This is a genomic window from Candidatus Tectomicrobia bacterium (assembly GCA_016192135.1).
Lineage (GTDB): Bacteria > UBA8248 > UBA8248 > UBA8248 > UBA8248 > 2-12-FULL-69-37.
The window spans coordinates 223989-281659 of record JACPUR010000017.1; the positions used below are offsets into that span (position 1 = coordinate 223989).

Here is a 57671-nt window from a genome sequence, read left to right on the forward strand (position 1 = left end):
GTTGGAGTGATTCTCCCTCTCCCTTTGGGAGAGGGCAGGGTGAGGGCCGAGCCGCCGGTGGATTCCCCCTCATCCCAACCCTCTCCCAAAGGGAGAGGGGGGATTCGGCGCCTGCGTCCGTAGGGGCGGCCGGCCGGCCGCCCCTACAGATCTGCCCAGCCGGTGGCGTTTCCGTAGGGGCGGCCCCCCGTGGCCGCCCTTGCCGGGGCAGGCACAGGGGCCTGCCCCTACGGATTCGACCTCGTTCGCCTCAACGGTCCATCCTCGGCGCCAGCACCACCTTGATGGCGCCGCCGATGCGCTCGCGCATCATCTTGAGCCCGCGCTCCACCTCCCGGAGCGGGAGGACGTGGGTGATCATGGGCCGCACGTCGAGGCGGCCCGCCGCCGCGTGCGCGATGCAGGCGCGGAAGGTGTTGGGGTGGCCCCGGCTCCCGAGGACGTCCTTCTCCTGGTCCTGGAGCTCGACCACGGGGAGCGGCACCTCCTCCGCCCCGGCGAAGTGGCCCACCACCACCGCCCGGCCCCCCCGGCGCGCCATCTTGACCGCCTGGCGCACCGTCTCCTTCTGGCTCCCCCCCACGGCCTCGATCACCGCGTCCGCCCCCAGCCCGCCCGTGAAGCGCGCGGCCGCCTCCAAAGGGTCCTCCTCCCGGACGTTCACGGCCTCGTCCGCCCCCATCGCCCGCGCCGCGGCGAGGCGCTCGGGCAGGGCGTCCAGGGCGAGGACGCGCGCTCCCGCCAGCTTGGCCGAGGCCAGGGCGCAGAGCCCGACGGGCCCCATCCCCAGGATGACGCAGGTCTCCCCGGGCTCCAGGCGCGCGCGGGCCACCGCCGCGTGGTAGCCCGTCCCCAGGGTCTGCATGACCGAGCCCGCGGCGTCCTCCACCGCGTCCGGGAGCGGGATGACGCACCGGGCCGGCGCGATCATGTGCCGGGCGTAGGCGCCGTCCGCGTTGAAGCCGATGGAGCGCGCCTGCCGGCAGAGGTTCTCCCGCCCCCCCCGGCAGAAATCGCACTCGCCGCAGGCCACGTGGTTCTCGATGCAGGCGCGGAGGCCGATCTCGATGCCCTCCACGCCCGGGCCGAGCGCGATCACCCGGCCCATGATCTCGTGGCCCGGCACGACGGGGAACCTCGCGCGGGGGAAGTGGCCGTCCAGCAGGTGCAGGTCGCTCCCGCAGATGGCGCAGGCCCCCACCTCGACCAGCACCTCGCCGGGGCCGGGCTCGGGGACCGGGCGCTCCTCGAGCCTCAGGTCGCCCGGCCCGTGCAGCACGGCGGCGAGGGAATAGGAGGGCATGGGGGCGTTCTCCGCGGATGATGTCTTTTGTAGGGGCGTTCCATTGAACGCCCCTACAGACCCGCCGTGCCGGTGACGTTTCCGCAGGGGCGGTTCGCGAACCGCCCCCGCACAGGCGTTCGCAATCATAGGCATCGTCGATCAGGCCACTATACGGGCGAACCCCGCGCGCGCGCCAGCGGAGAGGCCCTCGTCTCCTTGCCCCCGCCGGATGCCGCTGTTAGGATCGCGCGTCCCGTCCACCGGAGGATCGCGTGGCCCTCGGCAAGGAGCGCATCGGCATAGGCGTCATCGGCTCGGGCCGCATCGGCTCCCTGCGCGCGCACCTGGCGGGGGGCTCGCCCCGGGTGGGCTTCCTCGCCGTCTCGGACATCGATCCCGCCCGGGCCCGGGCCGTGGCCCAGCAGGCCGAGGCGGCCTTCCACACCGCCGACAACCGCGCCGTCATCGAGCACCCCGAGGTGGACGCCGTCATCGTCTCCACCCCCGAGGGGGACCACGCCGAGGCCGTCTGCCTGGCGCTGGAACTTGGCAAGGCGGTGCTGGTGGAGAAGCCCATCGCCCTCACCCTGGCGGAGGCCGACCGCATCCTCGCCGCCCAGGCGAAAGGCGGGGCCGACCTCTTCGTCGGCTACACCCAGCGGCTCAGGCGGCGCTTCCTCTCGGTCAAGGAGCACATCGCGGCGGGGCGCCTGGGCGAGGTGTTGGCGGGCCGGCTCACCATCCACACCCCGCGCTCCGTCGCCCGGCAGGTCTACGCCCGGGCCCCGCGCGCCAACCCCTTCACCGACGAGATCACCTACATGGCCGACATGGCGCTCTGGTTCTTCGAGCCGCGCCGGCCGGTGCGCGCCTGCGCGGTGGCGGGGAGCGAGGTCTTCCCGGACCACCCGGACAAGATGGGGGACTACGGCTGGGGCATCGTCACCTTCGAGGGGGGCGCCGCGGCCAGCATCGGGGGCACCTGGATCCTCCCCGAGAAGTGGCCCGCCGCCGTCGCCTCGATCAGCCTCGACCTCTTCGGGAGCGAGGGGGCCATTCGCATCGACGACTCCCACAAGGACGTGATGATGGTGGGGAACGAGCGCTTCCCCTCGCCCTACGCGCCGGACGCCTCGGCCGAGGTGGCCTTCCTGGGCTCGGCCATGCCGGGGGACTGGGCGCTCGGGGACTTCGTGGGCCCGATGCGGGAGGAGACCCGGCTCTTCCTGGAGCGCGTGGCGACGGGGCGGGAGGTGCCCCTCTGCGGCGCCCGGATGGCGCGCGACGTGCTGGAGGTCACCCTCGCCATGGAGAAGAGCGCCCGGGAGGGAGGGTCGGTGGTGGAGTTGCCGTTGGAGGAGGGGGATTAGCGTGGAGCCCAGGCAGCGCGGCCGTCTGGCCGGGGCGGGCGTTCCGGCTCTTCCCTCACCCCGGCCCTCTCCCATAGGGAGAGGGAGAAGGAGGGTTCTTCACCGGCAGCGAGATTCCCGCGTCCCTGGCGCCCCTCTCCCCTTGGGAGAGGGGATGGGGGTGAGGGATGGCTCGGTGGTCGATCTGCCCTTGAAGGAGGGGGCGTGAAGCGCATCGGGGTGGGCATCGTGGGCGCGGGGCGCATCGGCCGCCTGAGGGCCTACCTCGCGGCGAATTCCCCCGAGGTGCGCTTCCTCGCCCTGGCGGACCAGGACCCGGCCCGGGCGGCGCTCATCGCGAAGGAGACCGGCGCGCAGTTCCACTCGGGGGACAGCGAGGCCGTTCTCAGCCACCCCGAGGTGGACGCCGTCATCGTCTCGACCCCCGAGTTCGCCCACGCCGATCCCGTCTGCCGGGCGCTGGAGCTGGGCAAGCCCGTCCTGTGCGAGAAGCCCATCGCGCTCTCGCTGGCGGACGCGGACCGCATCCTCGAGGCCAGGCGCCGCCGCCGGGGCACCCTCTTCATCGGCTACACCCAGCGGCTCCGGCGGCGCTTCCTGAACGCCAAGGAGCAGATCCGCCAGGGGCGCCTCGGCCGCCTCCAGACGGCGCGCGCCACCCTCTACAACATCCGCTCGAACGGGGCGGAGATCTACAAGCGCGCCCCCCACGCCGGGCCCGTGACCGACACCCTGACCTACATGGTGGACATCGCGCTCTGGTACTTCGAGGGGCGCACCCCGGCCCGCGTCTACGCCCAGGGCGGGAGCCAGATTTTTCCGCATCACCCGATGGGCTGCGGGGACTGGGCCTGGGCGCTCCTCTCCTTCAAGGAGGGGGGTACGGTGAGCCTCGGCTGCTCCTGGATCCTCCCCGACAACTGGCCCGCCCACATCACCTCCATCGATCTCGAGGTGCTCGGGTCGGAGGGGGCCATCGCCATCGACGACTCCCACCGCTCGGGCATCCTCGCCACCTCGAAGGGGGTGCCCTCGCCCTACGTGCCGGGGGGCAGCTCTAACGTGGTGTTTCTCGAATCCATGATGGCCGGGGACTGGCTCGTGGGGGACTTCTGGGGGCCCATGCGGGACGAGACAAGGCTCTTCCTGGAGCACGTGACGCGGGGGCGCGCGGTGCCCCTCACCACCCCCGAGGAGGCGCGGGCCACCCTCGAAGTCACCCTGGCCATCGAGCGGAGCGCCAAGGAGAACCGGCCCATAGAGCTGCCGCTCGGGTGAGGGCGCCCGAGGTCCTGGCCGGGGGAGAGGCCTTCCGCCTCGCGCGGGAGGAGATATCCACAGGCGCGCGCTTCACCCTCTCGGGCGACGTGGACGCCGCCTCGGCCGAGATGATTCTTCGCGCCCTGGAGGAGAAAGCCGGGGAGGGGGAGGCGGCGGAGTTCCTCCTGGAGGAGGCCGAGATCACGGACGGCCCGGCCGCGGCGCGGATGGTGGACGCGGCGCGGCTCCTGCTCGCGCGCTTCCGGCGGGTGCGCCTCGTCCGCGCCCCCCAGGCCCTCGCCCATTCGCTCTACCGGGTGGGGATGCTCCGGCCCGGGAGCCGCATCGAGATGGTGGAGCCCCGGGAGGAGGAGGGACGGGCGAACTGAGGCGCGCCCCCCCGTTTCATCGGCCCGTTTTCATCAGGAGGTGCATAGGATGAGTGGAATTTCCGCGGCCGACCCCTATCCCCGCAAGCGCGTGAAGGTGGGCGGGGCCGAGATGGCTTACGTCGAGACGGGCAGGGGCGATCCCATCGTCCTCCTCCACGGCAACCCCACCAACTCCTACCTGTGGCGGAACGTCATCCCCCACCTGGAGGGCCTGGGCCGCTGCCTGGCGCCCGACCTCATGAACAGCGGCGGCTCGGGCAACATCCCCGGCGGCGGGCTCCGCTACCAGGACCACATCCCCTACCTGGACGCGTGGTTCGAGGGGGTGGGGGCGGCGAAGGACGCCGTCTTCGTGCTCCACGACTGGGGCGGGGCGCTGGGCTTCAACCGCCTCTGCCGTTTCCCGGAGCAGGTGCGAGGCGTCGCCTACATCGAGGCCATGGTGCGGCCGCGCTTTTGGTCCGACATGCCGGAGGACCGGGTGGCGCAGTTCAAGAAGCTGCGCGGCCCCGAGGGCAGGAAGATGGTGATGGAAACCAACTTCTTCATCGAAACCATGCTCTTCGACCGGGGGATTATCCGCGAGCTCTCGGAGGAGGAGAAGGCCGCCTACCGCAAGCCGGCCGAGGACCCCCAGAAGCGCCAGCAGACCCACCAGTGGGCCTGCGAGATCCCCTTCGAGGGGGAGCCCGCGGACAACTTCGCGCTCGTGAAGCGCTACAGCGACTTCCTCTGCGCGAGCGCGGACCTGCCCAAGCTCTTCGTCAACTGCGAGGAGGGCCACGCCCTGGCCGGGGCGGCGCGCGAGTTCTGCCGCAAGTGGCCGAACCAGACCGAGGTCTCGCTGCCCGCGCGCCACTACGTGCAGGAGGACTACCCCCACGAGCTCGGGGAGGCGGTGGCCGCCTTCATCCGGCGCGTCCGGGGCTAGGCGGAGAGCCCACCGGCGGGCATGGAATCCGCAGGGGCGGCCGGCCGCCCCCACGGACGGGCGCCCTGATTTCCTCCTTCTCCCTTGGGTAGAGGGGGGAGAAGGTTCGGTTTTCGATTGGAGGAAAGGCCATGCCCACGCTGCGCGCGCCGGACGCCGACATCTACTACGAGGAGGAAGGCTCGGGCGTCCCCCTGGTGATGGTGGGAGGGTTCACCGCCACGGTCGAGGTCTGGGGCAGGCTGCGGGGGCTCCTGGCCGCGCGCCACCGCGTCGTCATGTTCGACAACCGGGGGAGCGGCCGCACGAAGGTGGAGAACGACGACGGCGACCGCCGCCCCGCCCGCCTCGCGGGGGACGTGTTCGCCCTGGCGGAGGGCCTGGGCCTCGGGCGCTTCCACCTCATGGGGGGCTCTTTCGGGGGGATGATCGCCCAGGAGGCGGCCCTCGCCCGGCCGGAGCGGGTGCGGAGCCTCATTGTCGCCTGCTCCCACTTCGGCGGGAAGGAGAGGGCCGAGCCCGCCCCCGGGGTGCGCGAGACCCGGGTGCGGGGCGGGGTCAAGGAGGCGACGGAGGCGGAGCGCCGGGCGGCCCTCGAGACCATCTTCCACCCCGACACGGTGCGCAGCCGCCCCGAGGTGGTGCGCCACTACGACGAGAACAAGCGCCTCTTCCCCCACGGCAAGGAGGAGCTCGCCCGCCGGACCGAGGGCATGGCGCGCTTCGACGCCTCGGGGAGGCTCCCGGGCCTCAAGGTGCCCGCCCTCGTCATCCACGGCTCTCACGACCGGCTCGTGCCCACGGCGAACGCGCGCCTCATCGCCGGGCGCATCCCCGGCGCCGAGCTCGTCATCGTCGAGGGCGCGGGCCACCACTTCTACTCCGAGCGGCCCGAGGCCTCGGCCGAGGCGGTATTGGGGTTTTTGGAGAGGCACTAACGCCGGTTTCTCGCGGCGCGGTTTGCCCTGCGCAGGGGGCGTTCAATCGAATGCCCCTACGGATGGCGCGGGGGGATTCCCGTAGGGGCGGTTCGCGAACCGCCCCTACGCCGGGCATCTAATCAATGGGTCGGAATTCGTAGGGGCGACCGGCCGGTCGCCCCTACAGGTTGTCACCCGCTAACGAGTCGCCTCCCGCCCCTTCGGCTCCGTTTCCCTCCCCTCACCCGTACACCGCCAGGAAATACAGGATCAGGACGAAGAGGCCGAACATCGCGGCCGCGTCGAAGTTCGAGAGGGTGTGGCCGTCCTGCATGAGCTCGAAGAGGACGAAGAAGACCGGGAAGAGCATCATCATGATGAGGGTGACGGTGTTGTCGATGGGGATGCCGACGAAGCCCTGGGGGACGTCCCCGAGCCACTGCATCAGCCCGATGATGAGGAGGGTGAAGGGGAAGACCAGGAACTTCACCTGGGTGATGCCGCCGAAGGCGTTCGAGAGGGCGATCTCGTAGTCCCCCTTCCGGTGGCTGTCCACCAGGATGAATATCTCGGCGATGCCGGCGAAGAAGGCGAGGACCAGGGCGGCGCGCACGGGGGAGAGGTGGATCTGGTGGAGCATCTTCTCGGCGAAGGTCGAGACCATGTGCCCGCCGAAGAAGGCGGCCCCCGTCCCGAGGGCGAAGAGGAGGAGCATCCGGGAGGGCGGCTCATGGCCCCGCTCCTCCGGGCGCAGGGCCTCGTGGACCTCGTTCACGCTGTAGTGGGCGATGAGCGAGTGGAGGTAGAGGGCGAAGATGAAGAGCATCGTCACGCCGATGACGATGATCTCGTAGCCGGCGAGGCTCTGCTTCGGCGGCACGTTCAGCCGGCTCGCGACCAGGAAGAAGCCGAAGATGAGCGCCACGGCGCTCCCCACGATCAGGATCTCCCGTCCGATCTTGAAGATGGGCGAGGGCAGGGCGTAGAGGCCGTCGCCGGCGGTCTTGGGCAGGAAGAAGGAGTAGATCGAGAAGATCACGGCGTTGTTGTAGATCGTGATGACGGCGATGAGGAACGCGGCCACGGGGTCGATCGGCACCACGAAGATGATGACGACGATCTCGGGCAGGGTGGAGATGATCTCCCCCACCGTCCCCCCGACGAAATGGTTCCAGTTCCGCCGCGAGGAGAGGATCTCCGAGGCGTGGACGAGCGATTCGCTGGCGGCGTTGATGAGCGCCACCCCGCCGAGCAGATAGAGGAGGCCGAAGGTCCAGGGCGAGGCCATGACCGTGTGGCCGGGGAGGAGGGCGAGGACCGCCGCCAGGAGGATGCCCAGGAACAGGGACCAGACCCACAAGGGAGCCTTTTTCATGCGCGCGCTCCCGGGCGGAGGAAGGGGGCATTATAGCACCGGAGCGGGCCTCATTTCCTCAGATTCTCCCGCTCCCACGCCTCGATGTCGTAGGTGGCCTCGGGGTTGCCGAAGAGGCCGCCGCGCTTTCGGACCTCCTCCTTGGCGCGCTCCCAGGTGCCGGCGTCCATCCCGATCTCGAAGAGGTAGCCGGCCGGGTCGTGGAAGTAGAGGGAGAGGGAGCTGGTGCCCCCGTGGCCGTAGGGGCCGGAGTGGGGCACTCCCTCGCGCTTGAACGCCTCGGCCCAGGCGTCCAGGTCCTCGATGCGGCCCTTGAGCGCGTAGTGGACGAAGTGGCCCCGGGGCGGCTCAGGCGGCGCGCCGTTCAGGGCGAAGGTGACGCCCCCCAGCCGCACCCACACCTGGGGGGTGCGGGCGAGGGTTTGGTCGCCCGTCTCCGCCCCGATGCGGCGCACCACCTCGCCCCCCAGCACGCGGGTGTAGAAGTCCTCGGCCCGCCGGATGTCGCCCTGGGCCAGGGCCAGGTGGTGGATGCCGTCGAGCCGCATGGGGAGCTCCTTCGGAAGAGCGCAAAAGGGCGAGGCCTGGCGCCGCTGTCATTCCGAGAGCCGAAGGCGCGAGGAATCTGCTTTTGCTTGAGAAGCAGATTCCTCGGTCGCCCCTTTTCATGGGCTCCCTCGGAATGACAGCCGGGCGTATTGCGATACGCCCCTGTTTTTTCGCCGCCGGGTTTTCCGTCCGTAGGGGCGGTTCGCGAACCGCCCCTACACCGTGACGTGCGCTGGATGGGAACCCCGGGGGCGCATGCCCTGCGCCCCTGCCCCTCGATCGGGTTTGGTGTATCATAGCCGAACTTGTCTCCGCGGAAGCCCCGGGCCATCCCCCGGGGCGCGCCTTTGTCTTTTTTCCGAACGGGAGGATTCGCACGTGGCCGACATCCATCCGGTCCTGAAGAACCGCCAGAGCCGGCGCAGCTTCAGCAGCCAGCCGGTCGAGCCCGGCAAGCTCGAGACCCTGCTCGAGGCCTTCCGCTGGGCGCCCTCCTCGAACAACCGCCAGCCCTGGCGCATCGTCGTGGTGCGCTCGCCCGATGCCCACAAGCGCTTCGACGAGTGCCTGAGCGAGTCCAACCGCCAGTGGGCCACGGCCGCCCCGGTCAAGATGATCATCCTGGGCCACCCCGAGGAGCAGCCCGAGCGCAACGGCCAGCAGCGCTACCTCCTGGACGTGGGGCTCGCCATCGAGAACCTCCTCATCCAGGGCTGCGCCCTGGGGCTCACCTCCCACGCCATGGCCGGCTGGGAGGAGGAGAAGGTGATCGAGCTCTTCCACGTCCCCAAGCCCTTCCGGGTGGCGGCCCTCTTCGCCGTGGGCTACCCGGGCACGCTCGAGGAGCTGCACCCCGAGGTCCAGAAGAAGGAGCAGGCGCCCCCCAGCCGGAAAAGCCCTGACGAAATCTTCTTCTTCGACGACTTCGGGAAGAAGGGGAAGGCGTAGCCGTTCCCTCGCCATGAAAGAAGCCCCCGGGTTTCCCCGGGGGCTTCTTTTCTCTCCGCTTTTTTCTTCTTCTTTGCCCTTCCCCCCTACACCTTCTTGTTCTGGGCGCCGACGGCCTCCATCATCCCCCAGCGGACGACGGTGCGGCTCTCGAGGGGCATGAAGATGGCCCGCTCGAGGGAGTAGCCGATGAGGCCCAGGGTGGCGATCGAGACCATCATGAAGGCGATGTCGAGGGACTCCTGGGAGTCGAAGATGCCGGCCGAGAGCCCCCAGCGGATGCCGGCCAGGGCCTCGGCGCCGACCATGGCGATCCAGGCGCGGGCCAGCCCGATGCGCAGGCCGCCCAGGACGAGGGGGAGCGAGCCGGGGAGGACGACGGTGACGAAGATTTTCAGCCTGCTCGCGTTCATGGACTGCGCCGCCCGGAGCCAGACCGGGTTGACGGTCTTCACCCCCATCCAGACGGCTTGCGAGATGGGGAGGAAGGCGGCGAAGGAGGAGACGACGATGACGGTGTGGTCGCCCAGGCCGAACCAGATGACGGCGATGGGGGTCCAGGCCAGGGCGGGGATGGGGGTCAGCGTGGCGAGCAGGGGGACGAAGAACGACTCCCAGAAGGAGAAGCGCCCCATCATGATGCCGATGATTATGCCAACGGTGGCGGCGATGGTGTAGGAGAAGGGGAGCCTCCAGGCCGTGGCCATGGTGTGCAGCCAGAGCGGGCCCAGGGCGACCGCGTGCAGGAAATCCCACAGCCCCGCGATCTTGCCCGCCATCCAGCCGTCGACCGCGCGCGCGAAGGTGAGCTCCCAGGCCCGGACCAGGACTTCGAGGGGGGTCGGGAAGAGCTGCTTCAGGTTGCCCGTGATCTGCATGGCGGCGAACTGCCAGAGCGCGATGATGGCCGCGAAGGGATAGAGGGGCCGCAGCTTGACCAGGAGCGGGGTCTTCTGGGGCTCCCGGGGGTGCAGGGCCGCCGGGATGGTCTGCGCCTGTTCCTGGGTCATCGAACTCCCTCGCATGGGCGACTGTCAGGCGCCGCGCGCGCCCGCGCGGGAATGCGGCGGTGGCCCTCGGCTGCGCGGGGCAGGCGGCGTCAAGTGCGCGGTGGCTGGGAGCCCGAGGGCTCCCAGAAGCCCAAGGCCGCGATATTAGCAGAAAAGGCGCGGAAGGAGAAAATCCTCATTTGCGGCTCCCGGGGGGCGTCCCCGGCGGGGGCCGGGCCGGAAAAGGCGCCCCTTCCGGCCCGCTTGCCCCCCACCCCCCGGGCCAGTAAGCTAGCGGGGTTTTCGGGGGGAGGGAGGCTCGTCCTCCCTTTTTCCGTCCTCCGCCTCGCGAAAGGAAACGGTGTTCGATCCCGGCTACCTCCAGCAGCTCGTCATCGCGCTTCCGGCGATCCTCCTGGCGCTGACCCTCCACGAGGTCGCCCACGGCTGGACGGCCGACAAGCTGGGGGACCCGACGGCGCGCTACATGGGGCGGCTGACGCTGAACCCCCTCGTGCACTTGGACCCATTGGGCACCCTCGCCTTCGCCGTCTCGCTGGCGGCGGGGGTGGGCTTCGGGTGGGCCAAGCCCGTGCCGGTGGACCCCCGGCACTTCCGGCACCCGCGGCGCGGCATGATGTGGGTGGCGCTGGCGGGGCCGGCGACGAACTTCGCGCTGGCCATCGCGAGCGTCATCCTCTTCTTCCAGATGCGGCGCCTGGGGCTGGGGGCCGGGTTCGTCGGGGAGCCCGTGGCGCTCATGCTCCAGGCCAGTTTCGGCATCAACACCGCGCTGGCGGCCTTCAACCTGATCCCCATCCTCCCCTTCGACGGGGGGCGGATCGTGGCGGGCCTGCTGCCCGCGCGGCTGGCGTACACCTACTCCCGGAGCGAGCCCTACGGTTTCTTCATCGTCCTGGGGCTCATCCTCCTGGGCTGGTTGCACGTCGTCTTCTGGCCGATCTACACCACCCTGCGGGCCGCCGAGCTGGCGCTCGTGCGGAACCTGCTTGGGATCCTGGGCCTCGACTGAGCCCGGGGAGAGCGAGGAAGGCGCGATGGCGGACCAGGCGAAGCGGGCGCGGTTCCTCTCCGGGGTGCAGCCCTCGGGGAGGCTCCACCTGGGCAACTACTTCGGCGCGCTGAGGCAGCACATCGCCCTCCAGGACGAGGGCGAGGCCTTCTACTTCATCGCCAACTACCACGCCATGACCACGGTTCAAGACCCCGGGGCGCTCTCCCGGGCCACCCTGGACGTGGCGCTGGACTACCTGGCCCTGGGCCTCGACCCCCGGAAGGCCGTCTTCTTCCGCCAGTCCGACGTGCCCGAGGTGGCGGAGCTGGCCTGGGTGCTCTCCTGCGTGACGGGGAAGGGCCTCCTCGACCGGGCCACCTCCTACAAGGACAAGGTCGCGCGCGGCATCACTCCCTCCATGGGCCTCTACGCCTACCCGGTGCTCATGGCGGCGGACATCCTCATCTACCGCTCGAACGTCGTCCCGGTGGGGGAAGATCAGGTGCAGCACATCGAGATGACGCGCGACATGGCCACCGCCTTCAACACCGCCTACGGGGAGGTGTTCCCCCTGCCCGCCCACCGGCTGGACGCGGGGGCCAGGGTGCCGGGGCTGGACGGCCAGAAGATGAGCAAGAGCTACGGCAACACCATCGAGATCTTCGAGGAAGGGGGCGCCCTCAAGAAGAAGGTCATGTCCATCGTCACCGACTCGACCCCCCTCGAGGCCCCCAAGAATCCCGAGACGTGCAACGTCTTCGCCCTCTACCGCCTCGTCGCCCCGCCGGCCGGGGCCGAGGAGATGGCCCGGCGCTACCGCGCCGGGGGCTTCGGCTACGGGGACGCCAAGAAGGCCCTCCTCGCCGCCATCAACGACTGCTTCGGCCCTTTCCGCGAGGAGCGAAAGCGCCTGGCCAGGGAGCCGGCCTACGCCGAGGGCGTCCTGGCCGAGGGCGGCGCCCGGGCCCGGGCCGAGGCCCAGGCCACCATGCGGCGGGTGCGCGAGGCGGTGGGCCTTCCCCCCATGCCGGTCGAGGCGGCCGAGGCCTCCTCGCCGCGAAAGGGCTGATCCGGAACCCATGGCCACCGACTACAAGAAGCTCCTGAACCTCCCGAAGACCGCCTTCCCGATGAAGGCCGACCTCCCCCAGCGTGAACCCCGGATGCTCGCCGAGTGGGAGGGCGAGGGCCTCTACGCCCGGCTGCGCGCCGCCTCGAAGGGGAGGAAGAAGTACATCCTCCACGACGGCCCCCCCTACGCGAACGGCCACATCCACATGGGGACGGCGCTGAACAAGGTCCTGAAGGACATCGTGGTGAAGTCGAAGCAGATGGCCGGCTTCGACGCTGCCTACGTCCCCGGCTGGGACTGCCACGGCCTGCCCATCGAGCACCAGGTGGACCGCGAGCTGGGCGCGCGCCGGTTCGAGGTGGGCCCGGTCGAGAAGCGCCGCCTCTGCCGCGCCTACGCCGACAAGTTCATCGGGGTCCAGCGCGGGGAGTTCAAGCGCCTGGGCGTCCTGGGGGACTGGGAGCGGCCCTACCTCACCATGAGCTACGAGTACGAGGCGGCCACCGTGCGCGAGCTGGCCCGCTTCATGGAGAAGGGGGGCGTCTACCGGGGACTCAAGCCCGTCCACTGGGCGCCCGGCCTGCGCACCGCCCTGGCCGAGGCCGAGGTGGAGTACCAGGAGGTCACGACGCCCACCGTCTACGTGCGCTTCCCGCTGACGGAGGCCCAGGCCGCCGAGTGGGAGGCGCACGTGCCCTCCCTCCGGGGCGTCCTCAAGGGGAAGCGGGCGAGCGTCCTTATCTGGACGACCACCCCCTGGACGCTGCCCGCCAATCTCGCCCTCGCCTTCCACGGGGAGCTCGGCTACGCCGCCTTCCGGCACGGGGAGGAGGTCCTCATCTTCCACGAGCACTTCATGCCCCGCATGGCCGAGCTGGCCCGGAAGGAGGGAGACGCCGCCCCCTTCGAGAAGGTCGCCTCCTTCCCGGGCGGCGCCGTCGAGAAGCTCGCGGCGCGGCATCCCTGGATCGAGCGGGACTCCCTGGTGGTGCTGGCCGGCTACGTCACCCTGGAGCAAGGGACGGGCGTGGTGCACACCGCCCCCGGCCACGGGCGGGAGGACTACGAGACCGGCATCCAGTACGGCCTCGAGGTCTACAGCCCGGTGGACGACGACGGGAAGTTCACCCCCGAGGTCGAGCACTTCGCCGGCCAGTTCGTCTTCGACGCCGACCCCAAGATCATCCAGTTGCTGCGGGAGCGGGGGAGGCTCCTCGCCGTCGAGGACTACACCCACCCCTACCCCCACGACTGGCGGAGCCACCGGCCCACCATCTTCCGGGCCACGCCCCAGTGGTTCATCTCGATGGAGCACAACGATCTCCGCCGCCGCGCCCTGGCCGAGATCCGCAAGGTGAAGTGGGTGCCCCCCTGGGGCGAGGAGCGCATCTACGGGATGATCGAGAACCGCCCCGACTGGTGCATCTCGCGCCAGCGCGCCTGGGGGGTGCCCATCGTGGCCTTCCACTGCGAGGGCTGCGGCCGGGTCGCCGCGGACCCCCAGGTGGCGCACCGCGTCGCCGACCGCATGGAGACCGAGAGCGGGGCCGACCTCTGGTTCGAGAAAGAGGCGGCCGATCTCCTCCCGCCGGGCTACAAGTGCCCCGGTTGCGGCGGCTCCTCCTTCCGGAAGGAGGGGGACATCCTCGACGTGTGGTTCGACTCGGGGGTGAGCCAGGCGGCCGTCCTGGAGAAGAACCCGGCGCTCGAATGGCCCTGCGACATGTACCTCGAGGGGAGCGACCAGCACCGCGGCTGGTTCCACAGCTCCCTCCTCGCCGCCGTCGGGGTGAAGGGCGCCGCCCCCTACCGCGAGGTGCTGACCCACGGCTACGTCGTGGACGGCCAGGGCCGCAAGATGAGCAAGAGCCTGGGCAACGCGATGGAGCCGGAGGAGGTCATCAAGAAGTACGGCGCCGAGGTGCTGCGCCTGTGGGTGGCGGGGGAGAACTACCGCGAGGACATCCGCATCTCCCCGCAGATCCTGGAGCGCCTGGCCGAGGCCTACCGGCGCATCCGCAACACCTGCCGCTTCCTCCTGGGGAACCTCCAGGACTACGAGGCCTTCGACCCGAGGACGGATACGGTGCCCCTGGCCGGGCGCCCCGAGATCGACCGCTTCATCCTGAGCCGGCTGGACCGCCTCGTCGAGCGGGTGAGGCGCGCCTACGACGAGTACGAGTTCCACATGGTCTTCCACGCTCTCAACAACTTCTGCTCGGTGGACCTCTCGGCCTTCTACCTGGACGTAGTGAAGGACCGCGTCTACATCTCCCTCCCCCGTGACAAGGGCCGCCTCGCCGGCCTCAGCACCATGCACGAGATCCTGGACGCCCTCCTGCGCCTCATGGCCCCCGTCCTCTCCTTCACGGCGGAGGAGGCCTACCGCCTCACGCCTCGGATGTACGGCAGCAGCATACATTTAGCACCATTTCCTGAGCATTCTGGCGCCGGCACTGGGATGACCTTTGAGGAATTGGAACTATATGCGCATTGGAACCCTCTCATGCGTGTGCGTGGGGAAGTGCTGAAGGCTATCGAGCAGGTTCGCCAAAGCCAGCAAGGTAAGGGGAAAGGCAGTTCTCTGAATTATCAGGTGGAGCTTTTTGTCCCGAAGTTATTGCGAGAAGACATAGAGCCGGTCGCGGATCAAATGGCGGACGTATTCATTGTTTCCAAGGCATTCCTTGCACCCGCAGGAAAAGAAGCCCCTGCTGACGCTTTCGGGAGCGAAGAGATCGAGGGCCTGGCCGTCCTCGTCTCCGAGGCCCGGGGCAGGAAGTGCGCCATGTCCTGGAAGGTCACCGAGGACGTGGGCTCGGACCCGCGCTTCCCGGACCTCTCGGCCCGCTGCGCCCGCATCGCGGCGGCCGCCTCGTGAGCCCTGAGCTTGTGGAGCGGCCGCGCCTGGGGCCCCTCTTCCTCTTCGCCGCGTGCTTCGCCCTGGCGGATCAGCTCCTGAAGTGGGCGGTCGCCGCCACCTTCCGGCTGGGGGAGAGCGTCGCCGTCGTCCCGGGCCTCCTCAACCTCACCTACCTGCGGAACCGGGGCGGGGCCTTCAGCCTCCTCGCGAGCCTGCCGGGGGCGTGGGGGAGGGTGTTCTTCCTCGTTGCCACGCTGATCGCCCTGGGCTTTGTCCTCTACCTCCACCGCTGCTCGCCCCCCGCCACCCGATGGGGGCGCTTCGGCCTGTGGACCATCTTCGGCGGCGGGATCGGGAACCTGATCGACCGCCTCCTCCACGGCGAGGTCATCGACTTCATCGACTTCCACTTCCGGGGCTGGCACTGGCCCGCCTTCAACCTCGCGGACTCGGGCATCACGGTGGGGGTGATCCTCCTCGCCGCCGACCTCTTCTTCAGCCGCGCCCCCGCGCCCCGCGACGGCGCGGAGGCCTGAGCGGCCGGACGCCGTGGCGGGAGAGCTTCTTCACCTCATCTGCGCCGAGGGCGCCGCGCGCCTCGACGTCTTCCTGGCCTCCCGGCTCCCCGACCTCTCGCGCTCGCGCCTCCAGGCCCTCATCAAGGAGGGCCGGGTGCGGGTGAACGGCAGGCCCCCCGCCAAGGCGGGCCAGCCCGTGCCCGCCGGGGCGAGCATAGAGGTGGAGGTGCCGCCCCCCGAGCCCTCCTATCTCCTCCCCGAGGCCATCGCCCTCGACGTGCGCTACGAGGACGCCCACCTCCTCGTCGTGAACAAGCCGCCCGGCCTCGTCGTCCACCCCGGCGCGGGGCAGAAGACGGGCACCCTCGCGGCGGCGCTGCTGCACCACTGCCGGGGCCAGCTATCGGGCATCGGAGGAGTCGAGCGGCCCGGCATCGTCCACCGCCTGGACAAGGACACCTCGGGCCTCCTCCTCGCCGCCAAGACCGACCGCGCCCACCGAAGGCTCTCCGCGGACATGAAGGCCCGGCGCGTCCGCCGCGAGTATCTGGCGATCGTGCGCGGCGTCCCCGCCCGGGCGCAGGACGCGGTGGACGCCCCCATCGGCCGCCACTCCACCCGCCGCACCGAGATGGCGGTCATCGAGCGGGGGAGACCCGCCGTCACGAGGTTCAAGGTGCGGGAGCGCTTCAAGGGGGCCGCCCTGCTGGAGGTCACCCTGGAGACGGGGCGCACCCACCAGGTGCGGGTGCACCTGGCCCACATCGGCCACCCGGTGCTCGGGGACCCGGTCTATGGCCGGAGCCGGGTCGCCAAGAAGGGAGAGGAACTCCCGCCCGATCTCATCGCGCGCCAGGCGCTGCACGCCTTCAGGCTCCGCTTCACCCACCCCGAGACGGGGGAGGAGAAGGTGATAGAGGCCGCGCCCCCGGAGGATTTCATGCGGGCGGTGGAGCGGTTGCGGGGGCAGGGCTTTGACCCTGACGATTTCAAGATATAAACTCGTCTTATCCTAATTGCCTTCCTTCGGGCTGGATTGTACCGGGGGGGGCGGGGGCATGCGGTGTCCCCGGTGCCAAGCGGAGAACCGTGAAGGGCGGCGCTTCTGCGCCGAGTGCGGGGTTCCGCTCGCCCTCCCGTGCCCCTCTTGCGGCTTCTCGAACGAGCCCGGCGAGAAATTCTGCGGGGGGTGCGGCCAGCCCCTGGGTGCGGTCCCCCCAACCGCCGAGTCGAAGTTCGCCTCCCCCCGCTCCTACACCCCCAAGCATCTGGCCGAGAAGATCCTGACTTCCCGGAGCGCCCTCGAGGGGGAGCGCAAGCAGGTGACGGTCTTTTTCTGCGACATCGCGAACTCCACACCATTGGCCGAGCGCCTGGGTCCCGAGGCGATGCACGCCCTGTTGAGCCGCTTCTTCGAAATGGCGCTGGATGAGGTCCACCGCTACGAGGGCACGCTCAACCAGTTCCTGGGGGATGGGTTCATGGCGCTCTTCGGCGCCCCCCTCGCTCACGAGGATCACGCCCGCGAGGCAATCCTCGCCGCTTTGGGAATTCAACGCGCCCTGCGCGAGGGCGGAGGCGACCTCGGGCTCCCATCCGGCGAGGGGTTGGCCCTGCGCATGGGGCTGAACACGGGATTCGTCGTGGTGGGGAAGATCGGCGACGACCTGCGCATGGACTACACGGCGGTCGGCGACACGACGAACGTGGCGGCCCGCCTCATGCAAGGGGCTGAGCCAGGGGGGATCGTGATCTCCGAGACGACCCACCGCCCGGTCGCGGGCTACTTCCACACCCGGCCCCTCGGAGCCCTCTCCCTCAAGGGGAAGGGCGGGGCGGTTCGCGCCTGGGAGGTGATTTCCGATCGGTCGGCCCGGACCCGCCTGGAGGTGGGGGCCGAGGAGGGGCTCACCCCCTTCGTGGGCCGGGAACGGGAGCTTCGGCTCCTCGCGGAGTGCTTCGAGAAGGCCAGGGCGGGGCACGGGCAGGTCGTCTTCATCGTGGGCGAGCCGGGCATCGGCAAGTCACGCCTGCTCCTGGAGTTCCGCCGACGGCTCGGAGAGGAAGCGACCTGGCTGGAGGGGCACGCCATCTCCTTCGGGCGCTCCATCGCCTTTCACCCCCTGACAGACCTCCTCAAGCGCACCTTCCGGATCGAGGAAGGGGACACCGAGGGCACGGTCGTGAAGAAGATCGAGGGGGGCGTCCTGCGCCTGGGTGACGACCTCCGGCCGGCTCTGCCCTACTTGCGCTATCTCCTCTCGGTGGACCCGGGCGACCGCGCCGTCCTGGCCATGGACCCGCAGCAGCGCCGGGGGGAGGTCTTCGGCGCCCTGCGGCACCTGATGCTGCGGGCCTCCGAGGTGCGCCCCCAGGTGGTCGTGTACGAGGATCTCCACTGGATGGACAAGGCGACGGAGGAGTACCTCCTCTTTATGGACGACAGCATCCCGGCCAGCCGGGTCCTGCGAATTCTCTCCTACCGCCCGGGCTACGCCCATCCCTTCGGGGACCGGACCTACCACACGCGGACCACCCTGGACGCCCTCCCGACCGGGGAGAGCGTGCAGATGGCCCAGGGGCTGCTGGCGGCGGAGAGCCTCCCGGAGGACCTCAAGGCCCTCATCGTCCGGAAGGCCGAGGGGAACCCCTTCTTCGTCGAGGAGGTGGTCAAGGCCCTCAGGGAGGTCGGGGCCATCCAGCGGGATGGAGGAGGCTACGTCCTGGCGAAGCGGCTGGACGAGGTCGTCATCCCCGACACCATCCAGGACGTGATCATGGCCCGGATCGACCGGCTGGATGAGGCTCCCAAGAAGACCCTCCAGGTCGCCTCCGTGATCGGCCGGGAGTTCACCCGCCGCCTCCTGGACCGGCTCGCCGAGGTCCAGGAGCGGACCGAAGAGCTCCTGCGGGAGCTCAAGGCGATCGAGCTGATCTACGAGAAGAGCCTCTTCCCCGAGCGGGCGTACATGTTCAAGCACGCCCTCACCCAGGATGTGGCGTACAACTCGCTGCTCCTCCAACGGCGGAAGGAACTTCATCGCCTGATCGGCCTGGCCATCGAGGAGCTCTACGCGGAGCGGCTGGCCGAGCAGTATGAGGTCCTCGCCCATCACTTCTCAAAGGCGGAAGAGCCGGCCAAGGCGGTCGAGTATCTGACGCGCTCCGCCGAGAAGGCCGCCGGAAGCTATGCCCATAGCGAGGCGGCCACAGCGCTGGAGGAGGCCCTCACTCACGCGGAGCGGCTCCCGGTTGAGGGACGAGATCGCCGCTTCCTGGAGTTGATCGTTCGCCGGGCGGAGTCCCTCCATTTCCTGGGCCGCCGCCAGCAGATTGTGGAACTCCTTCTCCAGCACCGCGACCGGCTGGAGCGGCTCCAGGATCCCGCGCTCGCCGGCCGGTACTATTTCTGGCTTGGCTGGGCCCATGCCTGGCTCGGACACCGGGCGGAGGCAGCCGAGAATTTGAGCAGAAGCCTCCAAGAGGCAACGCGGTCGGGCGACGAAGCCCTCATGGGGAGAGTCCATCGCGCCCTTTGCCTGGAGTGCACCTATTCGGGGCGGCCGATGGATGAAGCGGTCGCCCATGGCCGGAAAGCGGTGTCGTTCCTGGAGCGGACCGACGACCGCCTCTGGCTCAGCCAGGCTCTGTTCGCCCTGAGTTACTCCTACTACTACACCGGGGATTTTGACTCGGCCGTGGAGGTAGCGGCCCGTCTCGATGCCCTCGGAGAGGCCACGGGCGACCGCCGCGCCCGGGCCGAAGCGGCGATGGGCGGTCTCAGCTACGCCACCCGGGGAGACTGTGAGGCGGGGATTGAGGTGTGCCAGCGGGCCCTTGAGTTCGCGCCGGACCCTTTTGAGACCGCTTTCGCCCTCGCGTGCCTTGGCAAGGCGTATTCGGAAGCGGGGGACGCGGGCCGCGCGGTCCCCACGCTGGAGCAGGCCGTCGAGTTGGCAGACCGGGTGCGCTCCCTGCAGTGGCGCCAGTGGTTCCGGACGTGGCTGGGAGAAGCCTATCGCCTGGGAGGCCAGCTCGACAGGGCCCGGGAGGTGGCGCGCCAGACGTTGGAGGTCTGCACGGATGTCAAGTATTTGGTGGGGGTCGGTTTCTCGCATCAGGTCCTGGGACGGATCGCCCTGGCCGAGGGGGACCTGACGGAAACGTGGGGTCATCTCCAAGAGGCCCTCCGGACCTTCGCCGCAATCTGCTCGCGCTTCGAGCAGGGGCGCACCCACCTGGACCTCGCCGCGCTCGCCCACGCCCAGGGGAAGCGTGAAACCGTGGCGGTTCACCTTAAAGAGGCCCGTTCCCTTTTCATGGCGCTGCGCATTCCGAAGTATGTGGAGCGGACCGAGGTGCTCGCCAGGGAGCTTGGGCTGCCCATTTCAGGGTAACCGGCCCGCCGACTCCCGGATCGAGTGGCGAAATAACCTTTCCCATCCTTGCCCCGCCCCCGGCCGCTGTGCCATAAGCAAAAGAGCCCTCCTCGCCGCATCCATGAGAGGTGACCGCCCATGCGAGATGTCGTCATCCTGAGCAGCGTCCGCACGGCCGCCGGCGCCTTCGGCGGGGCGCTGAAGGACCTCTCCGCGCCCCAGCTGGGCGCCGTGGCGGCGCGCGAGGCCATCCGCCGCTCGGGCGTCGCGCCCGAGCACTTCGACGAGACCGTCTTCGGGAACGGCTGGCAGGCCGGGGTGGGTCCCAACGCGGCGCGGCTCGTCTCGGTCCAGGCGGGGCTCCCCAAGGAGGTGCCCGCCTTCACGGTGAACAAGCGCTGCGGGTCGAGCTTGAAGGCCGCCGCGCTGGCGGCCCAGGCCATCCGCGCCGGGGACGCCGAGGTGGTGCTCGCCGGGGGCACCGAGAGCACGAGCGGCGTGCCCTACATCCTGCCGGGGGCCCGGTGGGGGGTGCGCTTCGGCCACGCCGAGTTCCTGGACCTCATCTACAAGGACGGCTACATGGACCCGCTCTCGGGCCAGCTCATGGGCGCGACGGCGGAGAACCTGGCCGAGCGCTACAACCTCACGCGCGAGGAGCAGGACGCCTTCGCCCTCGAGAGCCAGGAGAAGGCCCTGGCCGCGCTCAAGGGCGGCCGCTTCGCCTCTGAGACCGTGGCGGTCGAGCTGCCGGGCAAGAAGGGGGAGCCCGCGGCCTTCGGGGCGGACGAGACCCCGCGCGAGGGGCTCTCGATGGAGAAGCTCGGCAGGCTCAAGCCCGTCTTCAACAAGGAGGGATCGGTCACGGCCGGGAACTCCTGCTGCCAGGCGGACGCGGCGGCGGCCCTCGTGGTGGCCTCGCGCGAGCAGGCCGAGGCGCTGGGCGCCCGGCCCATCGCCATTTTGCGCGGCTACGCCTCGACCGGGGTCGAGCCCAAGCACATGGGGCTGGGCCCGGTGACGGCCATTCCTAAGGCGCTGGAGCGCGCGGGCCTCGCGCTCGCCGACATGGACCTCGTCGAGGTGAACGAGGCCTTCGCCGCCCAGGTCATCGCCTGCGAGCGCGAGCTCAAGTGGGACCGCAAGAAGCTCAACGTGCACGGCGGGGCCATCGCCCTGGGCCATCCGGTGGGGGCGACCGGGGCCAAGCTCATCGCCACGGCGCTGAGCGCCCTGGAGCGGCGCGGCGGGGAGCTCGCCGTGGTGAGCGCCTGCATCGGGGGCGGCCAGGGGGTCGCGGTGGTGCTCCAGCGCGTGGCGTAGGGGGAGAATTTCCTCCAGGTTGCCTCGCCCGATAACCTGGAGGCGAATCCTGCCCTTCGTGCGGCGCGGCCCCCTCCCTCCCCGGGCGAGGGGGCGATTTGTAGGGGCGGTTCGCGAACCGCCCCTACGGCACGGCAGCGTGCCTCCCTCACCCCGGCCCTCTCCCAAAAGGAGAGGGAGAAGGGCGTACAGAGCCAGCGGCATGATGCAAGGGGTTCACCATGGACGTCCGCAAGGCGATGGTGGTCGGGGCGGGGACGATGGGGGCGGGCATCGCCCAGCTCTTCGCCCAGAGCGGCATCCCGGTCCTGCTGACCGACTGGAGCGAGGACCTGGTGGCGAAGGCCGTGGCGGGGCTGGAGTCGCGCCTCGCCAAGCGGGTGGAGCAGGGGAAGCTCCAGGCCTCGGAGAAGGACGCCATCCTGGGGCGCATCGCGCGCGGGTCGGGCTGCGCCGGGGCCAAGGACGCGGACGTGGTCGTCGAGGCCGTGTTCGAGGACATGGGGATCAAGCGGAAGATCCTCGGCGAGCTGGACGGGCTGGCCCCGCCCCACGCCATCTTCGCCTCGAACACCACGTCGCTCTCCATCACCGAGATGGCCGCCGCCACGGCGCGCCCCGGGAAGGTGGTGGGGGTGCACTTCTTCAACCCGCCCCTCGTGATGAAGCTGGTCGAGATCATGCCGGGCCTGGCCACCGCCCCCGAGACGGTGGAGGCGGTGAAGGCCCTCGCCAGGCGGCTGGGGAAGGAGCCCGTCCTGGCGCGCTTCGACAGCCCGGCGGGCATCGGGAGCCGCATCCTGGCGGGGCTCTTGAACGAGGCGGTCGAGGTGTACGCCCAGGGCCTGGCCTCGGCCGAGGACATCGACAAGGCGATGAAGCTCGGCGCCGGGCTCCCGATGGGGCCGCTCGAGCTCATCGACCTGATCGGGGTGGACATCCACCTCGCCAAGACCGAGACCCTCTTCCGGGAGCTGGGCGACCCGCGCTACCGGCCCAACTTCCTCCTGCGCAAGATGGTGCGGGCCGGGCATCTCGGGCGGAAGACGGGCCGGGGGTTCTTCACGTACGAGGGGAAGGGGTAACGTCGCGGGAATGCGGGATTGTGCAGGGGCGTTCCATGGAACGCCTTGCAAGTTTTTACCCTCTCCCTCCGGGAGAGGGTAGGGTGAGGGCGGGTTTGAACGGCGGATGGCTTTTCCCTCGCCCCATCCCTCTCACAGGGGGAGAGGGGGCCGGGCGCGTCCTGATTCTTGCCGGTTCCATGGCAGCGTGAATGACTGCGTGATTTTTGGCCGCCGGAGGCCCGCTTGGACTTCGAGCTGAACGAAACCCAGCGCCTCATCCGCCAGCAGGCGGCGGACTTCGCCGCCCAAAAGATCGCCCCCTTCGCCCGTCAGAACGACATCGAGGGCCGCGTCCCGGTTGAGATCATCCAGGAGATGGGCGCGCTGGGGATGTTCGGGGGGGTGGTGCCGGAGGAATACGGCGGGGCGGGGCTCGACTACATCGCCTTCGCTCTCCTGTGCGAGGAGATCGGCAAGGCCGACAGCTCGGTGCGCACGGTGCTCTCGGTGCAGATCTCGCTCGTCGCGGCACCCATCCTCAAGTTCGGGACCGAGGCGCAGAAGAAGAAGTACCTGCCGAGGCTCTGCAAGGCGGAGTGGATCGGCTGCTTCGCCTTGACCGAGCCGGACGCGGGCTCGGACGTGCAGCAGATCAAGACCTTCGCCCGGAAGACCTCCGCCGGCTGGAAGCTCGACGGCCGCAAGCTCTGGATCAGCAACGGGGGCATCGCCCAGCTCGCGATCATCATCGCCCAGACCGAGCGCGGCAACCCGCGCGGGATGGCGGCCTTCCTGGTCGAGACCTCGACGCCCGGCTTCTCCTCCCGGGACATCCACGGCAAGCTGGGCCTGCGCGCCTCGAACACGGCCGAGCTCGTCCTGGATGGCGTCGAGGTGCCGGACGAGGCCCTGCTGGGGGAGGTGGGGCAGGGCTTCCCGGTGGCGATGGCGGCCCTCGACAACGGGCGCTACTCCGTCGCGGCGGGCTGCCTGGGGATCGCCCGGGGCTCGCTCGAGGCCTCAGTGGCCTACGCCAAGGAGCGCCACAGCTTCGGCAAGCCCATCGCGGCCCACCAGATGGTGCAGGACATGATCGCCCGCATGGTGGTGGACGTGGACGCCTCCCGGCTCCTCCTCTACCGGGCCGGGGAGCTCAAGAACCAGGGCAGGCCCAACACCCTGGAGACCTGCATCGCCAAGTATTACTGCACCGAGGCGGCCTTCCGCTGCGCCAACGACGCCATCCAGATCCACGGGGGGATGGGCTACAGCAACGAGTACCCCGTGGAGCGCTACCTCCGCGACGCCCGGGTGGCCACCATCTACGAGGGCACCAGCCAGATCCAAAAGCTCATCATCGGGGGCTTCGCCACCGGCATACGCGCCTTCGGCTAGGGGTGCGGACCCCTTGAATTTCGCGGCGGGAGGGAGTAAGCCAGCCGGGGACTCCGGTTCTTCCACCCGCGAGAGGCTTCCATGACCGAGCCCTCGGGCGCCCTCCGGCGCACGACCCTATATGAGACCCACGTGGCGGCGGGGGCGAAGATGGTGCCCTTCGCCGGGTACGAGATGCCGGTCCAGTACACCGGCGTCATCGAGGAGCACCACGCCGTGCGCCGCGCGGCGGGCCTCTTCGACGTGAGCCACATGGGGGAGTTCGAGGCCGAGGGGCCGGGCGCCGCCGCCTTCCTCCAGCGGCTCGTGACGAACGACGTCTCCCGCCTGGAGGCGGGGCGGGTGATGTACTGCGCCATGTGCAAGGAAGACGGCGGGATCGTGGACGATCTCACCGTCTACCGGCTGGCGGAGGCGCGCTACATGGCGGTGGTGAACGCCGCCAACATCGAGAAGGACTGGGCCTGGATGTCCGCCCGGAGGGTTCCGGGCGTTGAGTTCCGCAACCTCAGCGAGGAGACCGGCCTCCTCGCCCTCCAGGGGCCACGGGCCGAGGCTATCCTGGCCCGGCTCATTCCCGGCGGCGGGGACCTGGGCGCCATCCCCTACTACGGCGCCGGGGGGCGGGATGTCGCGGGGCGCCGGGCGCTGGTTTCCCGCACGGGCTACACCGGGGAGGACGGCTTCGAGCTCTACTGCGCCGCCGCGGACGCCCCCGCCCTGTGGGGGGCCCTGATGGCCGAGGGCGCGGGGGAGGGCCTCAAGCCCTGCGGGCTGGGGGCCCGGGACACGCTGCGGACCGAGATGAAATTCGCCCTCTACGGGAACGACATCGATGAGACCACGAATCCCCTCGAGGCCGGGCTGGGCTGGGTGGTGAAGTTCAAGTCGGGCGATTTCATCGGCCGGGAGGCCCTGCTGCGGATCAAGGAGGCCGGGCTCTCGCGCAAGCTGGTGGGATTTGAGATGGTGGACCGGGGGATTCCCCGCCACGGCGCGGAGATCCTGGCGGGAGGGAGGAAGGCCGGGGCGGTCACCAGCGGGACGATGAGCCCTTCCCTTGGCAAAGCCATCGGCATCGGCTACGTTCCCTTGACGCATGCGGCCGAGGGGTGCGAGATCGCCGTGGACATTCGCGAGAAGGCCCGGGCCGCCCGCGTGGTGAAGACTCCGTTTTACCGCCGGGGGTGAAACCCCAGCCGCCTGGGCGGCGGGGAAGGGCAGCGCAGGTTTTTTTTCCCTATTCTCGGGGAGGCGCCGGATTAATGGAGAAGTTTCCAAAGAACCTCAAGTACTCCAGGGAGCACGAGTGGGTGAAAGTGGACGGCAACATCGCCCAGGTCGGGATCACCGACTACGCCCAGTCCGAGCTCGGCGACGTGGTCTACGTCGAGCTGCCCGAGGTGGGGGCCGACGTGGAGGCCAACAACACCTTCGGCGTGGTCGAGTCGGTGAAGGCGGTTTCGGACCTCTTCGCGCCGGTCACAGGGTCCATCACCGAGATCAACCCGCAGCTCGAGGAGGAGCCCGAGCTGGTCAACAGCGATCCCTACGAGGACGGCTGGATGATCAAGATCGAGATGAGCGACACCTCCGAGCTGAACGACCTTCTCGACGCCGACGAGTACAAGACCTTCGTCGAGGAAGAAAGCAAGTAGGGAGCCGGGTCCGGGGCGGGCCGAATGGGCGGCCCGGCGCCCGGGTGCGCGTCCGCGGGCTCCCTCCGCCCGCCTTGAGGATTTCTGGATATGCCGGGTTCGCCGGAAACGCTGCTCGACCTGGAGCACAGGGGGGAGTTCATCCGCAGGCACATCGGCCCGGCGGAGGAGGACGCGCGGGAGATGCTCCGCCTCCTCGGCCTCGGCTCGCTCGATGAGCTGACGCGGAAGGCCATCCCCGCCTCCATCCTCTCCAAGGCGCCCCTCCGGCTCCCCGAGCCCCGCACCGAGCAGGCCGCCCTCGCCGAGCTGCGCGCCATGGCGGGCAGCAACCGCGTGCTGCGCTCCATGATCGGCATGGGCTATTCGGACTGCCACACCCCGGCCGTCATCCTCCGCAACGTCCTGGAGAACCCCGGCTGGTACACGGCCTACACCCCCTACCAGCCCGAGATCTCCCAGGGGCGCCTCGAGGCCCTACTCAACTTCCAGACCATGGTGATTGACCTGACCGGCATGGAGATCGCCAACGCTTCTCTCCTGGACGAGGGGACGGCGGCGGCCGAGGCGATGACCATGTCGCGCGCCCTGAGCAAGGCGAAGGGCGGGGTCTTCTTCGTCTCGAACCTTTGCCACCCCCAGGTCATCGAGGTGGTGGGCACCCGGGCCGAGCCGCTCGGCATCGAGGTTGCCGTGGGGGATCACCGGGACGCCCTGGTGCGGAATCCCTTCGGCGTCCTCCTGGCCTACCCCGGCACGACCGGGGAAATCCCCGACTACCGCGCGCTCGTCCAGGAGGCCCACGCCCAGGGGGCGCTCGTGACCTTCGCGGCGGACCTCCTGGCCCTGGCTCTCCTGACCCCCCCCGGGGAGCTGGGCGCCGACATCGTGGTGGGGAACTCCCAGCGCTTCGGGGTTCCACTCGGCTTCGGCGGCCCCCACGCCGCCTACTTCGCCACGAGGGACGCCCACAAGCGCTCCATGCCGGGGCGCATCGTGGGGGTCTCCATCGACGCGAAGGGCCGTCCCGCTCTCCGGCTCTCCCTCCAGACGCGGGAGCAGCACATCCGCCGCGAGAAGGCCACGAGTAACATCTGCACCGCCCAGGTGCTCCTCGCGGTGATGGCCTCCATGTACGCCGTCTACCACGGCCCCGAGGGCATCCGCCGCATCGCCCGGCGCGCCCACCGGATGGCTTGCGTCCTGGCCGAGGGCCTCAGGCGCCTGGGCCACACCCTCAGGAGCGAGAGCTTCTTCGACACCCTGACCGTCAACATGGGGAAGGGGGGCACGGCCCGCGCCTTGGAGCGCGCCCGGGAGCGCGGGATGAACCTCCGCCCCGTGGACGCGGACACTGTGGGCGTCTCGCTCGACGAGACCACCCGCCGGGAGGACCTCGCCGCCCTCTTCGAGGCTTTCTCGAAGGACGGGAAGCCGGGTTTCACCGTGGAGGAGCTCGACGCGGCGGCCAAGGATCGCATCCCGGAGGCGCTCCGCCGCACCTCGGCCTTCCTCACCCATCCCGTCTTCAACCGCTACCACTCCGAGACCGAGATGATGCGTTACCTCGCGCGCCTGGAGGAGAAGGACGTCTCCCTCACCCGATCCATGATCCCGCTGGGCTCCTGCACCATGAAGCTCAACGCCGCGGCCGAGATGATCCCGGTCACCTGGCGCGAGATCGCGAACCTCCACCCCTTCGCCCCGGCCGATCAGGTGGAGGGCTACCGCGCGCTCACCAATGACCTCGAGGCCAGGCTCGCCGAGATCACCGGCTTCGACGCCGTCTCCCTCCAGCCCAACTCCGGGGCGCAGGGGGAGTACACGGGCCTCCTCGTCATCCGCGCCTACCACCGGAGCCGGGGGGAGGGGAACCGCCACCTCTGCCTCATTCCCAGCTCCGCCCACGGGACGAACCCCGCGAGCGCCGTGATGGCGGGGATGGAGGTCGCGGTCGTCGCCTGCGACAAGCACGGGAACGTGGACGTGGCCGATCTCAGGGCCAAGGCCGAGGCGAACCGGGACCGCCTGGCCGCCCTCATGATCACCTATCCCTCGACCCACGGCGTCTTCGAGGAGGCGGTGATCGAGATCTGCGATATCGTCCACCGCTGCGGGGGCCAGGTCTACATGGACGGGGCGAACCTGAACGCCCTCGTGGGCCTCTGCCGGCCGGGGGAGTTCGGGCCGGACGTCTCCCACCTCAACCTGCACAAGACCTTCTGCATCCCGCACGGCGGCGGAGGCCCGGGCATGGGCCCCATCGGGGTGCGCAAGCACCTCGCGCCCTTCCTCCCCCGGCACTCGGTGCGGCCCGAGGCGGGGCCCGGGACCGGCATCACCGCCGTCTCGGCCGCCCCCTGGGGGAGCGCGGCCATCCTGCCCATCTCCTGGACCTACATCGCCATGATGGGCGGCAGGGGGCTCAAGAAGGCCACCCAGGCGGCCATCCTGAACGCCAACTACATCGCCAAGCGCCTCGAGGGAAGCTACGAGGTGCTCTACCGCGGGCCGAACGGGATGGTGGCCCACGAGTGCATCGTCGACTTCCGCAAGCTCGAGGAGGCCTCCGGCGTCACCGTGGAGGACGTGGCCAAGCGCCTCATGGACTTCGGCTTCCACGCCCCCACGATGTCCTTCCCGGTGGCGGGCACCCTGATGATCGAACCCACCGAGAGCGAGTCCAAGGAGGAGCTCGACCGCTTCTGTGAGGCCATGCTCGTCATCCGCGAGGAGATCCGCGAGGTGGAGGAGGGCTTCCTCGACCGCAAGGACAACCCGCTCACGAACGCGCCCCACACCGCCTCCGACATCGCCGCGGAGGCCTGGCCCCACCCCTATCCGCGCGAGCGCGCCGTCTTCCCGCTCCCCTGGGTGCGGCGGAACAAGTACTGGCCTCCGGTCAACCGGGTAAACAACCCCCACGGCGACCGCCACCTCATCTGCGCCTGCCCGCCCATCGAGGAATACGAGGCGGCCGCCGAGGGCGCCCGCACTGCCTGAGGCTCCGCTCCCGGGCCGCTTCCTCGACACCGGCGCCGCCTCCGCCGCCTGGAACATGGCGGTGGACGAGGCGCTGCTCGAGGCCTGCCGGGCCGGGCTCGCCTCGGGCCGCCCCGCCGGGGAGATCGGCGCCGTCTTCCGCGTCTACGCCTGGACCCCGCCCGCCCTCTCCCTGGGGAGGAGCCAGTCCGCGGGGCGCGACGTGGACCTGGAGGCCCTGAAGCGCGAGGGAATCGACCTCTGCCGCCGGCTCACGGGCGGGCGCGCCGTCCTGCACGATCGGGAGCTGACTTACTCCCTCATCGGCCCCGAGGCCCTGCTCGGGCGCACCATCGGGGAGACCTACCGCCGGGTGAGCGAGGGCCTGGCCGGGGGGCTCAGGCGGCTGGGCGTGCCGGTCGAGATGGCGCCCCCCGCCGCCGCGCCCCACGCCTCCCACGGCTCCTGCTTCGCCACCACCTCGGTATGGGAGCTGGCAGTGGGCGGCCGGAAGGTGGTGGGGAGCGCCCAGTGCCGGATGGGGGGCGCCGTCCTCCAGCACGGCAGCGTCCTCCTCCGGAACCCCGAGGCGCGCCTGGCGGGGCTGCTCCGCCCCCGGGGGCGGCAGGGGCCTCCCGCCCCGGCCTACGCCGTGGGGATCGAGGAGGTGCTGGGACGCGAGGTGCCTTTCCGGGAACTGGCCCGCCTCCTGAAAGAAGGCCTGGAGGCGGCGCTCGGCATGGAGTTCCGGGAGTCCGCCCTCGATCCAGCCGAGCGGGCGCGGGCCGAGGCCATCGCCCGCGATCGCTACGGGAATCCCGCCTGGACGCTGGCCCGGTAGCGGCGCGCTTTGTTGACACCCGCCGGGCGGGGCCGTATTTTTTCCTGGGCAGCCGAGCGGGCGTAATTCAGCGGTAGAATGCCAGCTTCCCAAGCTGGACGTCGTGGGTTCGAGTCCCATCGCCCGCTCCAATTCGATCATCCGCCCGTCCTCGGATGGCGCTGGACGGCCTCCCCGGCGGGAGGCTTTCCGCCAGAGGGCTGGATGTCTCTTGTGGTTTCCTCCTCGATCTCCGCCGCCACGCGCGTGATGGACCTTCATCTCCATTCCAGCGCATCCGACGGCTGCGATTCCCCGCGCCGGGTCATGCAGCGCGCCCGCGCGGCCGGCCTCCAGGCGGTGGCCCTGACGGACCACGACACGGTGGCGGGGCTCGCCCCGGCCCGGGAGGAGGCCGCCCGCCTGGGACTCCAGTTCGTCGAGGGGGTGGAGCTCTCCTCGGCCCACGAGGGGAAGCTCGTCCACATCCTGGGGCACTTCATCCGGCTGGACGCCCCGGCCCTGACCGGGCAGATCGATTTCTACTGCGTGAACCGCCGCGGCCGGATGGGGCGCATCCTGGAACGCCTGCGGGAGATCGGCGTGCCCATCGACGCGGGGGACTTCCTCCGGGCCTACGGGACCGCGTCGAGCATCGGCCGGGGCCAGCTCGGCGCCTACCTGGTCGAGAAGGGGCTGGTGGGGAGCCGCGAGGAGGCCTTCCGCGACCTCATCGGGGAAGGCTGCCCCGCCTACGTCTCGCTGGACTTCATCACCCCCTTCGAGGCCATCCGCATCATCCGCGAGGCGGGGGGCGTGGCCACCCTGGCGCATCCCATCCTGAGCGCGGCGGACGAGATCATCCCCGCGCTGGCGGGGGCGGGGCTCGCGGGCATCGAGGTGGAGCATCCGGCTCAGGACGATCTGGCCCGGACGCACTACCGGGAGATGGCGGCCCGGCTCGGGCTCCTGTGCATGGGGGGCTCGGACTGCCACGGCGGTCGCCCGGGGCCCGAGCGGATGGGGCGCCACAACCAGCCCCTCCGCCTCCTGGAGGAGCTGAAGGCGCGGCGGGGGCGGCAGGCGGAGCCCTGAGAGGGGGGGCGATGGCCCTTCGGGATCAATTTGTCCGGCGGTGGCGGCTCCTCCGGGCATTCGAGGAGGGAGGGGGATTCGAGGCGGCGGAATTGCTGAAAATCCTGGCACGGGACGAAAAACCGGGGGAGGGCCGGCCCTGGAGCCTCCGGACCCTCCAGCGCGACCTTTTCCACCTCATCCGGTCGGGCTTTCCGCTGGAGGGGGTGCGGAAGGGGCGGAAAATGGAGTATCGTTTGTCTGCTGCCTTCGTCGCCTCCGTCCCGGAACCCCTCCGGCCCTCGGAATGGGCGGCTCTTTATTACGCCCTCTCCGCTCTCAAGAAGGCGCCGGGGAGCCCTTTCCGGGAGGAGCCGCTGGGGCCCAGCCTGGGCGGGGTGCTGGCGCGGGTGCAGGCCTATGTCCCGGCCGGGCTCAGGGCCTACGCCGAGGGGATCGAGCCCCGCTACGTGGGGGTGATCGGGTCCCTGCGGGAGCAGGCCCGGCTCCGGCGGGTGGGCGAGTCGCTGGCCCGGGCCATCGAGGAGCGCCGCCCCGTCCAGCTCCTGGCCGTCCGGCCGGGGGAGGCGAGGCGGCGCTGGTGGCGGGTGGATCCCTACCTGCTGGGCTTCGAGGGCGGGGCGTGCCACCTCCTGGGCCGCGACGCCGAGCGGGACGCCATCGAGACGTGGCCGCTCGACGGGATCGAGACGGTGAGGGCCGGGCGGGGCGGATTTCAGCTCCCTCTCGGCCTGGACCTGAAGGAGGCCTTGGCCGAGCGCCTGCGCCGGGCCGGCGGGCCGGGTTGGAGCGTCCGGCTGAGGTTCAAGAAAGGGGCGTCGCTGGGGGGCGTCGCCGCGTTCCTGGCGGAAGCCTTCGGCCCCGCCCAGAGAACCGGGGGCCGTGGGGACGGCGAAGTGACCGTCCGTACCCCGGACCTCCTGGGCCTGCGGCGGTGGCTGGTGGGCTTCGGGCCGGAGGCGGAAGTTCTCGCCCCCCGCGAGCTGCGAATGGCGGTGGCTCAGGACCTGGAGGCTGCTCTCGGGAAGTACCGCAGGAGCGAGCGCAGGCCGGAGGGGTGAAGCCGGCCGCCGCGTAGCGAGGAGGGCAGGAGATGCGTCTGCGGAAGGAAATGATCGAGCGCGTTTCGGCTAAGGTGGTGGACCGCCTGGTCCGGCGCGAGCTGGTGGTGGAGGACGCGGACCTGGAGGAACTCCGCCACCGCGTGGCCCGCGTCATCGAGGCGGACCTGGCGGTGGAGGATCGGCTGAACGAGGAGGTGAAGGTCCTCCTCCGCGACCATCAGGACGAGATGGACAAGACCAACGTGGACTACAGCCGTCTCTTCACCATGGTGAAAACCAAGCTGGCCCGCGAGCGGAACCTGGTGCTCTAGCGGCGGGAGGAGCGGCCGTGAAGCTGAGCCGCGAGAAGATCAACCACCTGACCAACCTGATCGTGAAGGATCTCGAGGAGTGGCGCGACTCGCCGCTCACGGGGGACCCCCAGGAGGTGCGCGTCAACGTAATGCGCGCCATCACGAACGAGCTGATGATCGACGACGAGATCGAGGAGGAGGTGCGCCGCACCCTGAGCAGCTACTCGAGCCGCCTCGTCGAGGGCAGCCGGGACTGGGAGATCCTCTTTAATAAGCACTACGAGCAGGAGGCCCGCCGGCGCGGCCTCTAGCCCGGCGCGACGGCGTGCTGCGGATAGGCCTAACCGGCGGGATCGCGAGCGGCAAGAGCGAGGTGAGCCGGGTCCTGGCCCGCCGCGGCATCCCCGTCATCGACGCCGACCTCATCGCCCGGGAGCTGGCGGCCCCCGGCTCGGATGCCCTCCGGGAGATCGCCGAGGCCTTCGGGGAAGGAGTTCTCGCTCCCGGGGGGGGGCTCGATCGCACCCGCCTGGGCGAGATCGTCTTCGCCGACGAGACCCGCCGCCGCCGGCTCGAGGCCATCCTCCACCCCCGCATCCGCGCCGAGCAGGACCGCCGCCTCCATGATCTCGAACAGGGGGGGGCTCCAATCGCCGTGGTGGACGCGGCCCTCATGATCGAGGGAGGGGGCTGGAGACGGTTCGACCTCCTGGTGGTGGTGAACAGCCGGGAGGAGGACCAGATCGCCCGCCTCAGGCGGCGCAACGGGCTGGACGAGGCCGCCGCCCTGGCCCGCGTCCGGGCCCAGATGCCCCTGGCCGAGAAAGTAAAATACGCCCACCGGGTGGTGGAGAACCGGGGGAGCCTGGAGGACCTCGAAACCCAGGCGGAGGCCCTCGCCGACTGGCTCTTCGAGCAGGCCCGGCCAAAATCTTTTGGAAAGGATATTGACAAGAGCGGTCATCATGCTTAGATTGGAAACCAGTTCGGCAGGCCTCCCCTTTTTTGCCAATCGCCCAACCTCCGAACTCTATTTGTGAACATCCGGCGAAGCTGCACCGCCGGGAACCCGCCGGGAGCGGACTGGAGCCTCAGAGAGAACCGCCCCGGCAGGAGAGACTGAAAACACCGCTGGCTCAACCACGATAACTTCTCGCCCATCACTCCCGATTTCTGGACAAAGTGGATTGGAACGGATCGCCGGGGGGTCGAACCAGGTCGCTGTGAGCGCTGTCTCCGCCCGACGGACCCATGCCATGCGAAGACGAACCCTATGACTATGAACTCGCCGCTTGAGGCCGCGTTGGCCTCCCCGCAGCGGGTGTGGCGATAAGAGGGCTCTTCAAGCCTCCTCCCCACCCTGGGCGGCGGAGTTGAGTCCCACCTGGAGTTTTTTAGGAGAAAGATGGAATGGCGATAGCCTCTAAGGAACGTGACGTAAATCTGGCGGAACTGAAGCGCAAGACCATCGTCGAGCTGAACAAGATAACCAAGGACCTCAACATCGAGGGCACGAGCGGCCTGCGGAAGCAGGACCTCATCTACAAGATCCTCGAGGCCCAGACCGAGCGCGAGCGCCAGGACGGCGGCGGCGGGGTCATCTTCGGCGAAGGCGTGCTGGAGATACTGCCCGACGGCTTCGGCTTCCTCCGCTCCCCGGCGTACAACTACCTGCCCGGCCCCGACGACATCTACGTCTCCCCCAGCCAGATCCGGCGCTTCAACCTGCGCACCGGCGACACGGTGGGCGGCGAGATCCGCCAGCCGAAGGAGGGCGAGCGCTACTTCGCCCTGCTCAAGGTCGAGAAGATCAACTACGAAGGCCCCGAGGCCAGCGCCGACAAGGTCCTCTTCGACAACCTGACGCCCCTCTACCCGAACCGGCGCATCCGGCTCGAAATCGCCGCCAGCGACATGAGCAGCCGCATCATGGACCTGCTCACCCCCATCGGGTTCGGCCAGCGCGGGCTGATCGTCGCCGCCCCCCGGACCGGAAAGACCATGCTCCTGCAGTCCATCGCCAAGAGCGTCGCCACGAATCACCCCGACGTGCACCTCATCGTGCTGCTCATCGACGAGCGCCCCGAGGAGGTCACCGACATGGAGCGCTCGGTCCGCGGCGAGGTCATCAGCTCCACCTTCGACGAGCCGGCCTCCCGCCACGTGCAGGTGGCCGACATGGTCATCGAGAAGGCGAAGCGCCTCGTCGAGCACAAGAAGGACGTGGTCATTCTCCTCGACTCCATCACCCGCCTCGCCCGGGCGCACAACACCATCATCTCGCCCAGCGGCAAGGTGCTCTCCGGCGGCGTGGACTCGAACGCCCTCCAGCGGCCCAAGCGCTTCTTCGGCGCCGCGCGGAACATCGAGGAGGGAGGCAGCCTCACCATCCTGGCGACCGCCCTGGTCGAGACGGGCAGCCGCATGGACGACGTGATCTTCGAGGAGTTCAAGGGCACGGGCAACATGGAGGTGCACCTCGACCGGAAGCTCTCCGACAAGCGCGTGTTCCCCTCCATCGACATCAACCGCTCGGGCACCCGGAAGGAGGAGCTCCTGCTCTCGCCGGCCGAGCTCAACCGCGTCTGGATCCTCCGCAAGGTGCTCCAGCCGCTGGGCGTGGTGGACTCGATGGAGCTCCTGCTCGAGAAGATGCAGCAGACCAAGACCAACGAGGACTTCCTGGCCTCGATGAACAACTAGCGTCCCAGCGCCGCCCTCCCGGCCCCCCGGGAGGGCGGTTTTTTTTCGGCGGGCTCCGGGCGGCGGGCCGGGTGGACAAGCCCCGGCGAGTCCGTTATATATTCCGCCTCCGGTGAGGCGTCCGAGGGCCCATCGGCGGCCGGAACAGCCCGTTTTCCGGGCATTTACCCGCAAATGCGGCGGAGAGTCAGCGAGATGAAGACCGATATCCACCCCGAGGTGTTCGAGGCCCGGGTCACCTGCAGCGGCTGCGGCACCACCTTCACCACGCTCTCGACGCGGAAGGAAATCCGGGTCGAGGTGTGCTCCAAGTGCCATCCCTTCTTCACCGGCAAGCAGGCCCGCATCGTGGACACCGAGGGGCGCGTCGAGAAGTTCGTGAGGAAGTTCGAGGGCAAGGAGACCCGCGTCTCCAAGCGCAAGCGCCGCATCGAGGCGGCCGAGGCCGACCGGACCGCCCAAGCCGAGCGCGAGGCCCAGCAGGCCGCGCAGAAGGCCGCCGAGGAGAAGGCCAAGCGGGAGGAAGCCCGCCGCAAGCGCGCCGAGGAGCGCGCCGCCCGGCAGGCCGCCAAGGCGGAGGAGGCCGCTTCGCCCGAGGCGGACGGAGCCGGAGAGAAGCCGGCCGAGGCGTAGCCGGCCTCCGGCCGGAGGTTCCTCCCGGGGCTCGTCCGGCGCCTTCCCTCACCCCGTGCGCGGCGGAGCCTCTTCGGCATGTTTGAAAAAGTCAATCAAATCCTCGAAAAACACAAAGTCCTCGAGAAGCGGCTCTCCGATCCCGCCCTCGTGAAGGACCGCAAGAAGTTCGAGCAGACGGCCCGGGAGCACAAGGAGCTCGCCCAGATCGTCCAGGCCTACGGCGCATGGAGGCGGCTCCAGGACTCCCTCGACCAGGCCAGGGCCCTCCTCGCCGAGTCCGATGCCGAGATGCGCGAGCTCGCCCGCGGCGAGATCGAGGAGAAGGAGCCCCAGGCCGAGACGGCCGCGCTGCGCCTGCGCCAGCTTCTCCTTCCCAGGGACCCCAACGACGAGAAAAACGTCATCATCGAGGTACGGGCCGGCACCGGGGGCGACGAGGCGGCTCTCTTCGCGGCGGACCTCTACCGCATGTACAGCCGCTACGCCGAGTCCCAGGGCTGGAAGATCGAGGAGCTCTCCCGCAGCGAGACCGAGCGCGGCGGCTTCAAGGAGGTTTCCGCCCTCATCAAGGGCGAGGGCGTGTACAGCCGCCTCCGCTTCGAGAGCGGCACCCACCGCGTCCAGCGCGTCCCGGTGACCGAGGCCCAGGGGCGCATCCACACCTCGGCCGCCACCGTGGCCGTGCTCCCCGAGGCGGAGGAGGTCGAGGTGAACATCGAGGAGAAGGACCTGCGCATCGACGTCTACCGTTCCTCGGGGCCCGGCGGCCAGCACGTGAACACCACCGACTCGGCGGTGCGCATCACCCACCTGCCGACGGGGCTGGTCGTAACCTGCCAGGACGAGAAGAGCCAGCACAAGAACAAGGCCAAGGCGATGAAGATCCTCTCGGCCCACCTCTTGGACCTCAAGATCCGCGAGCAGATGGCCGAGCGCTCGGCCCACCGCAAGAGCCTCATCGGCAGCGGGGACCGCAGCGACCGGATCCGCACCTACAACTTTCCCCAGGACCGTGTGACCGACCACCGCATCGGCCTCACCCTCCACAACCTCCCCGCCTTCATGGCCGGGGAGATCGACGAGATGATCCGGGGCGTGACCGAGAGCCACGAGGCCGAGCGGCTGGCCGAGCTCGAGGAGACCGAGTCCGGGATCGCCGCCGGATGAGCGGGGGGCTCGCCGTGCCGGCGCTCCCGAGGACGGCCGGGGCCGCCGCGGCGGAGCTCAGGCGGCGGTTCGCGGCGGCCGGGGTCGAGAACCCGGCCGGGGACGCCGAGGTCCTCCTCGCCTGGCTCCTCGGCTGCGACCGTGCCCGCCTCCACGCCCATCCCGAGACCGGGCTTTCACTCTCCCTCGTTGAGCGGCTCGATGCGGCCGCCGCGCGGCGCGAGCGGCGCGAGCCGCTGGCTTACATCACCGGCGAAAAGGAGTTCTGGTCACTCCCGTTCCGGGTGGGACCGGGCGTCCTCGTCCCCCGCCCCGAGACCGAGCTCCTCGTCGAGCGGGGGATCGCGCTTCTCAGGGAGCGGGAGGCTCCGCTCATTCTCGACCTGGGGACCGGCTCCGGCGCGGTCGCGGTGGCCCTCGCCCATGAGCTGCCGCGCGCCCGCGTCATCGCCACGGACGTGAGCGAAACTGCCCTCCGCTGCGCCCGGGAGAACGCCCGGCGCAACGGGGTGGAGAGCCGGGTGGAGCTCCTCCGTGCCGATTTATCCGGTGGGCTCCCGGAGGGCGCCTTCGACCTCGTCGTCTCGAATCCGCCCTATGTGCCGTCGGGCGAGATCGCCGGGCTGATGCCCGAGGTGTCGCGCCACGAGCCCGTGGAGGCCCTGGACGGGGGGCCGGACGGCATGCGCTTCCTGCGCGCCATCATCCGGGGGGCGCCGGCCCGCTTGCGCCCGGGGGGCGCCCTGCTCCTCGAGACGGCGCCCGGCCAGATCCCCCTGTGCTTGGCCGAGGCGCGTGCGGCGGGGGCGTTCGCCGAGCCCCGCGCCTGGCGCGACCTGGCGGGGCGGGAGCGCGTCCTCGAGGCGGTGAGGGCATAGCGTGGATCAGTTCCGCATCCAGGGCGGCGCGCCGCTCCGGGGGGAGATCGCGGCGAGCGGCTCGAAGAACGCCACCCTCCCCATACTGGCCGCCTCCCTCCTGGCGGAGGAGCCCTGCCTCCTGCGCGGGGTGCCGCGCCTCCGCGACATCGAGACCTTCCTCGAGCTGCTGGACGGCTTCGGCGTCCGCCACCAATGGACGGGCCGGGACGAGCTCCGGCTGGACCCGGCCCGCGCCCGCTCCGGCACCGCCCCCTACGACCTGGTGCGCACCATGCGGGCCTCGGTCATGGTGCTGGGGCCCCTCGTGGCGCGCTTCGGCCACGCGCGCGTCTCCCTGCCGGGGGGCTGCGCCATCGGCGCCCGCCCCATCGACCAGCACCTGAAGGGCCTGGAGGCGCTGGGCGCCGAGATCGGCCTCGAAGCGGGCTACATCGAGGCGCGGGCCCGGCGCCTTCGCGGGGCGCGGATCTCCTTCGACCTTTCCACCGTCACCGGCACCAAGAACCTGATGATGGCGGCGTCGCTGGCCGAGGGGGTCACGGTGCTGGAGAACGCGGCGCGCGAGCCCGAGGTGGGCGCGCTGGCCGATCTGCTGAACCGGATGGGCGCCCGCGTGCGGGGGGCGGGCACCTCGGTCATCGAGGTGGAGGGGGTGGAGAGCCTCCGGGGTTTCGAGGTGGACGTGCTGCCGGACCGCATCGAGACGGGCACCCTGATGATCGCGGGGGCCATCACCGGGGGGGACGTAAAGGTGCGCCGCTGCGTCCCCGCCCACGTGGACGCCCTTTCCATCCGGCTGCGGGAGGCGGGCCTGAGCGTCACCGAGGGGGAGGACTGGGTGCGGGTGGAGTCCCAGGGCGTCATCCGGCCCGTGAACGTGAAGACGGCGCCCTACCCGGGCTTCCCCACCGACCTGCAGGCCCAGTTCATGGCCCTCATGGCGGTGGCGGACGGTGCCTGCGCCATCACCGAGACCATTTTCGAGAACCGCTTCATGCACGCGGCCGAGCTGGTGCGCATGGGCGCCCGCATATCGCTGGACGGGCGGACGGCCCACGTGGAGGGCGCCCCGGGCCTCCAGGGGGCGGTGGTGATGGCCACCGATCTGCGGGCCTCGGCCTCCCTCGTCCTGGCGGGGCTCGCGGCGTCGGGGGAGACGATCGTGCGGCGGGTGTATCATCTGGACCGCGGCTATGAAAGGCTCGAAGCCCGGCTCCGCTCCCTGGGGGCCGACATCGAACGGGTGGCCGAATGAGCGCGAGGAAAGAGAAACCGGCGGCGGAGCTGGCCATCGCCCTGCCCAAGGGGCGAATCTTCCGGGAGGCGGCCGGGCGCCTGCTGAAGGCGGGCCTGCTGTCCAAACCCATCTCGGACGAGAGCCGCATCCTCATCCAGGAGGACGCGGGGACCGGGTTGCGGGTCCTCATCCTGCGGAACTACGACGTACCGACCTATGTCGAGCGGGGGGCGGCGGACCTCGGGGTCATCGGGCGGGACGTCCTCCTCGAGCAGGGGCGGGACGTCTACGAGCCCCTGGACCTCGGCTTCGCCCCCTGCCGCCTCATGGTCGCCGCGCCCCGGGGGGTCGAGTGGGAGGAGCTCCGGCGCCGCATGGGGCTCCGGGTGGCCACGAAGTTCCCGAACATCACCGCCCGCTACTTCGCCGAGCAGGGGGTGCAGGCCCAGGTGATCCGCCTCTACGGCAACGTCGAGATCGCCCCGGCCACGGGGGTCGCCGACGTGATCGTGGACCTGGTGGACACGGGGGGCACCCTGCGCGCGAACGGCCTGGAGCCCATCCGGGAGATCTTCCACGCGACGGCGCGCCTCATCGTGAACCGCGCGAGCCTCAAGACCAAGCACGGCCGGGTGAGCGAGTTCATGGCGCGGCTCAAGAAGGCCTGCGCCCCGGACGGCGGCCCGCCCCGCCGCGCCCGCAAGCCGTGAAGCGCATCCGCTGCGGGAGCGATGAGGCCCGGGCCGCCCTCGCGGCCCTGGCGGCCTCGGGCGGGGGCTCCCTCGCCGGGGCCGAGGCCCAGGCGCGCCCCATCGTCGAGGCCGTCCGCGCCGAGGGGGACGCCGCCCTTCTCCGCTTCACCCGCCAGTTCGACGGCGCCGACCTGGACGCTTCCCGCCTGGAGGTCTCCCGGGAGGAGATGGAGGCGGCCCTCGGGCGGCTCCCGGTCGATATCCGCGAGGCCCTCACCCTGGCCGCCAGGCGCATCCGCGAGTTCCACGAGGCCCAGCGGCCCTCGGCCGTCACCACGCGCCCGGGGGTGGGGGAGCGGCTCCTGCTGCGGCCCATCCCGCTGCGCCGCGCCGGGCTCTACGCCCCCGGGGGGCGGGCGGCCTATCCCTCGACCGTCCTGATGAACGCCCTCCCGGCCCGCGCCGCGGGGGTGAAAGAGGTCATCCTCTGCACCCCGCCCGGCCGGGACGGCGCCGTCGCGGACAGCGTCCTGGCGGCGGCGCGCCTGGCCGGGGTGGACCGCGTCTTCCGGGCGGGGGGCGCCCAGGCGGTCGCGGCGATGGCCTTCGGCACCCGGACGGTCCCCAAGGTGGACAAGATCGCCGGGCCGGGGAACGTCTACGTCTCCGCCGCCAAGCGGCTCGTGCGCGGGGAGGTCGAGGTGGACAAGGACGCGGGCCCGAGCGAGGTGGTGATCCTCCTCGACGAGCCGCGCTGGGCGGAGTGGGCGGCGGCGGACATGCTCGCCCAGGCCGAGCACGACCCCGAGGCGATGGCGGTGGGCGTCGCGGTGGGCCGCGCCACCGCGGACGCGCTTGCGGCCGAGGTCGAGGCCCGGCTCCCGGCCGAGCCGCGCCGGGAGGTGATCGCCCAGGCGCTCGCCCGGCGGGGCGCGGTGGTCGAGGCCCGCACCCGGGAGGAGGCCCTGGAGGTGGCCGAGGGGCTCGCCCCCGAGCACTTGGAGATTCTCTGGGAGGGCGCGGAGGAATGGGCCGGAAGGGTCCGGTGCGCGGGGGCGGTCTTCTGCGGGCCCTGGAGCCCCGTGCCGCTCGGAGACTACCTCGCCGGGCCGAACCACGTGCTCCCCACGGGGGGCTCGGCGCGGTGGGCCTCGCCGCTGGGGGTGCTGGACTTCGTGAAGTGGTCGAGCCAGGTGGTGATGGGGCCCGAGGCGGCCCAGCGCCTGGCCGGACCGGCGGCGCTCCTGGCGGAGCTCGAGGGGCTCCCGGCCCACGCCCGTGCCCTGCGCTTGCGGCTGGGCCCTCCTGGAACGCGGAGGGGCGATGGCCGATAATGGCGGCGGGAACCGGCGGGGCCGGAGAAGAGGAGGCGGTCCATTGGCGGCGAAGGGAGCGTCCCGGAAGGCCGAGGTGCGCCGCAAGACCACCGAGACGGACTTCACCCTGACGATCGACCTGGACGGCGCGGGCCGGAGCGAGGTGAAGACCGGGATCGGGTTCTTCGACCACATGCTCGCCCAGATCGCCCGCCACGGGCTGCTGGATCTCACCGTCCGGGGCAAGGGCGACCTGCACGTGGACGCCCACCACACGGTGGAGGACGTGGGCATCCTCCTCGGGCAAGGGCTGGCCGAGGCGCTGGGCGACCGGGCCGGGATCGCGCGCTACGCCGACGCGCGCGTGCCCATGATGGACGCCCTGGCCGCGGTGGCCCTGGACGCCGGGGGGCGCGGGAACCTCGTCTTCCGGGGCCGATTCCCGGAGCTCCAGGTGGGAGAGTTCGACACCGCGCTCGTGCGGGAGTTCTTCTGGTCGGTGGCGAACCACGCCGGGCTGGACCTCCATATGGAGATCCTCTACGGCGAGAACAGCCACCACATGGCCGAGGCCGCCTTCAAGGGCTTCGCCCGGGCGCTGCGCCGGGCCGTCGAGCGCGATCCGCGCGAGGCGGGCGTGCCGAGCACGAAGGGGGTGCTGTAGGTGGCGGGACCCATCATCGTCGTGGACTACCGGATGGGGAACGTGCGGAGCGTGCGCAACGCCCTCGCGCGCGTGGGGGCGGAGGCGGTGCTCACCTCCGATCCGTCGGCCCTCGAGGGGGCGTCGGGCGTGGTGCTGCCGGGCGTGGGCGGGTTCCCCGAGTGCATGAACGCCCTGCGCGAGGGAGGCCTCGTCCGGCCCCTGCTCGCCGCCATCGAGCGGGGGACGCCCTACCTGGGCATCTGCCTGGGGCTCCAGATCCTCTTCGAGGAGAGTGAGGAGTTCGGCCCCACGCCGGGGCTTGGCGTGCTGCCCGGCAGGGTGCGCCGCTTCCCGGAGGGGATGAGGGAAGGAGGCGGCGCGCTCCCCCTGAAGGTCCCTCACATGGGATGGAACCGCGTGCGGCTGGGAGCGCCATCCCCCATCCTGCAGGGGGTGAAGGAGGGGGAGCACTTCTACTTCGTCCACTCATACTACGCCGAGCCGAGCGAGGCCTGCCGACCCTGGATCGCCGCCTCGTGCCGCCACGGGGTGGACTTCATCGCGAGCGTCCGCCGGGACAGACTGTTCGCCACCCAGTTCCACCCCGAGAAGAGCGGGGCGCGCGGGCTGGAGATCCTCATGCGGTTTGAGCGTGTCTGCCGCGCCGGACAGGCGGCGTGGCGGGCGGCGGGCTAGCGACCACCTATACAACTGTGTCTTTGCGGCCCCTGTTCCCATACGGGACCGGCCGTTCATCCCCGCTACTTGGCGTTGACGGTCGTCGGTTTGCCCGTTTCCCCCATGAAGACCACGAGAACTTTCGCGGGCGTGGTTCCCTCGTTGAAGGCTTGGTGCCAAAGGTTGATGTCCTCGAGGAAGGACTGACCCGTCTTGTATGTTCGGGCCTCGTGTCCGTCGGCCTTCACCTTGAGCGTACCTTCGAGCACGTACACGAAGACGGGGACTGGATGCTGGTGACGGGCCGTCCGGCCGCCCGGTTCCAGCACGCCAACCACCGAGACAATCTCGGCGGCGCCGGTTTTGGGATATTCGATCTTGCCATTGCTGGCGGTCATGCCGGACTTCAAAACGGGCGTGGTTTTGAATCCTTTCGGCAGCGCCTCGTCATGCCCTCCTCCTTCGACGGTTCCGACGAAACCGGCGAAAATAAGTACCGCGCTCAGTGTGGCGATGGAGGCTAGAGACCGCATGGGGCTCTCCTTTGGCGGCGGTTTCCATTTTTAGACGGGCCAATGTACCAGGAAGAACGCCGGGCAAACCACGCGGGGAAAGACCTGAATCTGTGATATGGTCCGCCTCTTTCACCGCCTTTACGAAGCGCGAGACAGGCGGAAAGTGTCTTCGGATTGCATCCCCGCCGGATTGGGTTTAATTAGGGGAGCCAGGGGCTCCGGAGGGTTAAACTCCTCCTTTTTCCGAGGGTTCAGTGCTCATCATTCCAGCGGTCGATCTAAGGGGCGGCAAGTGCGTCCGGCTCATCCAGGGCCGGAAGGAGAGCGAGATCGTCTATGGGGACGATCCCGTCGAGATGGCCCGCCGGTGGGTGGAGATGGGGGCGAAGCGCCTCCATCTCATCGACCTGGACGGCGCCTTCGAGGGCGAGCCCGTCCACCTGGACGTCCTCGCGCGGGCGGCCCGCGAGCTCGGCGTGCCCGTCCAGTTCGGGGGCGGGGTGCGCAGCGAGAGTTCGCTGCGGGCCGTCCTCGAGGCCGGCGCGCGCTTCGTCATCCTGGGGACGAGCGCCCTCCGCGACCCGGATTTCCTGCGCCAGGCGGCACAAAACCACCCGGGCCGCATCCTGCTCGGCATCGACGCCAAGGACGGCGAGGTGCGCATCTCGGGCTGGGAGGAGGGCGAGGCCATAGGGCCCGAGGCCCTCGCGCGGCGCTTCGACGGCCTCCCGCTCGCGGGGGTCATCTTCACCGACATCCGGCGGGACGGCACTCTCGGGGGCTTCGAGCCGGCGGCCACGGTGGCGCTGGCCCAGGCGTGCGGACGGCCGGTATTCGCGGCGGGCGGGGTGAGCCGTTTGGAAGACATCGAGAAGCTCCTCCTCCTCTCGGAGAAGGGCGTGGCGGGCGCGGTGGTGGGCCGGGCGATCTACGAGGGCACGCTCGACCTTCGCGCCGCCCTGGAGATGGTGCCGTGCTAGCCAAGCGCATCGTGCCCTGCCTGGACGTGAAGGGGGGCCGGGTGGTGAAGGGGGTGAACTTCGAGGGCCTGCGCGACGCGGGAGACCCGGTCGAGTGCGCCGCCGCCTACGACGAGATGGGGGCGGACGAGATCTGCTACCTCGACATCACCGCCTCCCAGCAGGCGCGCGGCACCCTCCTGGACGTGGTGCAGCGCACCGCCGAGCGGGTGTTCGTGCCCCTCACGGTGGGGGGAGGCGTGCGGAACGAGGACGACGTGCGGGACCTCCTGCGTGCCGGGGCGGACAAGGTGAGCATCAACAGCGCGGCCCTGCGCGACCCGGGCCTCCTCCGCCGCGCCGCCGAGCGCTACGGCAGCTCCACCCTCGTCTGCGCCATCGACGCGAAGCGGGTCACCGGCCCGGGCGAGCCGGCGCGCTGGGAGGCCTTCACCCACGGCGGGACGCGCTCCACCGGCCGGGACGCCGTGGAGTGGGCGGCGGAGGCCGCCTCGCTCGGGGCGGGGGAGATCCTCCTCACGAGCATGGACCGCGACGGTACCCGGGACGGCTATGACCTGGAGCTCACCCGGGCGGTGGCGGAGCGCGTGCCCGTCCCCGTCATCGCCTCGGGCGGGGTGGGCACGCTCGAGCATCTCTACGAGGGCATCGCGAGGGGCGGGGCGGACGCCGTGCTCGCCGCCTCGATTTTCCACTTCGGCGACTACACGGTGCAGCAGGCGAAGGACTTCCTGCGGGAGCGGGGGGTGGAGGTGCGCGCGTGAGCGGGGTTTCCTTGCCCGAGGTGAAGTGGGACGCCCAGGGGCTCGCCCCGGCCGTCTGCCAGGACGCGGGGACGGGCCAAGTCCTCATGCTGGCCTGGATGAGCGCCGAGTCGCTGCGCCTCACTCTGGAGAATGGGACGGTCCACTTCTGGTCGCGCTCGCGCCAGTCCATCTGGCACAAGGGCGAGACTTCGGGGAATTTCCTGCGCCTCGTCTCGGCCAGCCTGGACTGCGACGGGGACGCTCTCCTCCTCTCCGTCCGGCCCGATGGCCCCGCCTGCCACACCGGCCGCATGTCCTGCTTCTTCAACCCGGTTCCCACGGGCCGGGAGGCGGAGGGGACGCCGGGGCTCCCCTTCGACCCCAACCTCCTGGAGGCGATCTACAGGCTCATCCTGGAGCGCCGGGACCAGGCCGACCCCGAGAAGAGCTACGTGGCCCGGCTTTTCCGGGGAGGCGAGGACCGCATCCTCAAGAAGATCTCCGAGGAGGCCGGGGAGGTCGTCCTGGCCGTGAAGAACGCCAAGCCGGAGGAGATCACGGCCGAGACGGCGGATCTCTGGTTCCACTCCCTCGTCGCCCTGGCCCTGCGGGATGTCCCGCCCGGGCGGGTCCTCGCCGAGCTCGCCCGCCGCTTCGGGCGGGGGGGCCGGCCCGAGTCGAAGTAGATCTCCTGTCCGAACTTTGGCAAAATATGGCAGATTTTCGCTTTTTTTATTCAATTTGTTGACAAAACTACCCCCTCTCCCTATATTAAATGTCGACCGCCAAGCGCCGGACAGGGCCGGGGGAAGCCCTTCAACCATTTGAAATAATTGGCCTAAGCGGGGATGGTGGCCTGCCGTCCTCTTTCTCTTCTCGCCCGGAAACCAGGGGGTTTCCAACTTTACATCCTGGGCAGCCGTTGTTTTGCCCGGACATGGCCCGGGTGCGGGCATCTTTCTGTGCCCCGGACTGAAACGAGCCGAACCTGATGATGGATGAACGAACCCTCCAGGCCATCGAATTCCCGCGCGCGCTGGCCCTCCTCGCCCGCCGGTGCGTCTCGGCTCCGGGGAAGGCCGCCGCCCTGGCGCTCCGGCCGGTGGGGGAACCGGCCGAGGTCCGGCGGCTGCAGGAAGAGGCGGAGGAGGCCCTCCGCCTGCTGGGCGAGGGACTGAAGCTGCCACTCGTCCCCTTCGAGGATTCCGACTCCTGGCTCGAGGACATCCGGCGCCGCGGGGGCGCGCTCGAGGGAGAGCGCTTCCTGGACATCCTCCATCTCCTCGGGGCCGGGGCCGAGGCGGCGCGTTTCTTGAGCGAGAGAGCCGGACGCCTCCCGCGCCTCCAGGCGCGCATGGCCGGGGCCGATCTGCTGTTTCCCCTGGCGGCCCAGATCCGGCGGGTGCTGAACGAGCGCGGCGAAGTGCGCGACGAGGCGAGCCCCGAGCTGGCGCAGGCGCGCTCGGCCCTGCGGTCCCTGCGGGGCCAGATTCTCCGTCTGCTCGACCGGGTGATGGCGGAGCATCTGACCGCCATCCAGGAGGCGCTCGTCGTCCAGCGCCGGGAGCGCTACGTCGTCCCGGCCAAGACCTCCTTCCGCCGCAGCTTCGAGGGGGTGGTGCAGGACCGCTCGGCGAGTGGGGAGACCCTCTTCGTCGAGCCCCTGCAGGCCGTCCCCCTCAACAACGAGCTGGCCGAGGCGCGGGAGGCCGAGCGGGCCGAGGTGGAGCGCCTGCTGCGCGAGTTGACGGCGGCTGTCATGGCCTCGCGCCGGGAATTGGCGGATCTCTCGTCCCGGCTCGCGGGGCTCGACCTCATTTGGGCCAAGGGGTTGCTGGCCGTGGAGTGGAAGGGAATCCGGCCCGGTGAGAGCGGCCGAATCGTTCTTCGGGGGGCCCGGCATCCGCTCCTGGCGGCGGGGGCGGGCGCGGTCCCGCCCGGGGAGGTGGTGCCCATCGACCTCGAGGTGGGGGGCGGGGTGCGCCAGCTCGTCATCACGGGGCCCAATACCGGCGGCAAGACCGTCGCCCTGAAGACGGTGGGGCTGTTCGCCGCCCTGAACCAGTGCGGGGTGCCCCTGCCTGCGGGAGAGGGGACGGAGCTTCCCCTGGTCCGGAGGCTCTTCGCCGACATCGGGGACGAGCAGGACCTCCAGCAGAACCTGAGCACCTTCTCGGGCCACATGGCCCGTATCGCGGGGCCGGTGGCCGGGGCGGGCGAGGGCGACCTGCTCCTGCTCGACGAGCTCGGCACCGGCACGGATCCCGCCGAGGGCTCGGCCATCGGGGTGGCGGTGCTGGAGCACCTCGCGGCGAGCGGGGCGCTCGCGGTGGCGACGACCCACCACGACGCGCTCAAGCACTATGCCTATGCCTCGCCTGGCGCCGAGAACGCCGCGGTGGAGTTCGATCCGGACACCCTGGCCCCCACCTTCCGCATCCGGATGGGGACCTCCGGCCCGTCCAACGCCATGGTGGTGGCTGAGCGTATGGGCCTCCCGGCGGGGGTGCTGCGGCGGGCCCGGACGCTGGCTGAGGAGGGGCCGGTTCGGGTGGACCGCCTCATGGCCCGTCTTGGGGAGGAGGAGGAACGCCTCCGGGGGCTGGAGCGAGCCCTGGTGGCCGAGGAGGAGGCGCTCCGGGCTGCCGAAGCCGCTTTCGAGACCGAACGGACCGAGGCGGAGGCCCGGCGGCGGGGGGAGGCGGAGAGCCTGCTGAAAGAGCTTCGCCGGGAGGCGGACGCCCTCATCGCCGAGCTTCGGGAGGCCGAGGGCCCCGAGGCCGCGCGCCGGGCGGCGCGGGAGCGCATCCGGGAGATGACGGAGCGGGCCGAGGCGGGGCTTCCGGAGCCCTCGGTCCACCGCAACGGAGCGCCTGAGGTTCCTCTGGAGGTGGGGGCGCACGTCCGCCTCCGCATGCTGGGGCGCGTGGGCGTCGTCCAGGCGGTGGGGAGCGGGGGAGTGCTCACCCTCAGCGTGGACGGCAAGACCCTGCGCGTGCCCGCGGAGGCGGTGGAGCCCGCGCCCGCCGGGGCCGCCGCGACCGGGCGGGCGGTGGTGACCCACGAGACGAGCGCGGAAAGCCGGGATTTCTCCCCCGAGTTGCACCTGCGCGGGGTGCGGGCGGCGGACGCGATCGAGGTCCTCGAAAAATATTTGGACGATGCGGCCCTCCTGGGTGTTCCCTCAGTGAGGGTGGTCCACGGCAAGGGCTCGGGCGCCCTGGCCAAAATCATCGCCGAGCGGCTGGAGGGCCATCCGCTGGTGGCCAGCTTTGGGCCGGCCCGGCCCGAGCAGGGCGGGTGGGGCGTGACGGAGATCGAGCTGGCCCGGCGCTGAGGCGCGGGCGGCTTTGGAAGGAGCGGACGGTGGGACGCATCCCGGACGAGGTGGTGGAGCAAATCCGCGAGGGGCTGCCGATCGAGACCCTGATCGGCGAGTACATCCCCCTTCGGAAGGCGGGCACCACCTTCAAGGCCTTGTGCCCTTTCCACGAGGAGAAGACCCCCTCGTTCACCGTGAATCCGCGCATGGGCATCTTCAAGTGCTTCGGCTGCGGGGTGGGCGGGGACGCGGTTCGCTTCCTCATGCTCCACGAGGGACTGAACTTCCGCGAGGCGCTCCAGAACCTGGCCCGGCGCCAGGGCATCGACCTCTCCCGCTACGACGGCCCGGGCGGGGAGGCGGGCGAGGCCAGCCCGCGGGAGCGGATGCTGGCCATCCACCGCTTCGCCGCGGCGTTCTACCGGAACTGCCTGAAGGCATCGGCCGGGCAGCGGGCGAGGGCATATCTGGCCCAGCGGGCGCTGGGCCGGGAGGCCGAGGAGGCCTTCAAGGTCGGCTACGCCCCCGCCCGGTGGGACGCGCTGTGCCGGGCGGCGGGGGAGAAGGGCATCTCTCCCGAGGAGTTGGCCGAGGCGGGCTTGGCCACGCGGCGGGAGGAGGGGGCGGGATTCTACGACCGGTTCCGGGACCGGGTGATGTTCCCCATCCTGGGGATGGAGGGGGAGGTCATCGGGTTCGGGGGCCGCTCGCTTCCCGACAGCGAGAGCCGCCACGCGACGGCCAAGTACATCAACTCGCCCGACACGGCGCTGTTCAGGAAGGGGCGGGTGCTCTTCGGGTTCCATCAGGCCCGGGAGGCCATCCGCGGCGGGGGACGCGCCCTGGTCACCGAGGGCTATTTCGACGTGATCTCGCTCTGGCAGGGGGGATTCCGGGCGGCGGTGGCGCCGCTGGGGACGGCCCTCACCGCAGAGCAGCTCCGCCTGCTCCGGGCCCAGGCCGAGGAGGTCGTCTTCGTCTTCGACCCGGACAGCGCCGGGCGCGCGGCCTCCGAGCGGGCGGGGGAGATGGCCGGCCGGCTCATGCGGCTGGCCGGGGCTCCGGACCAGCTCGTGGCCGGGGAGGTGCTCCGGAAAAGTTTCATCGATCGGGAGGGCCTCGGGTCGGTCCGCCTGAAGGTGGTGAACCTGCCGGGGGGCGAAGATGTGGACGATTTGCTCCGAAATCAGGGCCCCGAGGCGTTCGCGCGATTGCTGGACGGGGCCAAAGGCCTTCTGGAGCATACGGTCCAGGCCAGCCTGGAGGGGGTGGGGCCAAATTCGGATATGGCGACCAAAATTGCGGCAGTTCAAAGGCTTATCCCCATATTAAGTGCTTGCGATTTAACAATTCGGAACCAATATTGCTCGTTATTGGAGCATCAACTCCATGTTCCGTACCAAAACGTACAGGACATGGTGCAGCGGATGCTGGACGAGGAAGGCCGGGGGAAGCGGACGGGCGCCGGGCGCGGCGAGCCGCTTCTGGGCCGGGCCGTGGCGCGCCCCCGGGTCGAGGTGGATGTCCTGAGGATTCTTCTCCACCGCCCGGAGCTGGCGGGAGACTCCGAACTGAGCCCGGCGCAGTTTCACGACCCGGCTGTCCGCGAGGCGGTGGGCCTGATGGTTTCCGCCGCCCGCGCGGGCGCCCCGCTCCGGCCGGCCTCCCTGGCCGGCCGCCTCGTGGACCCGGACGCGCGGGCCCTGGTGGAGGAGTTGGCGGCGGAGGACGGCGCGCCGGAGGACCCCGAGGGGGAATTCCGCGATCACATGGATCGGTTGGGCGAGCGCTCCCGGCGCCGCCTGGAGGAGAGATTGAACCAGGCGATTGAGGACGCCCGCCGCCGCGAAGGGGAGGATTCCCCCGCGGTGCTCAGGCTGCTGGAGGAGAAGAATGCGCTGCTGCGCCAGCGGCAGCGGCATGCGACTCCCCGGTAGGAAGCCTCGGGTCCACGGCCCGGATTCAGGGAAAAGGAGCAGAGAGTGGAAGAAATTGCGACGAACGAAAATGAGACCAAGATCACCGACGTCAAGGGACTGATCGATCTGGGCAAGGAGAAGGGCTTCCTCACCTACGACGAGGTGAACGACGTCCTGCCGCCCGAGGTCACGTCACCCGAGGCGATCGATGACATCATGGTCCTCTTCAACGAGATGGACATCGAGATCCTCGATTCCGACGCGGCCGAGAAGCGCGTGGCCCGGAAGAAGGAATTCGCGGAGACGGAGGAGCGCGAGGAGCCCGAGGCCGCGGAGGCCCTGACCACCTTCGACGACGCCGCCTACGGCAAGACCGACGACCCCATGCGGATGTACCTCCGCGAGATGGGGCAGATCCCCCTGCTCAGCCGGGAGGGGGAGATCGAGATCGCGAAGCGGATCGAGGAGGGCCAGCTCGAGGTGAGCCTGGCCACGGTCAGCACGCCCGTCGCCATCAACGCCGTGCTGGAGCTGGGCGAGAGGCTCCGCAAGGGCGAGCTCTCGGTGGTGGACATGGTGGTCGTGACCACGGACACCACCGCGGACGAGGACGACGCCAACAAGGAGAAGCCCTCCTACGAGGAGGACAAGAAGCGCATCCTGGCCTTGGTGAACCGGGTCAAGGTCCAGATCCGCCTGCTCGACAAGCTCCGCGCGCCCGACGGCAAGAAAAACGGCGGCGGGGCCAAGGGGCCGGCCGTCCTCAAGCACCTGGAGAAGGTGGCCGCCCTCATCCGCGACATGAACCTCCGGCCCGAGCAGGTGGACCGCATCGCCGACCGGGTCCAGGCCCTGGTCCAGTCCATCCACAAGTACGAGGACGAGGTGAAGGGCTACCTCGATCAGGTGGGCATGGACGAGGCGCAGCTTCGGGCCGCCGTGCGCGACATGGCCAAGGGCAAGGGGGGCGCGGTGCCCGTCGGCGAGAAGCGCATCCCGCTGAACATCCTGGCCGAGTATGACCTGCGCATCAAGAACGTGCGCCGCCGCATCAAGCAGACGGAGAAGGAGGCGGGCGCCTCGCGCGAGGAGCTCGAGCGTTCCCTCCAGATGATCCGCCAGGGGCGGCGCAAGGATCGCCAGGCCAAGAAGGAGCTGGCCGAGGCGAACCTCCGCCTCGTGGTGAGCATCGCCAAGAAGTACACGAACCGGGGCCTGCAGTTCCTGGACCTGATCCAGGAGGGGAACATCGGCCTCATGAAGGCGGTGGACAAGTTCGAGTACCGGCGCGGCTACAAGTTCAGCACCTACGCCACGTGGTGGATCCGGCAGGCCATCACCCGGGCGATCGCCGATCAGGCGCGGACCATCCGCATCCCCGTGCACATGATCGAGACGATCAACAAGCTCGTCCGCACCTCCCGGCAGCTCATCCAGGAGCTGGGGCGCGAGCCCTTCCCGGAGGAGATCGCGGTGCGGATGGATATGCCGGTGGACAAGGTCCGCAAGGTCCTCAAGATCGCCAAGGAGCCCATCAGCCTCGAAACCCCCATTGGGGAGGAGGAGGACAGCCACCTCGGCGACTTCATCGAAGACAAGAAGGCCGAGTCCCCGCAGGACTCCGTCATCCGCCTCAGCCTCAAGGAGGCCACCCACCGGGTGCTCCAGACCCTCAGCCCCCGGGAGGAGAAGGTCCTGCGCAAGCGCTTCGGCATCGGGGCGGAGAACGAGCACACCCTCGAGGAGGTCGGGCAGGACTTCGACGTCACGCGCGAGCGCATCCGGCAGATCGAGGCCAAGGCGCTCCGCAAGCTCCGCCACCCCAGCCGGAGCAAGAAGCTGCGCAGCTTCATCGAGGAATAGAGGCGCTATTCCCTGTGGCCCTCTCCGCCCGCGGGTTTGACAACCGCGGGCGGGGAGGGCCATAACAACGATCCAAACGGGTTGGTCCGCCGGCCGCGGGGGAGGTGCCCTTCCGGCGCCGGTCCCCCAGCGGCGACTGTCCATCTGGGCCCATAGCTCAGCGGTAGAGCGGCCGGCTCATAACCGGCTGGTCCTTGGTTCGAATCCAGGTGGGCCCACCAGTCTCGAGAGGGCGAGGAGTCCCTTCAGGTGCACCCCGAGCTTCGGGCGCTGATCGAGCTTCAGGCCGTCGACGACCGCATCGCCAAGGTGAAGCGGGAGCTGGGGGCCATACCCGCGCGCATCGAGTCCGAGAACCGGCAACTCAAGTCCTTCGAGGAGGCGCTCGGCGAGTCCCAGAAGGCGGTCGACGGTGTCAAGAAGCGGCAGCGCGACACCGAGAGCGAAATCAAGGCCGCCGAGCAGAAGCTGCGCGAGACCCGGGGCAAGCAGGCCTTCGTGAAGACCAACGACGAGTTCCGCGCCCTCAACAACGAAATCGCCCAGCTCGAGGGCCGCGTCGCCTCCCTGGAGGACTCGGCGCTCGAGGTCATGGAGAGCCTCCCCGCGGCCGAGAGGCGGCTGGCCGAAGCGAAGGCCCAGCTCGAGAGCGCGAAGGGAGCGGTCAAGGGCGCGATCGGCCGGCACCAGGCCGAGCTGGAGCGCCTGGAGAAGAGCCTCGACACCCTCATGGTGGAGCGGCGGACCGTTCTCTCCGGCGTCAGCCGCCCCTGGCAGGAGCGCTACGAGAGGTTCTACAAGGGCCGGGGCGGCCTGGCCGTGTGCCCCATCATCGACCAGATGTGCCAGGGATGCCAGATGTCGGAGACGCTCCAGCGCTTCTTCGAGATCCGCGACTCCGCCGATACCATCTTCACGTGCTCGAACTGCGGCCGCATCATCTTCTACAAAGAGAAGGATGCGGTCGCCGCGGCCTCCCACTCCGAAGAGGCAGAGTGAGCCCGGGCCGGCGTCTCCGGGTGCACACCGACGGGGCCGCCCGGGGAAATCCCGGGCCGGCTGGCGCCGCCGCTCTCCTGTACGACGAGTCGGGCGCCTGCGTGGGAGAGGCGATCCGCTACCTCGGCGTGGCCACGAACAACGTCGCCGAGTACCAGGGCCTCCTGCTGGGGCTGGACCGGGCGATGGCGCTGGGGGCGGCCGAGGTCGAGGTGGTGACCGATTCCGAGCTCCTGGCGCGGCAGTGGAGCGGCCAGTACCGGGTCAAGCACCCGGAGCTGAAGGAGCTTTACGCGAAGGCCAAGGAGGCCGCCCGCCGTTTCGAGCGGGTGGAGGTGCGGCACGTGCGGCGGGGGGAGAACGCCGCCGCCGACGCCGCCGCCAACCGGGCCATCGACACGGCTTCGGGCGGCTAGGCCGAGGGAGGAGAGAATCATTCGGACCGGAGCGGGCCGCGCGGCCGCTCGCGGCTTCGCGCCGCGGGAGGAAAGTCCGGGCTCCGCAGGGCAGGGTGGTGGATAACGTCCACCGGGGGCGACCCCAGGGAAAGTGCCACAGAGAGCAGACCGCCCCGCGCCGCGAGGCGCGGGGCAAGGGTGAAACGGTGCGGTAAGAGCGCACCAGCGGCCCGGGCGACCGGGCCGGCTCGGCAAACCCCACCCGGAGCAAGGCCGAATAAGGAGACGCTCGAGGGCGGCCCGCCCGAGTCTCCGGGTTGGCCGCACGAGGCGGAGGGCAACTTCCGTCCCAGATGGATGGCCGCGGGCCCGCCTTTCGGGGCGGGCGACAGAACCCGGCTTACAGGCCCGCTCCGGTTCGGTTTTTTTAATATTTTCGAAGGATCCGAGATGGCCGAAGATACCCTGTTGGTGGAGAAGCAGGGCGGCGTCGCCACGGTTGTCATCAACCGCCCCGGGCAGCACAACGCCATCATGCGCGCCATGTGGGGGCGCATCCCGGGCATCTTCGAGGAGCTCGAGAAGGACGGGGAGACCCGCGTCATCGTCCTCCGGGGCGCGGGCGAGAAGGCATTCGCCTCCGGCCAGGACATCTCCGAGTTCCGGGAGACCACCACCCCCGAGGCCGCCCGCGCCCACAGCGGCCTCCTCGACGGGGTGCTCGCGCGCATCGCGGCCATCCGGCTTCCCATCATTGCCATGGTGCACGGCTTCGCGATGGGCGGGGCGGTGGGGCTCCTCGCGGTGTGCGACCTGCGCTACGCGGCGGAGGACGCCGTCGTCGCCGTCCCGGCGGCCCGGCTGGGCATCGTCTACCCCGAGCCCCTCACGCGGCTCATCATGGATCTCATCGGGCCGGCCAACGCCAAGGAGATGCTCATGACCGCCCGGCGCTACGCGGCCGAGGAGGCGCTGCGCATCGGGTTCCTGACCCGGGTGTTCCCCAAGGCGGAGCTCGGGAAGCAAACCTACGAGACCGCCCGGACCATCGCCACCAACGCCCCCATCTCGGTGCGGAACGCCAAGCAGATGGTGAACCTGATCCAGAAGGCGTCCCTCCCGCCCGAGGAGGCCGGCCGGGCCCGCGACCTCCGGCTCGAGGGCTTCAATAGCCGGGACTTCTCGGAAGGCGTGGATGCCTTCCTGAACAAGCGCGCCCCCGTCTTTCGCGGCGTCTAAGAGGCGCCCCAGCGACTCGGAAAGGTTTTTTCATGGATTCCCCCTCGACGGACGAGGTGAAGACGCTGGACGCGGGCCGGGTGGCCGAGGAGGCCGCCCGGGCCGCCGAGGTCATCTCCCGTTACCTCCGGCCTACGCCCTGCCGGCTGACCGAATATTTCTCCGAGCAGTTGGGCATTGAGATCTATCTCAAACCCGAGAACTTCCAGCGCACGGGCTCCTTCAAGGTGCGGGGCGCCTTCTACGCGGCCAGCCGCCTGAGCCCCTCCCAGCGCCAGTGGGGCGTCGTCACCGCCTCGGCGGGCAACCACGCCCAGGGCGTGGCCTTCGCCGCCAAGGAGATGGGGATGCGCGCCCTGGTGGTGATGCCCGAGTACACCCCCAACACCAAGCTCGACGCCGTGAAGGCGCTCGGCGCCGAGGTGGAGCTCCACGGCGCCACCTTCGACGAGGCCTACGCCCGCGCCCGGGAGCACGAGGCCTCGCGCGGCCTGGTGATGATCCCGCCCTTCGATCACCCGGACGTCATCGCCGGCCAGGGCACCCTCGGGATCGAGATCCTGGACGAGGTGCCGGACGTGGGGACGGTCCTCCTCTCGGTGGGGGGCGGCGGGCTCATCTCGGGGGTGGCCTCCGTCATCAAGGCCCGGCGGCCGGACGTGCGCGTCATCGGCGTGGTGGCGCAGGGCGTCCCTTCGCTTCCCCGCTCCCTCGACGCCGGCCGCATCGTGGAGTCGCCCTCCGTCTCCACCATCTCGGACGGCATCGCCGTAAAGCGGGTGGGGGATTTCTGCTTCCCGCTCATCCAGCGGCTGGTGGATCAGGTCGTCACCGTCTCCGACGACCAGACGGCCCACGCCATCCTGGGGCTGCTCGAGCGCGAGCGGATGCTCGCCGAGGGCGCCGGGGCGGCGCCGCTGGCCGCCCTGAACGAGCGGCGGGCCCGCGTGAGCGGCAAGGCGGTGGCCCTGATCAGCGGAGGCAACCTCGACGTCAATCTCCTCTCCCGCATCATCGGGAAGGGCCTGGCCCTGGCGAACCGCTACGCCCGGGTGCAGGTCCCCCTCCAGGACGTGCCCGGCGCCCTCGCCAAGCTCTCGAAGACCGTGGCCGAGTGCCGGGTGAACATCATCCACATCGAGCACGACCGCTTGTCCACCCAGGTGCCCATCAACCACACCATCTCCACGCTCTACCTGGAGGTGCGGGGACGGGAGCACCTGGAGGCCTTGGTTCAGCGCCTTCTGGCCGAGGGCTACGAAGTGCGCCGGGAGGGGAATTGAGCATGGATTCGCCGCGCCGCGCCGTCATCAGCGTCAGCGACAAGCGGGGGGCCGCCGAGCTCGGCCGCGCCCTGCGGGAGGCGGGGTGGGAGATCCTCTCGACCGGCGGGACCGCCAAGGCCCTCCGGGAAGCCGGGGTGGAGGTCACCGAGGTCAGCCGCTTCACCGGCCAGCCCGAGATCCTGGGCGGGCGGGTCAAGACGCTCCACCCGAAGCTGCTGGGCGGCATCCTGGGCCGGGCGGACCAGGCGGAGGAGATGCGGGCGAACGGCATCGAGCCGATCGGCCTGGTGGCGGTGAACCTCTATCCCTTCCGGGAGACGGTGCGCCGGCCCGGGGTCGCGTACGGCGAGGCGGTCGAGCAGATCGACATCGGCGGGCCCAGCATGGTGCGCGCCGCCGCGAAGAACCACGGGCGCGTGGCGGTCGTGGTGGACCCGGACGACTATCCCGAGATCATCGCCTGCCTCCACGCCGGGGGGGACTTCCCGGCCCCGCTCCTCCGGCGCCTGATGCGCAAGGCCTTCCAGCACACGGCGGCCTACGACGCCGCCATCTCGGCCTACTTCGCCGCCCAGGAGGCCCCGGAGGGAGGGGAGCTGCCCGAGAAGGTGGTGCTGGAGCTCGACCGCGTCCGCAGCCTCCGCTACGGCGAGAACCCCCACCAGAAGGGTGCCTTCTACCGCGCGGGCGGGGCGGCGGGTTTCTCCCTGGCGGACGCCGAGGTCTTGGGCGGCAAGGAGCTCTCCTTCAACAACTACCTCGACCTGGCCGCCGCGGCCGAGCTCGTGGCGGACATGGAGGAGCTGGCCTGCGTCATCATCAAGCACACGAACCCCTCGGGGGTCGGGCTGGGAGGCACGCAGGCCGAGGCCTATAAGCGCGCCCTGGCCTGTGACCCCATCTCCGCCTTCGGCAGCATCATCGGCTTCAACCGGGAGGTCGATCGCGGGGCCGCCGAGGCCATGCGGGAGCTCTTCGTGGAGGCGGTGGTGGCGCCCGGCTACGCGCCGGACGCGCTCGAGGTCTTCCGCAAGAAGAAGAACCTCCGCATCCTGCGCCTCCCGGGGCTGGGCGCGGCCCCGCCGGGCGGGCTGGACCTCCGCTCGGTGCCGGGCGGCGTCCTGCTCCAGGAGCGGGACCGGATCGGCCCGGAGGACTTCGCCTGGAAAGTGGTCACTCCCCGGGCGCCCTCGAAGGAGGAGGAGATGGCCCTGCGCCTCGCCTGGCGGGTGGCCCGGCACGTGAAGAGCAACGCCATCGTCCTCTGCGACGCCCAGGGCACGGTGGGGGTGGGCGCGGGGCAGATGAACCGGGCCGACTCGGTGCGACTGGCCGCCGAGCGCGCCCAGCTCCCGGTGAAGGGGACCTCCCTGGCGTCCGACGCCTTCTTCCCCTTCCGGGACGGGGTGGACGCGGCCGCCAAGTACGGCGTGACCGCCATCGCCGAGCCCGGCGGCTCCGTCCGTGACGACGAGGTGATCCAGGCCGCCGCCGAGCACGGGATCGCCATGGTGTTCACGGGGCGCCGCCATTTCCGCCACTAGCCGCCCCATGAGCCATCTCCCGGCCGCCTCCCTCCTGTTCGGAGAGGAAGTTTCCCCGGTGGAATCCTTCCGCCGGCTGGAAGTCTTCCTCAACGCGCTGGCGGCCCTCCCCAAGAAGTCCTGGCGCCCCCGCACCGACCCTCGGGGCGTCCGCGTCGAGGGGCCGGGCCTGCGGCGGGCCGAGGCGCTGCTGGAGCGGCTGGGGATGCCCGCTCCGGGACGCTCCGTCGTCCACGTCGTGGGGACGAGTGGGAAGGGCTCGACCGTCCTTATGATGGCGGAGGCCTTTTTCGCCGCGGGCGTCCGGACGGCGGCCTTTTTTTCCCCCCACCTGACCTCCCTCGCCGAGCGGTTCTGGATCAACGGCCGGTTCATGGATCCCTCGCAGGCCCGGCGGTGCGGCTTCCGCTTGGCCGAGGCCGCCGGCGAGATGGCCAAGGACGCCGAGCTGGGCCCGCCCTCCTACTTCGAGGCGACGCTGGGGGTTTTTCTTCTCGCCGCGGAGGAGGCGGGGTGCGAGATGATCCTCCTCGAGGCGGGGCTGGGGGGAACCTATGACGCGACGAACGCCGTCACGCCCGCCGTCCTCGACGTGGTGACCCCCATCGGCCTGGACCACACCGATCTGCTCGGGGAGACGGTCGCCCGGATCGCGCGGGACAAGGCGGGCATCATCACCCCGGGCGGGCGGGTGATATCGGGGGCGCGGCACGTGAGCGCGCGGCGGGAACTGGCCCGCGCTGCCCGGGAGCGCGGGGCGGCCATGTTTGTCCCCCCCGAGGTGCGGGGCCTCTCCTGGGACGCGGAGGGGTGCCGCTTCGAGCTCGCCTTCACCGGAGGGGAGCGGTGGGAGGGGATGCGCACCCGGATGTGGGGTGCGCACCAGGCGGCCAACGCCGCCGTCGCGGCGGGGGCGTGCCGGCTGCTCGGGCTGGGGGAGGCGGCGGTGCGGGCGGGGGTGTCGGCGGCGCGGCTCCCCTGCCGCCTCGAGGCCATGCCGGGCCACCCCGCCGTCATCCTGGACGGCGCCCACAACCGGGACAAGGCCCGCGCGCTGGCCGAGGCGATGGACCGCTGGCCCGCGCGGCGCAGGCTCTTCGTCCTCGGTGCGGTGGGGGACAAGGACTACCGGGGCATGGCGCGGGTGCTGGCCCCGGCGGGCCACCGCTTCCTCGTTACCCTGCCGCCGGGCGGCGTGCCGCGCCCGGGCCTGCTGCCCGAGAGGTTCCGCCAGGCTCTGGTGCGGGCGGGCGCCCGGGAGGTGGAGGTGCAGATGGACCCCTGGAGCGCCTTCGAGGCCGCCCTCGCCGAGGCCCGGGAGGAGGATGTGGTGGTGGTGGC

The 57671-nt window shown here is 70.4% G+C and carries 49 protein-coding genes, 2 tRNA genes and 1 other RNA gene (1 of these 52 only partly in view); 47 read left to right on the plus strand and 5 right to left on the minus strand.

The window, feature by feature from the left end; genetic code table 11:
* Nucleotides 1–250: 250 nt before the first annotated feature.
* Nucleotides 251–1303, minus strand: coding sequence for an alcohol dehydrogenase catalytic domain-containing protein (locus HYZ11_07515; protein MBI3127436.1), 1053 nt, complete (start codon nt 1301–1303; stop codon nt 251–253).
* A 254-nt stretch (nt 1304–1557) separates the two neighbouring features.
* On the opposite strand from HYZ11_07515, the gene HYZ11_07520 reads away from it, so the two are divergent.
* The 5 genes from HYZ11_07520 (at nt 1558) to HYZ11_07540 (ending at nt 6176) form a co-directional block, all read left to right on the plus strand.
* Complete coding sequence (locus tag HYZ11_07520) at nt 1558–2655, plus strand: Gfo/Idh/MocA family oxidoreductase (protein MBI3127437.1); 1098 nt, start codon at nt 1558–1560, stop codon at nt 2653–2655.
* Between the two features lie 204 nt (nt 2656–2859).
* On the plus strand, nt 2860–3933 hold the full coding sequence (locus HYZ11_07525) for a Gfo/Idh/MocA family oxidoreductase (GenBank protein MBI3127438.1): 1074 nt from the start codon (nt 2860–2862) through the stop codon (nt 3931–3933).
* Nucleotides 3930–4304: a hypothetical protein gene (locus tag HYZ11_07530; GenBank protein MBI3127439.1), complete on the plus strand. Its 375-nt coding sequence runs from the start codon at nt 3930–3932 to the stop codon at nt 4302–4304. Before HYZ11_07525 ends, HYZ11_07530 begins: the two co-directional genes overlap by 4 nt.
* Before the next feature lie 49 nt (nt 4305–4353).
* A complete protein-coding gene (locus tag HYZ11_07535; protein ID MBI3127440.1) occupies nt 4354–5238 on the plus strand; it encodes a haloalkane dehalogenase in 885 nt (294 codons plus the stop codon).
* Between the two features lie 131 nt (nt 5239–5369).
* Nucleotides 5370–6176 (plus strand): alpha/beta fold hydrolase, encoded by an 807-nt coding sequence (locus HYZ11_07540; protein MBI3127441.1) that lies wholly within the window; start codon nt 5370–5372, stop codon nt 6174–6176.
* A 223-nt stretch (nt 6177–6399) separates the two neighbouring features.
* On the opposite strand, the gene HYZ11_07545 is transcribed toward HYZ11_07540, so the two are convergent.
* Complete coding sequence (locus HYZ11_07545) at nt 6400–7533, minus strand: hypothetical protein (GenBank protein ID MBI3127442.1); 1134 nt, start codon at nt 7531–7533, stop codon at nt 6400–6402.
* Nucleotides 7534–7583: 50 nt separating this feature from the next.
* Nucleotides 7584–8081: a VOC family protein gene (locus HYZ11_07550; protein MBI3127443.1), complete on the minus strand. Its 498-nt coding sequence runs from the start codon at nt 8079–8081 to the stop codon at nt 7584–7586.
* A gap of 379 nt (nt 8082–8460) precedes the next feature.
* On the opposite strand from HYZ11_07550, the gene HYZ11_07555 reads away from it, so the two are divergent.
* Nucleotides 8461–9030: a nitroreductase family protein gene (locus tag HYZ11_07555; protein MBI3127444.1), complete on the plus strand. Its 570-nt coding sequence runs from the start codon at nt 8461–8463 to the stop codon at nt 9028–9030.
* A gap of 86 nt (nt 9031–9116) precedes the next feature.
* Here HYZ11_07555 and HYZ11_07560 read toward each other — a convergent pair whose 3' ends face one another.
* Entirely contained in the window at nt 9117–10040 is a 924-nt protein-coding gene (locus HYZ11_07560; GenBank protein ID MBI3127445.1) for an ABC transporter permease, read from the minus strand.
* A gap of 340 nt (nt 10041–10380) precedes the next feature.
* Here HYZ11_07560 and HYZ11_07565 point away from each other — a divergent pair, with 340 nt between their 5' ends.
* The 28 genes from HYZ11_07565 (at nt 10381) to hisH (ending at nt 41537) form a co-directional block, all read left to right on the plus strand.
* Nucleotides 10381–11052 (plus strand): site-2 protease family protein, encoded by a 672-nt coding sequence (locus HYZ11_07565; protein ID MBI3127446.1) that lies wholly within the window; start codon nt 10381–10383, stop codon nt 11050–11052.
* Nucleotides 11053–11077: 25 nt separating this feature from the next.
* Entirely contained in the window at nt 11078–12103 is a 1026-nt protein-coding gene (gene trpS, locus HYZ11_07570) for a tryptophan--tRNA ligase (protein MBI3127447.1), read from the plus strand.
* A 10-nt stretch (nt 12104–12113) separates the two neighbouring features.
* Nucleotides 12114–14987, plus strand: a complete 2874-nt coding sequence (ileS, locus tag HYZ11_07575) for an isoleucine--tRNA ligase (GenBank protein ID MBI3127448.1) — start codon at nt 12114–12116, stop codon at nt 14985–14987.
* A gap of 11 nt (nt 14988–14998) precedes the next feature.
* Nucleotides 14999–15505 (plus strand): signal peptidase II, encoded by a 507-nt coding sequence (gene lspA, locus HYZ11_07580; GenBank protein MBI3127449.1) that lies wholly within the window; start codon nt 14999–15001, stop codon nt 15503–15505.
* Nucleotides 15506–15542: 37 nt separating this feature from the next.
* The gene (locus HYZ11_07585; protein MBI3127450.1) at nt 15543–16487 is read left to right on the plus strand and encodes an RluA family pseudouridine synthase; all 945 of its coding nucleotides are present in this window, start codon (nt 15543–15545) and stop codon (nt 16485–16487) included.
* 58 nt (nt 16488–16545) lie between these two features.
* Nucleotides 16546–19884: an AAA family ATPase gene (locus HYZ11_07590; GenBank protein ID MBI3127451.1), complete on the plus strand. Its 3339-nt coding sequence runs from the start codon at nt 16546–16548 to the stop codon at nt 19882–19884.
* Nucleotides 19885–20004: 120 nt separating this feature from the next.
* Entirely contained in the window at nt 20005–21189 is a 1185-nt protein-coding gene (locus tag HYZ11_07595) for an acetyl-CoA C-acyltransferase (protein ID MBI3127452.1), read from the plus strand.
* Nucleotides 21190–21410: 221 nt separating this feature from the next.
* Nucleotides 21411–22274, plus strand: coding sequence for a 3-hydroxybutyryl-CoA dehydrogenase (locus HYZ11_07600; GenBank protein ID MBI3127453.1), 864 nt, complete (start codon nt 21411–21413; stop codon nt 22272–22274).
* Between the two features lie 225 nt (nt 22275–22499).
* The gene (locus tag HYZ11_07605; protein ID MBI3127454.1) at nt 22500–23651 is read left to right on the plus strand and encodes an acyl-CoA dehydrogenase family protein; all 1152 of its coding nucleotides are present in this window, start codon (nt 22500–22502) and stop codon (nt 23649–23651) included.
* Between the two features lie 81 nt (nt 23652–23732).
* Entirely contained in the window at nt 23733–24842 is a 1110-nt protein-coding gene (gene gcvT / locus HYZ11_07610; protein MBI3127455.1) for a glycine cleavage system aminomethyltransferase GcvT, read from the plus strand.
* A 74-nt stretch (nt 24843–24916) separates the two neighbouring features.
* Nucleotides 24917–25309, plus strand: coding sequence for a glycine cleavage system protein GcvH (gcvH, locus tag HYZ11_07615; GenBank protein MBI3127456.1), 393 nt, complete (start codon nt 24917–24919; stop codon nt 25307–25309).
* 90 nt (nt 25310–25399) lie between these two features.
* On the plus strand, nt 25400–28312 hold the full coding sequence (gene gcvP / locus HYZ11_07620) for an aminomethyl-transferring glycine dehydrogenase (GenBank protein MBI3127457.1): 2913 nt from the start codon (nt 25400–25402) through the stop codon (nt 28310–28312).
* Nucleotides 28313–28367: 55 nt separating this feature from the next.
* Entirely contained in the window at nt 28368–29132 is a 765-nt protein-coding gene (locus tag HYZ11_07625) for a lipoate--protein ligase family protein (protein ID MBI3127458.1), read from the plus strand.
* A 56-nt stretch (nt 29133–29188) separates the two neighbouring features.
* A tRNA-Gly gene (locus HYZ11_07630) sits at nt 29189–29263 on the plus strand.
* 73 nt (nt 29264–29336) lie between these two features.
* Nucleotides 29337–30206, plus strand: a complete 870-nt coding sequence (locus HYZ11_07635; protein ID MBI3127459.1) for a PHP domain-containing protein — start codon at nt 29337–29339, stop codon at nt 30204–30206.
* Between the two features lie 11 nt (nt 30207–30217).
* Complete coding sequence (locus HYZ11_07640; protein MBI3127460.1) at nt 30218–31267, plus strand: WYL domain-containing protein; 1050 nt, start codon at nt 30218–30220, stop codon at nt 31265–31267.
* 32 nt (nt 31268–31299) lie between these two features.
* Entirely contained in the window at nt 31300–31581 is a 282-nt protein-coding gene (locus HYZ11_07645; GenBank protein ID MBI3127461.1) for a DUF507 family protein, read from the plus strand.
* A 17-nt stretch (nt 31582–31598) separates the two neighbouring features.
* A complete protein-coding gene (locus HYZ11_07650) occupies nt 31599–31874 on the plus strand; it encodes a DUF507 family protein (protein MBI3127462.1) in 276 nt (91 codons plus the stop codon).
* Between the two features lie 14 nt (nt 31875–31888).
* Nucleotides 31889–32536 (plus strand): dephospho-CoA kinase, encoded by a 648-nt coding sequence (locus tag HYZ11_07655; GenBank protein ID MBI3127463.1) that lies wholly within the window; start codon nt 31889–31891, stop codon nt 32534–32536.
* A gap of 437 nt (nt 32537–32973) precedes the next feature.
* A complete protein-coding gene (rho, locus tag HYZ11_07660) occupies nt 32974–34266 on the plus strand; it encodes a transcription termination factor Rho (protein MBI3127464.1) in 1293 nt (430 codons plus the stop codon).
* A 195-nt stretch (nt 34267–34461) separates the two neighbouring features.
* Nucleotides 34462–34899, plus strand: coding sequence for a 50S ribosomal protein L31 (gene rpmE, locus HYZ11_07665; protein ID MBI3127465.1), 438 nt, complete (start codon nt 34462–34464; stop codon nt 34897–34899).
* 78 nt (nt 34900–34977) lie between these two features.
* The gene (prfA, locus tag HYZ11_07670) at nt 34978–36069 is read left to right on the plus strand and encodes a peptide chain release factor 1 (protein MBI3127466.1); all 1092 of its coding nucleotides are present in this window, start codon (nt 34978–34980) and stop codon (nt 36067–36069) included.
* Nucleotides 36066–36947 (plus strand): peptide chain release factor N(5)-glutamine methyltransferase, encoded by an 882-nt coding sequence (prmC, locus tag HYZ11_07675; protein MBI3127467.1) that lies wholly within the window; start codon nt 36066–36068, stop codon nt 36945–36947. Before prfA ends, prmC begins: the two co-directional genes overlap by 4 nt.
* Before the next feature lies 1 nt (nt 36948).
* The gene (murA, locus tag HYZ11_07680) at nt 36949–38205 is read left to right on the plus strand and encodes a UDP-N-acetylglucosamine 1-carboxyvinyltransferase (protein ID MBI3127468.1); all 1257 of its coding nucleotides are present in this window, start codon (nt 36949–36951) and stop codon (nt 38203–38205) included.
* Complete coding sequence (locus HYZ11_07685) at nt 38202–38897, plus strand: ATP phosphoribosyltransferase (GenBank protein ID MBI3127469.1); 696 nt, start codon at nt 38202–38204, stop codon at nt 38895–38897. The genes murA and HYZ11_07685 overlap by 4 nt, the downstream gene beginning before the upstream one ends.
* On the plus strand, nt 38894–40213 hold the full coding sequence (gene hisD, locus HYZ11_07690; protein ID MBI3127470.1) for a histidinol dehydrogenase: 1320 nt from the start codon (nt 38894–38896) through the stop codon (nt 40211–40213). Before HYZ11_07685 ends, hisD begins: the two co-directional genes overlap by 4 nt.
* A complete protein-coding gene (gene hisB, locus HYZ11_07695; protein MBI3127471.1) occupies nt 40203–40859 on the plus strand; it encodes an imidazoleglycerol-phosphate dehydratase HisB in 657 nt (218 codons plus the stop codon). The genes hisD and hisB overlap by 11 nt, the downstream gene beginning before the upstream one ends.
* A gap of 33 nt (nt 40860–40892) precedes the next feature.
* Entirely contained in the window at nt 40893–41537 is a 645-nt protein-coding gene (gene hisH / locus HYZ11_07700) for an imidazole glycerol phosphate synthase subunit HisH (GenBank protein MBI3127472.1), read from the plus strand.
* 65 nt (nt 41538–41602) lie between these two features.
* On the opposite strand, the gene HYZ11_07705 is transcribed toward hisH, so the two are convergent.
* The gene (locus HYZ11_07705) at nt 41603–42052 is read right to left on the minus strand and encodes a cupin domain-containing protein (protein ID MBI3127473.1); all 450 of its coding nucleotides are present in this window, start codon (nt 42050–42052) and stop codon (nt 41603–41605) included.
* 236 nt (nt 42053–42288) lie between these two features.
* Between HYZ11_07705 and hisA the strand changes: the two genes are divergently transcribed.
* From hisA to HYZ11_07770, 13 genes are all read left to right on the plus strand, one after another.
* Nucleotides 42289–43014: a 1-(5-phosphoribosyl)-5-[(5-phosphoribosylamino)methylideneamino]imidazole-4-carboxamide isomerase gene (hisA, locus tag HYZ11_07710; GenBank protein MBI3127474.1), complete on the plus strand. Its 726-nt coding sequence runs from the start codon at nt 42289–42291 to the stop codon at nt 43012–43014.
* On the plus strand, nt 43008–43778 hold the full coding sequence (gene hisF, locus HYZ11_07715; protein MBI3127475.1) for an imidazole glycerol phosphate synthase subunit HisF: 771 nt from the start codon (nt 43008–43010) through the stop codon (nt 43776–43778). The genes hisA and hisF overlap by 7 nt, the downstream gene beginning before the upstream one ends.
* Nucleotides 43775–44446, plus strand: a complete 672-nt coding sequence (locus tag HYZ11_07720; protein MBI3127476.1) for a bifunctional phosphoribosyl-AMP cyclohydrolase/phosphoribosyl-ATP diphosphatase HisIE — start codon at nt 43775–43777, stop codon at nt 44444–44446. The genes hisF and HYZ11_07720 overlap by 4 nt, the downstream gene beginning before the upstream one ends.
* Before the next feature lie 305 nt (nt 44447–44751).
* Nucleotides 44752–47097, plus strand: a complete 2346-nt coding sequence (locus HYZ11_07725) for a Smr/MutS family protein (protein MBI3127477.1) — start codon at nt 44752–44754, stop codon at nt 47095–47097.
* Between the two features lie 29 nt (nt 47098–47126).
* Complete coding sequence (gene dnaG, locus HYZ11_07730) at nt 47127–49019, plus strand: DNA primase (GenBank protein MBI3127478.1); 1893 nt, start codon at nt 47127–47129, stop codon at nt 49017–49019.
* A 45-nt stretch (nt 49020–49064) separates the two neighbouring features.
* Nucleotides 49065–50864: an RNA polymerase sigma factor RpoD gene (gene rpoD, locus HYZ11_07735; protein ID MBI3127479.1), complete on the plus strand. Its 1800-nt coding sequence runs from the start codon at nt 49065–49067 to the stop codon at nt 50862–50864.
* Between the two features lie 146 nt (nt 50865–51010).
* Nucleotides 51011–51085 (plus strand) — tRNA-Ile (locus HYZ11_07740).
* A gap of 630 nt (nt 51086–51715) precedes the next feature.
* Complete coding sequence (locus HYZ11_07745; protein ID MBI3127480.1) at nt 51716–52279, plus strand: ribonuclease HI family protein; 564 nt, start codon at nt 51716–51718, stop codon at nt 52277–52279.
* A gap of 28 nt (nt 52280–52307) precedes the next feature.
* Nucleotides 52308–52680: RNase P RNA component class A (gene rnpB, locus HYZ11_07750), an RNA gene on the plus strand.
* A gap of 31 nt (nt 52681–52711) precedes the next feature.
* Entirely contained in the window at nt 52712–53500 is a 789-nt protein-coding gene (locus tag HYZ11_07755) for an enoyl-CoA hydratase/isomerase family protein (protein MBI3127481.1), read from the plus strand.
* A 32-nt stretch (nt 53501–53532) separates the two neighbouring features.
* Nucleotides 53533–54783, plus strand: coding sequence for a threonine ammonia-lyase (locus HYZ11_07760; protein ID MBI3127482.1), 1251 nt, complete (start codon nt 53533–53535; stop codon nt 54781–54783).
* 2 nt (nt 54784–54785) lie between these two features.
* A complete protein-coding gene (gene purH, locus HYZ11_07765; protein ID MBI3127483.1) occupies nt 54786–56330 on the plus strand; it encodes a bifunctional phosphoribosylaminoimidazolecarboxamide formyltransferase/IMP cyclohydrolase in 1545 nt (514 codons plus the stop codon).
* Nucleotides 56331–56388: 58 nt separating this feature from the next.
* On the plus strand, nt 56389–57671 hold the 5' portion of the coding sequence (locus tag HYZ11_07770) for a bifunctional folylpolyglutamate synthase/dihydrofolate synthase (protein ID MBI3127484.1). 100 nt of this gene lie beyond the right edge of the window; only the first 1283 of its 1383 coding nucleotides appear in the window; it begins with the start codon at nt 56389–56391; the stop codon falls past the right edge of the window.

Excerpts from the sequence above, each read along its gene's own strand:
- HYZ11_07590 (MBI3127451.1), top strand. The coding sequence starts at position 16,546 with ATGCGGTGTCCCCGGTGCCAAGCGGAGAACCGTGAAGGGCGGCGCTTC.
- HYZ11_07635 (MBI3127459.1), top strand. The coding sequence starts at position 29,337 with ATGTCTCTTGTGGTTTCCTCCTCGATCTCCGCCGCCACGCGCGTGATG.
- purH (MBI3127483.1), top strand. The coding sequence starts at position 54,786 with ATGGATTCGCCGCGCCGCGCCGTCATCAGCGTCAGCGACAAGCGGGGG.
- HYZ11_07550 (MBI3127443.1), bottom strand. The coding sequence starts at position 8,081 with ATGCGGCTCGACGGCATCCACCACCTGGCCCTGGCCCAGGGCGACATC.
- HYZ11_07725 (MBI3127477.1), top strand. The coding sequence starts at position 44,752 with ATGATGGATGAACGAACCCTCCAGGCCATCGAATTCCCGCGCGCGCTG.
- HYZ11_07595 (MBI3127452.1), top strand. The coding sequence starts at position 20,005 with ATGCGAGATGTCGTCATCCTGAGCAGCGTCCGCACGGCCGCCGGCGCC.
- HYZ11_07640 (MBI3127460.1), top strand. The coding sequence starts at position 30,218 with ATGGCCCTTCGGGATCAATTTGTCCGGCGGTGGCGGCTCCTCCGGGCA.
- gcvH (MBI3127456.1), top strand. The coding sequence starts at position 24,917 with ATGGAGAAGTTTCCAAAGAACCTCAAGTACTCCAGGGAGCACGAGTGG.
- HYZ11_07535 (MBI3127440.1), top strand. The coding sequence starts at position 4,354 with ATGAGTGGAATTTCCGCGGCCGACCCCTATCCCCGCAAGCGCGTGAAG.
- HYZ11_07545 (MBI3127442.1), bottom strand. The coding sequence starts at position 7,533 with ATGAAAAAGGCTCCCTTGTGGGTCTGGTCCCTGTTCCTGGGCATCCTC.
- HYZ11_07760 (MBI3127482.1), top strand. The coding sequence starts at position 53,533 with ATGGATTCCCCCTCGACGGACGAGGTGAAGACGCTGGACGCGGGCCGG.
- gcvT (MBI3127455.1), top strand. The coding sequence starts at position 23,733 with ATGACCGAGCCCTCGGGCGCCCTCCGGCGCACGACCCTATATGAGACC.
- HYZ11_07600 (MBI3127453.1), top strand. The coding sequence starts at position 21,411 with ATGGACGTCCGCAAGGCGATGGTGGTCGGGGCGGGGACGATGGGGGCG.
- HYZ11_07560 (MBI3127445.1), bottom strand. The coding sequence starts at position 10,040 with ATGACCCAGGAACAGGCGCAGACCATCCCGGCGGCCCTGCACCCCCGG.
- HYZ11_07645 (MBI3127461.1), top strand. The coding sequence starts at position 31,300 with ATGCGTCTGCGGAAGGAAATGATCGAGCGCGTTTCGGCTAAGGTGGTG.
- hisH (MBI3127472.1), top strand. The coding sequence starts at position 40,893 with ATGGGGAACGTGCGGAGCGTGCGCAACGCCCTCGCGCGCGTGGGGGCG.
- ileS (MBI3127448.1), top strand. The coding sequence starts at position 12,114 with ATGGCCACCGACTACAAGAAGCTCCTGAACCTCCCGAAGACCGCCTTC.
- prmC (MBI3127467.1), top strand. The coding sequence starts at position 36,066 with ATGAGCGGGGGGCTCGCCGTGCCGGCGCTCCCGAGGACGGCCGGGGCC.
- gcvP (MBI3127457.1), top strand. The coding sequence starts at position 25,400 with ATGCCGGGTTCGCCGGAAACGCTGCTCGACCTGGAGCACAGGGGGGAG.
- rpmE (MBI3127465.1), top strand. The coding sequence starts at position 34,462 with ATGAAGACCGATATCCACCCCGAGGTGTTCGAGGCCCGGGTCACCTGC.
- HYZ11_07755 (MBI3127481.1), top strand. The coding sequence starts at position 52,712 with ATGGCCGAAGATACCCTGTTGGTGGAGAAGCAGGGCGGCGTCGCCACG.
- HYZ11_07685 (MBI3127469.1), top strand. The coding sequence starts at position 38,202 with ATGAGCGCGAGGAAAGAGAAACCGGCGGCGGAGCTGGCCATCGCCCTG.
- rho (MBI3127464.1), top strand. The coding sequence starts at position 32,974 with ATGGCGATAGCCTCTAAGGAACGTGACGTAAATCTGGCGGAACTGAAG.
- trpS (MBI3127447.1), top strand. The coding sequence starts at position 11,078 with ATGGCGGACCAGGCGAAGCGGGCGCGGTTCCTCTCCGGGGTGCAGCCC.
- HYZ11_07515 (MBI3127436.1), bottom strand. The coding sequence starts at position 1,303 with ATGCCCTCCTATTCCCTCGCCGCCGTGCTGCACGGGCCGGGCGACCTG.
- HYZ11_07540 (MBI3127441.1), top strand. The coding sequence starts at position 5,370 with ATGCCCACGCTGCGCGCGCCGGACGCCGACATCTACTACGAGGAGGAA.
- prfA (MBI3127466.1), top strand. The coding sequence starts at position 34,978 with ATGTTTGAAAAAGTCAATCAAATCCTCGAAAAACACAAAGTCCTCGAG.
- HYZ11_07705 (MBI3127473.1), bottom strand. The coding sequence starts at position 42,052 with ATGCGGTCTCTAGCCTCCATCGCCACACTGAGCGCGGTACTTATTTTC.
- HYZ11_07745 (MBI3127480.1), top strand. The coding sequence starts at position 51,716 with ATGCCAGATGTCGGAGACGCTCCAGCGCTTCTTCGAGATCCGCGACTC.
- HYZ11_07625 (MBI3127458.1), top strand. The coding sequence starts at position 28,368 with ATGGCGGTGGACGAGGCGCTGCTCGAGGCCTGCCGGGCCGGGCTCGCC.
- hisB (MBI3127471.1), top strand. The coding sequence starts at position 40,203 with ATGGCCGATAATGGCGGCGGGAACCGGCGGGGCCGGAGAAGAGGAGGC.